General features: G+C 52.0%; 53 protein-coding genes, 6 tRNA genes and 1 pseudogene (1 of these 60 running past the window's edge). 18 read left to right on the top strand and 42 right to left on the bottom strand.

From position 1 onward, the window contains the following. Nucleotides 1–110: 110 nt before the first annotated feature. Nucleotides 111–185 (bottom strand) — tRNA-Cys (locus E3E33_RS03390). Nucleotides 186–205: 20 nt separating this feature from the next. Continuing rightward, nucleotides 206–291 (bottom strand) — tRNA-Ser (locus E3E33_RS03395). Between the two features lie 111 nt (nt 292–402). Here E3E33_RS03395 and E3E33_RS03400 point away from each other — a divergent pair. The 4 genes from E3E33_RS03400 (at nt 403) to E3E33_RS03415 (ending at nt 3397) form a co-directional block, all read left to right on the top strand. Next, nucleotides 403–1668 (top strand): Nre family DNA repair protein, encoded by a 1266-nt coding sequence (locus tag E3E33_RS03400; RefSeq protein ID WP_167712211.1) that lies wholly within the window; start codon nt 403–405, stop codon nt 1666–1668. A 66-nt stretch (nt 1669–1734) separates the two neighbouring features. Continuing rightward, nucleotides 1735–1935 (top strand): hypothetical protein, encoded by a 201-nt coding sequence (locus E3E33_RS03405; protein WP_167712210.1) that lies wholly within the window; start codon nt 1735–1737, stop codon nt 1933–1935. Then, nucleotides 1932–2267: a type II toxin-antitoxin system PemK/MazF family toxin gene (locus E3E33_RS03410; protein WP_167712209.1), complete on the top strand. Its 336-nt coding sequence runs from the start codon at nt 1932–1934 to the stop codon at nt 2265–2267. The genes E3E33_RS03405 and E3E33_RS03410 overlap by 4 nt, the downstream gene beginning before the upstream one ends. 5 nt (nt 2268–2272) lie before the next feature. Beyond that, entirely contained in the window at nt 2273–3397 is a 1125-nt protein-coding gene (locus E3E33_RS03415; protein WP_167731671.1) for an alkaline phosphatase family protein, read from the top strand. A gap of 234 nt (nt 3398–3631) precedes the next feature. On the opposite strand, the gene E3E33_RS03420 is transcribed toward E3E33_RS03415, so the two are convergent. From E3E33_RS03420 to E3E33_RS03465, 10 genes are all read right to left on the bottom strand, one after another. Next, a complete protein-coding gene (locus E3E33_RS03420; RefSeq protein ID WP_012571181.1) occupies nt 3632–4279 on the bottom strand; it encodes a 30S ribosomal protein S7 in 648 nt (215 codons plus the stop codon). A 5-nt stretch (nt 4280–4284) separates the two neighbouring features. Then, on the bottom strand, nt 4285–4728 hold the full coding sequence (locus E3E33_RS03425; protein WP_012571180.1) for a 30S ribosomal protein S12: 444 nt from the start codon (nt 4726–4728) through the stop codon (nt 4285–4287). Between the two features lie 10 nt (nt 4729–4738). Further along, complete coding sequence (locus E3E33_RS03430) at nt 4739–5176, bottom strand: NusA-like transcription termination signal-binding factor (RefSeq protein WP_012571179.1); 438 nt, start codon at nt 5174–5176, stop codon at nt 4739–4741. Continuing rightward, a complete protein-coding gene (locus E3E33_RS03435; protein WP_012571178.1) occupies nt 5176–5478 on the bottom strand; it encodes a 50S ribosomal protein L30e in 303 nt (100 codons plus the stop codon). The genes E3E33_RS03430 and E3E33_RS03435 overlap by 1 nt, the downstream gene beginning before the upstream one ends. Before the next feature lie 13 nt (nt 5479–5491). Further along, nucleotides 5492–6667, bottom strand: coding sequence for a DNA-directed RNA polymerase subunit A'' (gene rpoA2 / locus E3E33_RS03440; RefSeq protein ID WP_012571177.1), 1176 nt, complete (start codon nt 6665–6667; stop codon nt 5492–5494). Between the two features lie 5 nt (nt 6668–6672). Continuing rightward, nucleotides 6673–9390, bottom strand: a complete 2718-nt coding sequence (locus E3E33_RS03445; RefSeq protein ID WP_167711807.1) for a DNA-directed RNA polymerase subunit A' — start codon at nt 9388–9390, stop codon at nt 6673–6675. 5 nt (nt 9391–9395) lie between these two features. Beyond that, the gene (locus tag E3E33_RS03450; RefSeq protein ID WP_012571175.1) at nt 9396–12758 is read right to left on the bottom strand and encodes a DNA-directed RNA polymerase subunit B; all 3363 of its coding nucleotides are present in this window, start codon (nt 12756–12758) and stop codon (nt 9396–9398) included. 16 nt (nt 12759–12774) lie between these two features. Then, on the bottom strand, nt 12775–13023 hold the full coding sequence (locus tag E3E33_RS03455) for a DNA-directed RNA polymerase subunit H (protein WP_012571174.1): 249 nt from the start codon (nt 13021–13023) through the stop codon (nt 12775–12777). A gap of 1342 nt (nt 13024–14365) precedes the next feature. Then, nucleotides 14366–14443: transfer RNA gene (locus tag E3E33_RS03460), tRNA-Ile, on the bottom strand. A 5-nt stretch (nt 14444–14448) separates the two neighbouring features. Next, nucleotides 14449–14524, bottom strand: a tRNA-Asn gene (locus E3E33_RS03465). Between the two features lie 174 nt (nt 14525–14698). Here E3E33_RS03465 and E3E33_RS03470 point away from each other — a divergent pair. Beyond that, nucleotides 14699–14775 (top strand) — tRNA-Thr (locus tag E3E33_RS03470). A 5-nt stretch (nt 14776–14780) separates the two neighbouring features. Here the strand turns inward: E3E33_RS03470 and E3E33_RS03475 are convergent. From E3E33_RS03475 to E3E33_RS03495, 5 genes are all read right to left on the bottom strand, one after another. Next, entirely contained in the window at nt 14781–15089 is a 309-nt protein-coding gene (locus tag E3E33_RS03475; RefSeq protein ID WP_012571173.1) for a hypothetical protein, read from the bottom strand. 113 nt (nt 15090–15202) lie between these two features. Then, on the bottom strand, nt 15203–16711 hold the full coding sequence (gene gcvPB, locus E3E33_RS03480) for an aminomethyl-transferring glycine dehydrogenase subunit GcvPB (protein ID WP_167711806.1): 1509 nt from the start codon (nt 16709–16711) through the stop codon (nt 15203–15205). Then, nucleotides 16712–18052, bottom strand: a complete 1341-nt coding sequence (gene gcvPA / locus E3E33_RS03485; RefSeq protein WP_167711805.1) for an aminomethyl-transferring glycine dehydrogenase subunit GcvPA — start codon at nt 18050–18052, stop codon at nt 16712–16714. A gap of 102 nt (nt 18053–18154) precedes the next feature. Continuing rightward, entirely contained in the window at nt 18155–19468 is a 1314-nt protein-coding gene (locus tag E3E33_RS03490; RefSeq protein WP_167711804.1) for an RNA-guided endonuclease TnpB family protein, read from the bottom strand. A gap of 131 nt (nt 19469–19599) precedes the next feature. Continuing rightward, the gene (locus E3E33_RS03495; RefSeq protein WP_167711803.1) at nt 19600–20886 is read right to left on the bottom strand and encodes a phospholipase; all 1287 of its coding nucleotides are present in this window, start codon (nt 20884–20886) and stop codon (nt 19600–19602) included. Nucleotides 20887–21073: 187 nt separating this feature from the next. On the opposite strand from E3E33_RS03495, the gene E3E33_RS03500 reads away from it, so the two are divergent. Then, entirely contained in the window at nt 21074–21763 is a 690-nt protein-coding gene (locus tag E3E33_RS03500) for an HAD family hydrolase (RefSeq protein ID WP_167711802.1), read from the top strand. Here E3E33_RS03500 and E3E33_RS03505 read toward each other — a convergent pair. Next, nucleotides 21750–22028 carry a hypothetical protein gene (locus E3E33_RS03505; RefSeq protein ID WP_012571168.1) on the bottom strand — a complete coding sequence of 93 codons (279 nt, stop codon included), beginning with the start codon at nt 22026–22028 and terminating at the stop codon, nt 21750–21752. The genes E3E33_RS03500 and E3E33_RS03505 overlap by 14 nt on opposite strands. Nucleotides 22029–22119: 91 nt before the next feature. Here E3E33_RS03505 and E3E33_RS03510 point away from each other — a divergent pair, with 91 nt between their 5' ends. From E3E33_RS03510 to E3E33_RS03525, 4 genes are all read left to right on the top strand, one after another. Beyond that, a complete protein-coding gene (locus E3E33_RS03510) occupies nt 22120–22800 on the top strand; it encodes a metallophosphoesterase (protein ID WP_012571167.1) in 681 nt (226 codons plus the stop codon). A 118-nt stretch (nt 22801–22918) separates the two neighbouring features. Then, complete coding sequence (locus E3E33_RS03515) at nt 22919–23626, top strand: PrsW family intramembrane metalloprotease (RefSeq protein WP_167711815.1); 708 nt, start codon at nt 22919–22921, stop codon at nt 23624–23626. Continuing rightward, nucleotides 23619–23825 (top strand): hypothetical protein, encoded by a 207-nt coding sequence (locus E3E33_RS03520; RefSeq protein ID WP_012571165.1) that lies wholly within the window; start codon nt 23619–23621, stop codon nt 23823–23825. Before E3E33_RS03515 ends, E3E33_RS03520 begins: the two co-directional genes overlap by 8 nt. Before the next feature lie 19 nt (nt 23826–23844). Continuing rightward, nucleotides 23845–24288 carry a hypothetical protein gene (locus tag E3E33_RS03525; protein ID WP_167711801.1) on the top strand — a complete coding sequence of 148 codons (444 nt, stop codon included), beginning with the start codon at nt 23845–23847 and terminating at the stop codon, nt 24286–24288. 44 nt (nt 24289–24332) lie between these two features. Here the strand turns inward: E3E33_RS03525 and E3E33_RS03530 are convergent, their stop codons facing one another. From E3E33_RS03530 to E3E33_RS03555, 6 genes are all read right to left on the bottom strand, one after another. Then, entirely contained in the window at nt 24333–24683 is a 351-nt protein-coding gene (locus tag E3E33_RS03530; protein ID WP_012571163.1) for a DUF1667 domain-containing protein, read from the bottom strand. Then, complete coding sequence (locus E3E33_RS03535) at nt 24680–25936, bottom strand: NAD(P)/FAD-dependent oxidoreductase (RefSeq protein ID WP_240912015.1); 1257 nt, start codon at nt 25934–25936, stop codon at nt 24680–24682. Before E3E33_RS03535 ends, E3E33_RS03530 begins: the two co-directional genes overlap by 4 nt. Continuing rightward, nucleotides 25933–27423, bottom strand: a complete 1491-nt coding sequence (locus E3E33_RS03540) for an NAD(P)/FAD-dependent oxidoreductase (protein ID WP_167711800.1) — start codon at nt 27421–27423, stop codon at nt 25933–25935. The genes E3E33_RS03535 and E3E33_RS03540 overlap by 4 nt, the downstream gene beginning before the upstream one ends. Before the next feature lie 202 nt (nt 27424–27625). After that, the gene (gene glpK, locus E3E33_RS03545; RefSeq protein WP_167711799.1) at nt 27626–29107 is read right to left on the bottom strand and encodes a glycerol kinase GlpK; all 1482 of its coding nucleotides are present in this window, start codon (nt 29105–29107) and stop codon (nt 27626–27628) included. Between the two features lie 59 nt (nt 29108–29166). Further along, the gene (locus tag E3E33_RS03550) at nt 29167–29916 is read right to left on the bottom strand and encodes a glycerophosphodiester phosphodiesterase family protein (RefSeq protein ID WP_167711812.1); all 750 of its coding nucleotides are present in this window, start codon (nt 29914–29916) and stop codon (nt 29167–29169) included. Beyond that, nucleotides 29900–30637: a glycerophosphodiester phosphodiesterase family protein gene (locus tag E3E33_RS03555; protein WP_167711813.1), complete on the bottom strand. Its 738-nt coding sequence runs from the start codon at nt 30635–30637 to the stop codon at nt 29900–29902. The genes E3E33_RS03550 and E3E33_RS03555 overlap by 17 nt, the downstream gene beginning before the upstream one ends. 86 nt (nt 30638–30723) lie before the next feature. On the opposite strand from E3E33_RS03555, the gene E3E33_RS03560 reads away from it, so the two are divergent. The 3 genes from E3E33_RS03560 to E3E33_RS03570 all read left to right on the top strand — a co-directional run bounded on the left by E3E33_RS03560 (nt 30724) and on the right by E3E33_RS03570 (nt 34333). Next, a complete protein-coding gene (locus E3E33_RS03560) occupies nt 30724–32049 on the top strand; it encodes an SLC45 family MFS transporter (protein ID WP_167711811.1) in 1326 nt (441 codons plus the stop codon). A gap of 94 nt (nt 32050–32143) precedes the next feature. Beyond that, nucleotides 32144–33454 (top strand): MFS transporter, encoded by a 1311-nt coding sequence (locus E3E33_RS03565; protein ID WP_167711798.1) that lies wholly within the window; start codon nt 32144–32146, stop codon nt 33452–33454. A 9-nt stretch (nt 33455–33463) separates the two neighbouring features. Then, nucleotides 33464–34333: an alpha/beta hydrolase gene (locus E3E33_RS03570; RefSeq protein WP_167711797.1), complete on the top strand. Its 870-nt coding sequence runs from the start codon at nt 33464–33466 to the stop codon at nt 34331–34333. Nucleotides 34334–34553: 220 nt separating this feature from the next. Here E3E33_RS03570 and tmk read toward each other — a convergent pair whose 3' ends face one another. From tmk to E3E33_RS03585, 3 genes and pseudogenes are all read right to left on the bottom strand, one after another. Then, the gene (gene tmk, locus E3E33_RS03575) at nt 34554–35171 is read right to left on the bottom strand and encodes a dTMP kinase (RefSeq protein ID WP_012571154.1); all 618 of its coding nucleotides are present in this window, start codon (nt 35169–35171) and stop codon (nt 34554–34556) included. A gap of 108 nt (nt 35172–35279) precedes the next feature. Further along, nucleotides 35280–35987 carry a phospho-sugar mutase gene (locus tag E3E33_RS03580; RefSeq protein WP_012571153.1) on the bottom strand — a complete coding sequence of 236 codons (708 nt, stop codon included), beginning with the start codon at nt 35985–35987 and terminating at the stop codon, nt 35280–35282. A 10-nt stretch (nt 35988–35997) separates the two neighbouring features. Continuing rightward, nucleotides 35998–36746 (bottom strand): annotated as a pseudogene (locus E3E33_RS03585) (sugar phosphate nucleotidyltransferase). Nucleotides 36747–36884: 138 nt separating this feature from the next. On the opposite strand from E3E33_RS03585, the gene E3E33_RS03590 reads away from it, so the two are divergent. The 3 genes from E3E33_RS03590 to E3E33_RS03600 all read left to right on the top strand — a co-directional run bounded on the left by E3E33_RS03590 (nt 36885) and on the right by E3E33_RS03600 (nt 42797). After that, on the top strand, nt 36885–38762 hold the full coding sequence (locus E3E33_RS03590) for a phosphoenolpyruvate carboxykinase (GTP) (RefSeq protein ID WP_167711796.1): 1878 nt from the start codon (nt 36885–36887) through the stop codon (nt 38760–38762). 110 nt (nt 38763–38872) lie between these two features. Beyond that, nucleotides 38873–41374, top strand: a complete 2502-nt coding sequence (malP, locus tag E3E33_RS03595; RefSeq protein WP_167711795.1) for a maltodextrin phosphorylase — start codon at nt 38873–38875, stop codon at nt 41372–41374. A 136-nt stretch (nt 41375–41510) separates the two neighbouring features. Continuing rightward, entirely contained in the window at nt 41511–42797 is a 1287-nt protein-coding gene (locus tag E3E33_RS03600; RefSeq protein ID WP_012571148.1) for a sodium-dependent transporter, read from the top strand. A gap of 50 nt (nt 42798–42847) precedes the next feature. Here the strand turns inward: E3E33_RS03600 and E3E33_RS03605 are convergent, their stop codons facing one another. From E3E33_RS03605 to E3E33_RS03635, 7 genes are all read right to left on the bottom strand, one after another. After that, nucleotides 42848–44569: a glutamate--tRNA ligase gene (locus E3E33_RS03605; protein ID WP_012571147.1), complete on the bottom strand. Its 1722-nt coding sequence runs from the start codon at nt 44567–44569 to the stop codon at nt 42848–42850. A 284-nt stretch (nt 44570–44853) separates the two neighbouring features. Continuing rightward, nucleotides 44854–46248 (bottom strand): DNA primase DnaG, encoded by a 1395-nt coding sequence (gene dnaG / locus E3E33_RS03610; protein WP_012571146.1) that lies wholly within the window; start codon nt 46246–46248, stop codon nt 44854–44856. After that, on the bottom strand, nt 46245–46646 hold the full coding sequence (locus E3E33_RS03615) for a toprim domain-containing protein (protein WP_167711794.1): 402 nt from the start codon (nt 46644–46646) through the stop codon (nt 46245–46247). Before E3E33_RS03615 ends, dnaG begins: the two co-directional genes overlap by 4 nt. A 74-nt stretch (nt 46647–46720) precedes the next feature. Beyond that, complete coding sequence (locus tag E3E33_RS03620) at nt 46721–47995, bottom strand: TIGR04013 family B12-binding domain/radical SAM domain-containing protein (RefSeq protein WP_167711793.1); 1275 nt, start codon at nt 47993–47995, stop codon at nt 46721–46723. Nucleotides 47996–48061: 66 nt separating this feature from the next. Beyond that, nucleotides 48062–48265, bottom strand: a complete 204-nt coding sequence (hpkA, locus tag E3E33_RS03625; protein ID WP_167711792.1) for an archaeal histone HpkA — start codon at nt 48263–48265, stop codon at nt 48062–48064. A 350-nt stretch (nt 48266–48615) separates the two neighbouring features. Continuing rightward, nucleotides 48616–49086, bottom strand: coding sequence for a dCTP deaminase (dcd, locus tag E3E33_RS03630; protein WP_167711810.1), 471 nt, complete (start codon nt 49084–49086; stop codon nt 48616–48618). A gap of 879 nt (nt 49087–49965) precedes the next feature. Then, nucleotides 49966–50041: transfer RNA gene (locus tag E3E33_RS03635), tRNA-Arg, on the bottom strand. A gap of 93 nt (nt 50042–50134) precedes the next feature. Between E3E33_RS03635 and E3E33_RS03640 the strand changes: the two genes are divergently transcribed. Next, nucleotides 50135–50575 carry a hypothetical protein gene (locus tag E3E33_RS03640; RefSeq protein ID WP_240912018.1) on the top strand — a complete coding sequence of 147 codons (441 nt, stop codon included), beginning with the start codon at nt 50135–50137 and terminating at the stop codon, nt 50573–50575. A 37-nt stretch (nt 50576–50612) separates the two neighbouring features. On the opposite strand, the gene rpl12p is transcribed toward E3E33_RS03640, so the two are convergent. The 8 genes from rpl12p to E3E33_RS03680 form a co-directional block, all read right to left on the bottom strand. After that, entirely contained in the window at nt 50613–50930 is a 318-nt protein-coding gene (rpl12p, locus tag E3E33_RS03645) for a 50S ribosomal protein P1 (RefSeq protein WP_012571140.1), read from the bottom strand. Between the two features lie 69 nt (nt 50931–50999). Continuing rightward, complete coding sequence (locus E3E33_RS03650; protein WP_167711157.1) at nt 51000–52019, bottom strand: 50S ribosomal protein L10; 1020 nt, start codon at nt 52017–52019, stop codon at nt 51000–51002. 5 nt (nt 52020–52024) lie between these two features. Continuing rightward, the gene (locus E3E33_RS03655) at nt 52025–52675 is read right to left on the bottom strand and encodes a 50S ribosomal protein L1 (protein WP_012571138.1); all 651 of its coding nucleotides are present in this window, start codon (nt 52673–52675) and stop codon (nt 52025–52027) included. Nucleotides 52676–52754: 79 nt separating this feature from the next. Next, nucleotides 52755–53246 (bottom strand): 50S ribosomal protein L11, encoded by a 492-nt coding sequence (locus E3E33_RS03660; RefSeq protein WP_167711123.1) that lies wholly within the window; start codon nt 53244–53246, stop codon nt 52755–52757. A 29-nt stretch (nt 53247–53275) separates the two neighbouring features. Next, nucleotides 53276–53734, bottom strand: coding sequence for a transcription elongation factor Spt5 (locus E3E33_RS03665; RefSeq protein WP_167711121.1), 459 nt, complete (start codon nt 53732–53734; stop codon nt 53276–53278). Between the two features lie 20 nt (nt 53735–53754). Continuing rightward, nucleotides 53755–53940: a protein translocase SEC61 complex subunit gamma gene (locus E3E33_RS10920; protein WP_012571135.1), complete on the bottom strand. Its 186-nt coding sequence runs from the start codon at nt 53938–53940 to the stop codon at nt 53755–53757. Between the two features lie 38 nt (nt 53941–53978). Further along, nucleotides 53979–55100, bottom strand: coding sequence for a cell division protein FtsZ (gene ftsZ, locus E3E33_RS03675; RefSeq protein WP_068666284.1), 1122 nt, complete (start codon nt 55098–55100; stop codon nt 53979–53981). Nucleotides 55101–55220: 120 nt separating this feature from the next. Next, the gene (locus tag E3E33_RS03680) at nt 55221–56039 is read right to left on the bottom strand and encodes a D-aminoacyl-tRNA deacylase (protein ID WP_012571133.1); all 819 of its coding nucleotides are present in this window, start codon (nt 56037–56039) and stop codon (nt 55221–55223) included. Nucleotides 56040–56263: 224 nt separating this feature from the next. On the opposite strand from E3E33_RS03680, the gene E3E33_RS03685 reads away from it, so the two are divergent. After that, on the top strand, nt 56264–56729 hold the 5' end (the start) of the coding sequence (locus E3E33_RS03685) for a TAXI family TRAP transporter solute-binding subunit (RefSeq protein WP_167711119.1). The gene runs 524 nt beyond the window's last position; the window shows 466 of its 990 coding nt (coding positions 1–466); it begins with the start codon at nt 56264–56266; its stop codon lies beyond the right edge, outside the window.

Raw genomic sequence — 56729 nt, forward strand, 5'->3', positions numbered from 1 at the left:
GTAGCCCCCCGGAGGTTTAGGAGAAAAACGGGGTTTGTGGGGCGAAGCCCCACTTCGGGGGTTTGAGAGTACAGAGAGATAAAGGGGCGGAGCCCCCTTGTCTTTCGTTATGGAGCCGGGAGGGGGATTCGAACCCCCGTAAAGCGGATCTGCAGTCCACCGCCTCACCTCTAGGCTATCCCGGCATTTGACCCAGAGAAAGATTTGGCGCCGCGGAGGGGATTTGAACCCCTGTGGGCAGCGCCCACCGGCTTAGCAGGCCGGCGCCCTACCAGGCTAGGCTACCGCGGCACTCCAATGCCCGAGTTATATGAGCTGGAGGGGGTTTTTAAGTTTTTTGGAAGGTACTCGAGATGCCAGCGTCGGCAAACCATAAATACCTTCCCAGAGTAACTATCCCCGATGACCCAGCTCTTCAACTCCAAGCTCTGTGCCGTCTGCAAGGGCAAGAAACTCCTCTGCGGCAGGCCCACCTGTCCAATTCTCGAAAGGTTTAGGGTAGCCCATAGGGTGGAGGAAAAGCTCAATAAGCGCCACCTTTTTGGCTCTTCCCCGCCGAGCATCTTCGTTGGGGAGTACGGCTATCCTAAGGTTCGCATAGGCCCTCTCGTACCGCCAATTGAGGGAGATACCAGTCACCTTGACAGTCCCATGAAGTGGGAGGACAAGACGATAAGGGACATCCTTTACTACCGCTCGCTATTGGTTATGGGCGAGACGAAAGCAGACGTCCACGTAAGGATGAGCGGGAGAATACTTGGCGAGGTTCAGGAGCTGGCAATGTCGATAAAGCCCGTTGACAGCGAGATTTTGCTGAAGAAAAAGCCCGTTCTCAAAGTCCTCCCAAGCGAGTTTGCCCCGCCGATAGGGCCGAAGGCGGAGCTTTTGGACTTTGAGCTCACGGAGAATCCAAGGATTCCGAGGAGGACGGACTACGTCGTTAGCGATGAGCTAAAGGCAGAGCAGGCAATAATGAGGCTTTACAACTGGGGCTTTGACGAGTACTATATTATAAGGCTCCTCTCCGCGGGACTTCTCGGCGTTGACAAGAGGCTTGTTCCCACAAGGTGGAGCATCACCGCCGTTCAGGACACGATAGGGAATAACCTAAGGCGCGAAATTCTGAGCTATCCAGAGATAAACGACTACGAGGTCTACTTCTACCGCTTCCTCGGAAACCGCTACGCTGTTCTTCTCATGCCTGAGAGCTATGCCTTCGAACTCCTTGAGGTGTGGCTCAAGGGCTCGCTCTTCGGAAGCGACGAACCGAGCGTCATCCACGACTACGAGGACTTCCGCGGAAGAAAGGAGTACGTCAAGGAAACGGCCGGCGCCTACCATGCAGCTCGTCTGAGCGTTCTTGAAGCTTTGAGAGTGAGGAGGAGACAGGCAAGGATAGTAGTTTTCCGCGAGGTTACTCCCGAGTACTACGCCCCCGTTGGTGTCTGGCAGATAAGGCTCGGCGTCAAGAAAGCTATGAACAACCTCATCGGTCGCTTCTCAACGCTGAACGAGGCGCTAGAGGCCATAAAGCGCCGTCTTGAGCATCCGTTCGAGAAGTACCTCACGAGGAGCTACATACTTGGCAGCTTAGCGAGGCAGAAAACTTTAGACGAGTGGCTCGGAAAGAATTTATACCGGATTAACAAAGGGAACTACGGTGGATGACGATCACTCCATCCCACTGAAGTATGATGACTGCACGTCAGGCCGACACCGATTGGGGGTGATAGCGTGAGTGAGGATGTTAGAGTGATTGACGAAATATTGAAGATAGAGCGCAAACTTGAGGAGATAGAACACAAACTGGAGGAGCTGATTGAGGCAAGCGAGCTTTATGGAGTCGTAAAGCTCTCAGAAGAATCCCTCAGGGAGTTTCTAGAATCCGAACCAGACCTGTACTCCTACGAAGACCTTAAGGTGAGATTCAAATGAGTCTCAAGGGCAAGATAGTTCTTGTGCACTTTCCTTTCACAGATCTACGGGCAACTAAACTTCGTCCGGCACTTGTCCTGTACGAAGGAAAAGATGATGTTGTAGTGGCGTTCATTTCGTCGAGACTTGAGAAGTTCGAGCCAAAAACTGACGTTCTCGTTGAACGCTCTCATCTGGAATTTAAAGTCACTGGGCTTAAAGTTTCTTCGATTATTAAGCTCAACAAGATAGCGACAGTTCATAAGGGTCTCCTTGCAGGCATTCTAGGTGAAGTTGGAGACCTACTCAAGGAAGAGATAAACGTAAAACTCTGTAATACGCTTAGGCTGTGATGAACATGAAGAAGCTCGCGCTGATAAGCCTCGACGGCTGTGGGATTTACAACATCAAACACATGCCATTCCTGAGCGAGCTTGCTGAAAGCGGTGAGTTTGCGGTGGTTGACTCCATCTTTCCAACGCTCACGGACTTAGTTCACACCAGCGTGATGACGGGGATGTGGCCGAAAGATCACGGGGTCGTCGAGAACGGCTACTACGACCGCATCTCTGATCGGAAGGTCAACTTCTACAACTATGAGGTGGCCTTTAATCCCCACAAGGTCATTAAGTCCCCGACCATCATTGACCTGCTACGGCAGAAAGGTGTTAGAACCGCAGCCGTCAGCGGCTATACGATGCCCCCGTTCAGCGGGACGGACGTTAGAATCTTCCCACCCTTCTTTGCTGGCGATAGGATGTACCGTCAGCATGGTCGCGATTGGAGGAAGGACATCTGGGTCATGAACTCAGCCATCTACCTATACGAGGAATGCAGACCGGATTTGCTCCTCGTCCACTTTGCTTCGATAGACGGCATGAGCCACGACCATGGGCCGCTGAGCGAAGAGGCCCTGAAGGCCGTTGAGACCGTCGATACCGCAGTGAGAACCCTATGGGAGCGCCTGAAGGACGAGTACGCCTTCATAATCTTCGCCGACCACGGACAGGAGGAGGTTCACACCTGGGTGAACCTGAGAACATACCTCAGGAAACACGGCATCGAGACGCTACGCGTCTCCTCTGGCGGTGGAGTTCATGTTTATCTCAGAGACCCGAACCAGGCCGAGGAAGCTTTTGAAGTTCTGAGGAAGGCTCCGGGGGTCAAAGAAGTCTTTTTCCGCGATGAGCTTCCACACCTCGACACGCCGCTGAGCGGCGAGCTGATAGTCTCGGCCAAGCCCGGCTACTGGTTCTGCTCCCACAGAATGTGCAGGGGGATTAAGGGAGTAAGCCACTGGGTTAAGGGAATGCACGGCTCGATGAACGAGCCAGTTGTGAAGGTTCCACTGATACTGTGGGGTTTCGAGAAAGTTGAGCTTGAAAACCCGGGCCTCATGGACATAGCACCGACGGTTCTGGAGTTTTTTGGCGTTGAGAAGCCAGGGAATATGGTGGGAGAGAGTCTGCTAGATAGAAGTTGAATGGATGAAGGAGAAAGAGGACAAGAATCAGTCCCTTCGGCCTTCTTCATGCTAATTTCGGCGCTTTAACTTTTTCCAGTAAATCATAGAATTCATACTAATTACTTCATGATTGTTCTGCGCTTTCATATGTCACAACCAGTTCTCAAAATTATATTCCCTAAAAACATTGCAAGTGGGGGCAAAGTAGAAGCGTAGAAACAGAAGAGAACAAGAAGGGAAACCTGCCAGCCCTCAGCGTGAGGACTGGGCAATCCTCTCGATCTCTTCCTTCTTGCTGTAGGCGAAGCTCTTCGGATCCTTGTTAGCTGCTGCGATTATCTCCTCGGCAAGGGCCTGGGCGTAGCTGGTCTTGTTGCGGTAGCACTTGGCGCTCGCACCGAGGGCGATGTTCTTGAGGGCTATGTCGAGTCTCCTGAGCGGTGAAACGTCAACGGCCATGTGATAGCGGATTCCACCAAAAGCTATGGTGGTCGTGTCTTCCCTCGGGGCAGAGTTCTCGATAGCCCTTATGAAAACCTGAATCGGGTTCTGCTTGGTCCTTCTCTCGATGATCATGAAGGCCTCCTTGACGACCTCGTAGGCCTTCATCTTCTTGCCCATGAGGGAGCGGTGCTCTCTCCTCATGAAGTGGCCGCCGACCTTGTGGCTGCTGGCACCACTGCGCATGACCTTGTTGATGAGCCTCTCGACGATGTGAACCTGAGCCTTTCCAAAGGGCTTCTTGGCGTGCCTTCCGTGGCTGTGCGGAAGAATCCTTGGCTCGAGGTTGATGTAGGGCCTGAGCGAGGGATCGTTCACAACGACGTCCTCAACGCTCCACCTTCCCATGACCTTGAGCTCCTTAGGCTGGTAGAACCTCTCGGTGAGCGGCTTGGCCATTTCCTTCACCTCCTCGGCTTCTCCTTTCTGCCCTTAACGAGCTCCTTGAGGGAAACCCTGTTCACCTTGACGACCTTGTACCTGATTCCTGGGATATCACCCATAGAACCGCCCTTTGGACCGCCGATTCCCTCGATGATGACCTCGTCGTGCTCGTCGATGTGGTTGATAGCACCGTCACCCGGGGTGAACGCGGTAACGACCTTACCGTTCTTGATGAGCTGAACACGAACTGCCTTACGCATTCCAGAGTTGGGCTGCTTAGCCTCGACGGCTATCTTCTCGAGGACGATTCCCTTGGCCTGCGGGGCTCCCTCGAGCGGGTCGCTCTTCTCCTTAAGGCGAAGGACTCTTCTCTTATACCTTATGTCGCTCCAGCGGAACTTCTTCCTCTTGAGCTTGAGCTTTCTACCAGCGAACTCTCCATATGGAGCCTTCTTTCCCGGCATGAGCATCACCTCAAATTATGATCACGTCGTGAATACCGTGGTGTCTCTCCATCAATTCTTTCACGAGGTTGATGTTCTGGCCGCCCCTTCCAATGGCGCGCGGTTTCTCGCGCGGGCCTATGTCCAGGAGGGCGACCTTTTTACCATCCCTCTTTTCAGTGATGTGGACTTTTTTAACCTTTACCCCGAGACTCTTATAAATGTTCCTCAGAAACTCTTCGGGATTCTCCGAGTGCTCGATGAGCTCTATCTCCTTTCCAAGCATGTTCTGAACGCGCTTGACGTTGGCTCCCTTCTTTCCGAGGGCAAGTCCCATCTCGCCCCTCTTGATAACGTAGATAAGCCTGTTCCTGTTGCTGTCGATGAGGCAGTCAAGCACTGTAGCTCCCGTCATGCTCTCGAAGAGGGCTATGTACTTTATCTGATCAGTGTTGAGCTTGAGCGGCATTACTCCTTACCCCCGAGGGCCAGGATTTTGCTCTCACCCGGGTCTACCACTGCCAGAGCCGAGACAGTGTGCGGCCTTCCGAGGATGGTGCCGAGCTCAACGCTTGTTCCCTCAAACTCGTAAACCGGAATGCCGCTGAGCTTGGCGTAGTAGTAGATGTCCTCCTTGATGTCCGGCCTGGCGTTTCTGGCCACTATAATCAGCTTCGCCCCACCCATCTTGGCGAGCTGGATGGTCTTCTTAGCTCCCTTGATTATCTTTCCGGTCTCGTCAGCCTTCCTAAGTTCGAAAGCTAGATCCATCAATCACACCTCCCTACTCCCTTTTCGGTCTCAGGGGGAGATTCATTGCCAGTTTGACGATTCCGGTTCCGACTGGAACCGGCTGTCCTATGAGGACGTTCTCAACGACACCGTTGAGCGGGTCGGTTTCACCCCTCTCAGCGGCCTCGAAGAGGTGCTGAGTGGTGATCTCGAACGCGGCCCTGGCAAGCACGCTGGCCTTCTCCCCAACTATGCCGTGCCTGCCTATGGGCAGTATGACGCCGTCGAGCGTCATCATATCGGCAACAAGCATGATGTGCCTGACATCCACCTCAAGACCCTGATCGCGCATCGTGTTGACGATTTCCTCGATGATGGCGTTTCTTGCAGCCTCGATTCCGAGCACCTCGGCGATCTCGTGGATGTTGTTCGTCCTCGTCCTCGTCGGGTCAACACCGGGAACCTTGAGGATCTGCTTGAAGTTGGAACCCTCTGTGTAGATGACGTACTCGTCGCCTTCCTTCCTGATAATCGTCTTTCCGACGCCCGAGAGACCCTTAAGGCGATGCTTTTTAACCTTTTCGGAGAGTCTCCTAAGGTCGGAGAGCTTGGTTACCTTCTTGGGCCTCATAATGAGCGTGTAGCCATCTACTTCGAACTCTGCGCTCTTGAAGGAGCTCTCCAACTTTTTCTGAATCTTCTCCATGTCGAGGCCACTCTTCTCAAGTCTCTCCGGGTCAATCTCAACGATGAATTCAAAGTTGAGGATGTCAATGCTCATCTCCCTCGCGAGGTTCTCAAGGGTCGTTCCCTCAATGCGCCTCGCAACTTCTAGGGCCTTCTCCCTATCGTATCTGTGCTTCTCGTCGAGGTAGACGGTCATGATTGGCGTGGACGGGTTCTTTCTGGCATCAACAATCTCGATGATTCTCGGCAGACCAAGGGTAACATTTATCTCTGCGACACCAGCGTAGTGGAAGGTGTTAAGGGTCATCTGCGTTGAGGGCTCACCGATAGACTGAGCAGCAACGGTTCCTATAGCCTCTCCAGGCTCGACGAGTGAGTTTTGGTACTCCTTAACGGTCTCCTCTATGATGGCCTCGACTTCGGCCTTCTTGAACTTGTACTTCTTGTTGTACTCGATGAGCTTGTTGTAAAGCTCCTCCTTGATGTTATCGGGGAGGTCGGCCTTATCGACGAGGCTCTTGATAGTCTTGGCAGCAACCATTTCTCTCACCCCTTACTCCTGACCTTAAGCAGGGTTCTCACAATCACCCTATCCACATCCACGGTCTTACCCTGCCAGCTCTTCATAGGATCAACGCCATCCTCACCGTACTTGAACTGGACGATGATGCCTGTTGGATCCCTGACGGTTCCGTCGTAGTCCACCTTGAGATCCTGGAGGGCGTTGATAAGCCTGCGCTGCATGTAACCGCTCTGGGCAGTCCTGACTGCCGTATCGACGAGACCTTCCCTTCCACCCATGGCGTGGAAGAAGTACTCCTGCGGCGTTAGTCCGCTCTTGTAGGAGTTGACGACGAATCCCCTTGCTCTGGCTCCCAGGTCACCAGGCCTGAAGTGGGTCAGAACCCTTTCGCGGTAGCCGCGGTAGAGACGCTTTCCACGGATAGACTGCTGACCGAGCATTGCCGCCATCTGGGTGATGTTGAGCATCTTACCCCTCGCTCCGGTCTTGGCCATGATGACCGCGTGGTTTGTCATACCGAGGTATTTCTCAGCGACTTTACCTGCGTTGTCACGAGCCTCGGCAAGGACGGCCATGATGTTGCTCTCAAGGGTCTCTTCAAGGGTCTTACCTGGGAGAGGTTCGAGCTCACCGTTCTTGTAGGCCTCTATGAGCCTGTTAACCCTCTCCTCAGCCTCGCGTATAATCTCCTTGATTCTGTCAAGAGCCTCGGTCGGAAGGTCTTCATCGTCTATCGCAGTCGTGAAGCCCTTGTGGGTTATCACCCATATGGCGAGCTTGGTGACCTGATCAAGGAACTGTCTGGCCCTCTCAACGCCGTACTCTCTCACGATGATGTCGAGTATCTTACCATCCTCTCTTCCGTAGGCCTTCTTATCAACGACACCGCTAAGGAGCTTGCCGTTGAGGATGTACGTGAAGCCATCATAGGCAAGCTTTCTCACTTCCTCTTCGTCCGGGATGAGCTTCTCCTCGATGAGCTTTTCAAGGGCCTCGCAGCGCTCCGGATCGTCACAGAGCTTGTTTCTGTACCAGATGGTCAAGTCTTCGGGCAGGAGAAGGGAGAATATGGTCTTTCCGCTCCAGAGTTCAACGCCGTTCTCGACCTTGTCTGGCTTGGGGAGCTTGTCAACGTCAACGCCGGCAAACATAAGCATCTGCTCGACCTCTGAGCGAGTGAAGTAGGCTCCCTCGCGCGTTAGGAGGTAGCCGCCGGAAATGTGATCCTGTATTCCCGCTATGAGTGGGCCACCGTAACGCGGCGAGATGATGTGGTTCTGGACTTCCATGAGTATCTTGGCCTCTGCCTGGGCTTCCTCCGTCTGCGGCACGTGGAGGTTCATTTCGTCACCGTCGAAGTCAGCGTTATAAGGCGGACAGACGGCGAGGTTGAGTCTGAAGGTCTTGTAAGGCATGACTCTGACGCGGTGGGCCATGATGGACATCCTGTGAAGCGACGGTTGTCTGTTGAAGAGGACTATGTCACCGTCGAGGAGGTGTCTCTCAACCGTCCAGCCTATGTCGAGTTTCTCAGCGATGATCTCGAGGTTGTTTTCCATGAGCCTGATTCTTCTTCCCTCGGGATCGATAACATAGTTAGCTCCAGGATACTTCTCGGGCCCATTGAGGACCATTTTCTTGAGCTTCTCGTAGTTGAACTCAGTGACCTTTTCGGGAACGGTGAGCTCCATGGCTACCGCTATCGGAACACCGACCTCGTTGATGCTTATCATCGGATCGGGACTGATAACTGTACGAGCGGAGAAGTTAACACGCTTACCGCTGAGGTTGCCCCTGAAGCGTCCCTCCTTACCCTTAAGTCTCTGGGCGAGGGTCTTGAGGGGCCTTCCGCTCTTGTGCTTGGCCGGCGGAATTCCGGAGGTTTCGTTGTTGATGTAGGTAGTAACGTGGTACTGGAGAAGGTCCCAGAGATCCTCGATGATGAGCTGAGGAGCTCCAGCCTCTATGTTGGACTTGAGCCTGTTGTTGATACGGATTATGTCGACGAGCTTGTGGGTGAGGTCGTCCTCCGCCCTAATACCGCTCTCGAGGGTGATGGACGGTCTCATTGTAACCGGCGGAACCGGAAGGACGGTGAGAACCATCCACTCCGGCCTGGCCTTCTCTGGGTGCAGGCCGAGAAGCGGGAGGTCTTTGTCAGGTATCTTCTCAAGCCTGTCCCTGACCTCGCTCGGCATCATCCTGTGCCTGTACTCGTTGCCTTCCTCGTCCCTCCTAAGCTCCCAGTAGATGGTCGGTCTCTCAAACTTGATCGGGAACTGCGGGGCACCACAGTGTGGGCAGACCATTCTCTCCTTCGCTTTCTTGTGTATTTCCTTGATGAGCCTGTCCTTGGCTTTCTTCCTGTCGCCCATGACTTCGAACTTCCTCATGTACTCATCTATTTCCTCGTCGGTGAGCTTTATCCTTCCGCACTCCCTACAGGTGCTCTCGAGGACGCGGTGGATGGTCTTGGCGAAACCGACGTGGATTATCGGCCTGGCAAGCTCAACGTGGCCGAAGTGACCGGGGCAATCTCCAGCCCTCGCTCCACAGGTCTCACACCTGAGTCCAGGGTCAATGACACCCAGCCTTTTGTCCATGAGGCCGCCTTCGATTGGGTAACCATCATCGTCGTAAGTGTCTGGAACGGTTATCTCGGCCGCGCTCATCTTCCTGATTTCTTGGGGTGAGAGGATTCCGAACTCAATACTCCCGATGACCTTTTTCATCGACTGCATGGCAATCACACCCTGTCAACGATATTGAGAGACGGCCTTATTCCCATAGCCTTCAGCTCATCGAGCAGCAGCTTGAAAGCGTAGCTCATCTCTACCTTGCTTATCTTTTCTTCCTCTCCACATACCGGACAGTAGACCTTTCCTCTGCGTTTATCCTCTAGGGCCAGATGTCCACAGCTTTCGCAGGCCCATACCTCAGTCTTGTCGCTCTCCTCGAGGAGACGCTCTATGAGCAGCATTGCAGCGCCGTGACCGATGAGGACGTCACGCTCCATCTCACCGAACCTGAGACCACCTTCCCTGGCCCTACCCTCGGTCGGCTGCTTGGTGAGAACCTGCACAGGACCCCTGCTCCTCGCGTGCATCTTGTCAGCGACCATGTGGTGGAGTCTCTGGTAATAGATGACACCGACGAATATGTCAGCCTCTAATCTTCTTCCAGTTATGCCATCGTACATGACTTCCCTGCCGCTGTGCTTGAAGCCGAGCTCTTCAAGCTCCTTCCTGAGCCTCTCTTCAGGCTCTCCGATGAAGGCGGTACCATCAACCCTTCTTCCCTTGAGTGAAGCCACCTTTCCGCCTATGGCCTCTATGAGCTGTCCGACGGTCATACGGGAGGGGATACCGTGCGGGTTGACTATGAGGTCTGGCACTATTCCGCTCTCGGTCCAGGGCATGTCCTCCTGTGGAACAATGAGGCCTATAACACCCTTCTGACCGTGCCTTGAGGCGAACTTGTCTCCGAACTCTGGAATTCTGAGATCCCTGACGGTGACCTTGACGAGCTTGGTTCCGTCACCGGTCTCGGTGATGATAACCTTGTCAACTATGCCCTTCTCGCTCGGTCTGACAGCTACGCTGGTCTCTCTTCTTTCCTGGAGGATTATTCCCCCAAGGCCGCTCTGTTCCTCAAGGAACCTCGGTGGGGAGGTCCTTCCGACGAGGACGTCCTTACCCTCGACTTTTGACTCTGGGAAGATTATACCATCCTCATCGAGGTGTCTGTAGTACTTCTCACCGAGATAGCCCTGTATGGTCGGGTCCGGAACCTCAAAGCGATCGGTCTGACCACCGAGGTAGCGCTTCTCCTCAGCTTCGTAGGTTCTGAAGAAGGTACTCCTCGCGAGTCCCCTCTCAATGGAGGCCTTGTTCATTATGATTGCATCCTCCATGTTGTATCCCTGGTAGCTAAGAACCGCGACGACAAAGTTCTGACCTGCTGGCCTCTCCTCGAAACCGACGGCCTTCATTATCCTTGAGTTGACGAGCGGAACTTGCGGGTAGTGCATGAAGTGACCACGGGTGTCAACACGAATCCTGAAGTTGGCCCAGCCGAGACCGAGGCTCTGCTTGGCCATACCTGCACCGTAGGTGTTACGCGGGGCAGCGTTGTGCTCAGGATACGGAACGAGCGAAGCTGGAATACCAAGTATGGCAGCGGGCATCAGCTCAAGGTGTGTGTGCTCTGCAGTTACTTCCCACGGCCATGTTGCAACGTAGGCGTTCTCCTCTTCCTCGGCGTCGAGATACTCAATGACACCCATCTTGATGAGATCACTCCAGGTGAGCGTTCCGTTCTTTATGCCCTCGACGTGTTCGCGGGTGAGCTTTGGCTGGCCGTTCTCGACTATGATAAGAGGCCTTCTCACCCTACCGTCGTCGCTGTTGACATAGATTTCCTTCACTTCCTCGTCCTGGTAGATAGCCACGTTGATGACGTCGCTTATCCTTCCGCTCCTTCTGTCTGCCCTTATCCTCTTGACAAGTCTCTCTCCGTCCTCAACTGTTCCAATGAGAACACCGTTTAGATAGACACGCCAGAGCTCTAGACTCGGCCTCTTCTCCTCGATCGGAACGACGCCAAGCCTGTTAAGGTAATCCCTGACTTCCTCCTCAGGAATTCCGGTGGTTATCTGGGCCATCAAAGCCAGGTTCTTGACGAGACCACAGTTTGGACCTTCTGGCGTTTCCGTCGGACAGATCCTGCCCCAGTGGGTTCCGTGTAGATCACGGGCCTCGAAGTGGGGCTGATCCCTGCTGAGCGGAGAAGTGACACGCCTGAGGTGAGAAAGGGTTGACATGTAGTTGGTTCTGTCAAGAAGCTGGCTTACACCGGTTCTTCCACCAGGCCAGGCACCGGTCGCAAGGGCGTGCTCAATTCTCTCGCTGAGAACGTCTGGTCTTATCGAGTTTCTCACGAACCTCTGAATGTTCTCAAAGGTGTAGCGTTCGCCCTTCCTCTGGTAGGTCTTGGTCATCTGGTACTGCATGTCCTTAACAAGCTGGCCGAAGGCGACGCGGAAGAGGTCCCTCAGGAGGTCACCGGCGAGCTTGAGCCTCTTGTTGGCGTAGTGGTCTTTATCATCCTCGCCACGCAGGCCAAGGGAAAGCTCAAGGACCTTAAGGGCCATCATGCCGAGGTAGTATGCCTTGGCGCGCCTGTCTTTCTCCTCGACGCCCATGTGCGGCAGGAGGTTGTTGTCTATGATGTGCTCGGCTCTTCTAAGCCTGTACTCCTTCGGCTGGCCCGGCAAAGCAAGCTTACCAATGTAGTCCAGAGCCTCCTCCCTGCTCATTATGTCGCTGGCATCCTCGAGGTTGTCGAAGAGGACCTGCTGTATCCTCGGATCGTCGCTTACCGCTTCAACTATCTCCTTGTCGCTCTCAAGACCGAGGGCGCGCATGACGTAGACGAACTTAACAGGTCTCGGAACGTTCGGGATGTTGACGTAGAGAATACCATCCTTTCTTCTCTCAACGGTGATTAGAGCCCTGTATCCGTGTCTGTAGGAGAAGCACTTTGCTATAATTCTGTTCTGCCTTTCGTCTCTCTCGACGAGGGTCTTGTTCGGGGCAAGGTCTTCGATAGAGACAATAACCCTCTCAGAGCCGTTGATGATAAAGTATCCTCCTGGATCCTTCGGGTCCTCGCCGAGCTTGATGAGCTCCTCGTCGCTCAGGCCGTAAAGCCTACAGGCCTTTGACTTGAGCATTATTGGGAGCTCGCCTATGCGAACCTCAACCGGCTCCTGTGCAATGCCGTTGACGACGGGAATGAGTTCGAGGTAAAGTGGAGCTGAGTAAGTCAGGTTCCTTATACGAGCGTCCATTGGGTAGAGCGGCTTCCTTTGCCCCTGAGCCTCCTGGAACTCAGGCTCGCCGAGGCGAATCTTTCCGAACTTGACCTCGAAGTCAGGAATGTCCGGCTTTATGCCGCCGAACTCGTTTATAACCTGCTGCATTCCGTAGTCTATGAATGCGTTGTAAGAGTCAAGGTGCTGTCTAACCAGTCCCTTCTCCTTCCAGTAAGCTTCCATAACGAGCCAAAGATCGTCGGGAGTAACATCTACAACGGTTGGCCCTCTCATGGTCTCACCTCAAGAATCAGTCCTCCACCACGAGGCGATAGTAGTAATAATAGCCCGCCGTTGGGCTTTTCCTTTTGATCTCGAGAACGTCTCCAGGCTTAGCACCGAGAGCGACAACAGCCGGGTCCGAGGCCTTAATCTGCGGAAGCTGAGAAATTTTAATTCTGTACTTCCTGAGGAGCTCCTCCTTCTCCTCCTCGCTGAGTATTCTGTGCTCGGGAACCAGCTCATGGGTGAATATATCAAATTCTTTTTTCGCCGCCACCGAGAATTGCCCCCTTAACATTTTTTAAGAATGATTACCACTACCTCCCACCTGCGGGTTTCGGTATATAAGCTTTTCGAGTAGTAACTGGCTTGTAGGAGTTTATATCGGTTACGAAAAGTTTAAGAACCGTTTTTCGCGCCGAAAAGCGACTTTAGTGTACTAGTATGTTCACCAATACTGGAAAAGACTTATAAAGGCTCTGCATAGGTTCGAGGTTCGAACTTCTGGAAAAACGACCAAATGGCTAGAATTTGTTGGAGATTCGACATTATTGGTGATAGAATATTGGCGCCATACTCGCTTTTTATGGGGTCAATTGCCATATTCAACCAAAACAAGATCAAAATTGGTCAGTTTTTGGTAAGAAACGGAGAACGTTTGAGGCTTTAAATTGGGAGTTAGTTCTTAAAAGGGAGTATTTGGGAGTACTTCTATTTCGTGCTTTAACGTGGGTAAACAAGCTTTATTCTTTTAGATTTGATCAAACTTCGCGCAGACGAATAAACTTTGCATAGCAAAGTTTAATCAAAAGATGCCCGTTATCATAAGAATGCCGAACATCAAGCGTGAACTCTTTTTGTGGCCCATTAGCAAAGGGTTTAACTCCAAAAGTAGCCCTTTAAGAAGTTTGCTTTTTATTCTGGCGTCCGAGGACGCCTTGAGGAGAGCAAACACTATGAAATGGCAATCCGATGAGTAAACCCGCTAAAAATCCAGTACCCTTAGAATAGTACGCTTTCTTTCGCCAGCGCTTGCGGGGGAAGCTTTTGGGGAAAGCTTCACCAAAAGTTTGTAGCTCTCTGTATTGTCGCATTTGGAAAAGTTTTGGTTTTTCTTCCTCTTGAGAACCCTGTTTTTAATTGAGAACAATAAACAAAATGCCGAGCTTATCAAAAAAGTTTGCTTTCTTTTGATGCCCTATGGGAGTCTTTTTAGGGTTAAACCCCTTTACAAGGAGCACCTAGATGAGTTCTCGCCAAAACAATTGGTTTCAAGTAGAAAACCCTTCAAGAACCTGCACTTCAAGAAAGAGCTACAAACTTTGATCAAACTTTTGCTCGGCAAGCAAACTTTGCTTTGCAAAGTTTGATCAAAGAGTGCCCTTCTCATCAAAGATCAAAAAGCCAGTCGTGCACTGTTCAAGAAGCAAGTTTAAAGGGGTTTAACTTTTAAATCAAACCTTTCAAGCAGTTTCACATTTTTATCAGCGCCCCAAGGGCGCCTTCCCAGAGTGAAACACTCACCAAAGGAGCAAGTGAGTAAAAACCCATTTCAGAAATGCAACTTGTAGAAAAGGCACCTCCTTTTCCGCCAGCGCTTGCGCAAGCAAGGGCTGTTGTGGTGGGCCCGGGGGGCTTTGAACCCCCGACCACGCGGTTATGAGCCGCGCGCTCTGACCAGGCTGAGCTACGGGCCCACTGCTGGCGCCGCCGCCCGGATTCGAACCGGGGACCACTGGATTAACAGTCCAGCGCTCTACCGTCTAAGCTACGGCGGCACGACCCAATGTAGGGAATACAGGGTGGATTTATAAAGATTACGGTGGTCTCGTGATGACTACGATGGGCTTCTCCAGAGCCTATGGGGGATGAAGATTCATCTTCGAGACTTCGAGAAGAGTCTCGTGAAGGTTACGAAAACTTTATATTTCTCCCTTCGGTCTTTAGACCGTGCCCCGGTAGCCTAGCCTGGCGGGGCGGCGGACTTGTAATCCGCCGGTCGCGGGTTCAAATCCCGCCCGGGGCTCCATATTCTCAGCTCGTCTCATCAAGGCTCGCCTCGTAGACTGGCCACGTTATGTAGCCGTCCTGGATGTAGATCTCAATGATCTCGGCTCCCTTATATTTGATCTCCCTGACTAGGAGCTTCTTCCTGGCCTTTCCCCTAAGGATGTCCTCGTTGATGTCCTTGGGGAGCTCTTCCGTCACAGGGAGAAGGCCACCCCTAACGTATATCCCCTTAAGCGTTCCTCCTTTGAAGAGAAACCCCCTGATGGGAACCTCATACTCTTCTATAATCTCTCTGTATGAAACGAACCCGGACTTTCCCAACACTTCTGCCATTTGTTTCACCCATATGTAAGTGATTTATTACATATTTATTAAGCTTTCGGTGTAAATCTGAGTAAGAAGGATCTCAGATGGAATGCAAAAAATGGTGGGAAGGGGCAAAAAGATCAAATATCGACTTCTCCCTTCTCCTTCAGCTCTCTGTACATGCGCCATGTTATTATTGGCCTCTTCGCCGCTAGGACATCATCCACGCGCTTGACCGCTGTATTGTGTGGTGCGCTCTTCACAAGCTCGGGGTTGCTGTAGGCCTCTTCGCTTATCCTCTTGAGGGCTTCAACGTAGGCGTCGAGCTCCTCCCTGCTCACAGTCTCGGTTGGCTCTATCATGAGGGCCTCGTGGACTATCAGCGGGAAGTAGATGGTCGGCGCGTGCAGGCCGAAGTCGAGAAGCCTCTTGGCAACATCAAGGGCTTTAACGCCAGTCTCCTTCTTCATGGGCTCGGCGCTGAAGACCACCTCGTGCTTTCTGAGCTCCTTGTGCGGCAGCTCGTAGCCGCGGGTTCCTTTGAGCTTCTGTGTGAGGTAGTTGGCGTTGAGAACCGCTATCTCGCTGGCTTCCTTCAGTCCGTCCCTCCCCATTATCTTGAGGTAGGTGAGAGCCCTTACCATGACTGCAAAGTTGCCGTAGAGCTCCTTAACTTTCCCTATGCTCTTGGGCACGTTGTAGTCGAGGTAGTACCTTCCGCTCTCCTCATCATAGCCAACGAGCGGAACCGGGAGGTAGTCCTTCAGGAAGTCCTTGACGCCAACCGGGCCGCTTCCTGGACCGCCGCCGCCGTGGGGCGTCGAGAACGTCTTGTGGAGGTTGAGGTGGACGATGTCAAAGCCCATGTCGCCGGGCCTTATCTTTCCGAGGACGGCGTTGAGGTTTGCTCCATCGTAATAGAGCAGGCCTCCAGCTTTGTGAACTATCTTGGCGATCTCAAGTATCTCATCCTCGAAGATGCCGAGCGTGTTGGGATTGGTGAGCATCAAACCTGCAGTCCTCTCGCTGACGGCGTTCTCGAGGGCCTCCAGATCAACAGTTCCGTTCTCGTTCGATGGGATCTCGATGACTTTGAAACCTGCCATGGCAGCTGAGGCGGGATTGGTTCCGTGCGCTGAGTCTGGAACTAGCATCTCAGTCCTCTGTGTTTCTCCACGGTCAAGGTGGTAGGCGCGGATTATCATAACTCCGGTGAACTCACCGTTGGCTCCGGCGGCAGGCTGTAGCGTGAAGCGATCCATTCCGGTGATTTCCTTAAGCCACCCTTCAAGCTCCCACATTATCTTAAGAGCGCCCTGGATGGTTCTCTCGTCCTGGTATGGGTGGACGTAGGCAACACCCGGATGGCCGGCTATCTCCTCGTTTATCTTTGGGTTGTACTTCATAGTACATGAACCGAGTGGATATATGCCGCTGTCAACGCCGTAGTTCATCTCGCTGAGCCTGGTATAGTGCTTGACGACTTCCGGCTCGCTGAGCTCTGGCAGGTTGAGCGGGCTCTTGCGCTTGAGCTTTTCCGGGACTCTGATCTCAACGTCCTCAATCGGCTTTGGAAGGGTATAGCCAACCCTACCTGAACGGGAAAGCTCGAAGATGAGCGGTTCATCCCACTTAGCCTGACGGAACATTCAGGCCACCTCCCCAAGGGCCTCGATGAGGGCATCGACCCACTCCTTCCTTGTTGTTTCAGTTGCCGCAAAGAGGGCGCTCTCGCCAAGCTCCGGGAAGTGTGGCTTGAGGTAGAAGCCGCCGTGGATGTTTCTCTCAAGGAGGCCCTCGTGTATTTCTTCGTAAGATTTCTCGAAGCGGACGAGAACATCTTTGAAGTTCACGCCCTCAAAAGGAATCTCAGCGACCTCACTCAGGCGCTTCTTGAGATAGGCCGTGTTCTTGAGGATTACCTCACCAAGTTCCCTCAATCCCCTTGGACCAAGGCTCGCGAGGTGTATCGCGGCCGCAACGGCAACCAAAGCTTCGTTTGAACAGATATTAGAGGTTGCCTTTGCCCTTCTTATGTGCTGCTCCCTCGTCTGGAGGGTCATCACGAAGGCACGCTTTCCGTCGGCATCTTTCGTCATTCCGATTATCCTTCCAGGCATCTGGCGGATGAGCTTTTTGTCGTCCCTGACAGCGAATATACCTGCTCTTGGGCCCCCGAAATTCATTGAGTTTCCAAAGTAAGCGGCCTCGCCGACGACTATGTCCGCACCGAGCTCTCCAGGGGCCTCAACTATGCCGAGTATCGTTGGATCAATGCCCACAACGAAGAGCGCCCCGGCATCGTGGGCTATCTCACCTATAGCTCGAATCTCCTCTTCAAGAATACCGAAGAAGTTGGGCATCTCGACGTAAACCCCGGCGGCTCCTTCTACTTTCTCCTTGAGCTCCTCGAGGTCGAGCTGGCCGCGCTCGTTCCAGTTCACGTACTCGATTTCAAGTCCCGGCCCGGCGGTGTAGGTATGAAGGACTTTCTTCTTCTCCGGGCTCATGTGCTCTGGAACCACGAACTTGTTCTTTCTGGTTACACGGGCACTCATTAATGCCGCTTCTGCCATGGCTGTTCCCCAGTCATACATGGAAGAGTTGACTATCGGAAGGCCAACGAGCTCCGCGATAAGGCTCTGGTATTCGAAGAGCGCTTGGAGCATGCCTTGGCTTATCTCGGGCTGGTATGGGGTGTACGCGGTGAGAAACTCGCTCCTCTCGATTAGGTATTTTACGTGAGCCGGAATGTAGTGGAAGTACGTTCCCGCCCCAAGGAAGCTGGGCATTTCGAGGACGGTCTTGTTCTTTGAGAGGACTTCGTTGAGCTCGAGAAAGACCTCGTACTCGCTCCTACCCTCGGGAAGGTTGAACTCCTTGACCATGCCCTTAGGCACGTCGGAGAAGAGGTCTTCAATTGAGTTGAACCCGATTTCCTTCAGCATTTCATCCTTATGTGCTGAGTTAGGCAGGTAGTGCTTTCCCATGCCTATCACCCTCTGAGCTTTAAGATGGTCGTTGAAAATATGCCCAGCAGATTATATGCTTTGTGTTTCAGCTGACCTCCTCCCCGCTCTGAAAGGGAACCCCTATCCTAGAGCTAGGGAGGTTTGAGGGGTCTCTCCTACTAGTGTCACCACTTTCGGGTCATACAACCCCTCGGGGACGGTCTTACCCCCATTACCCCTCCCCTGAGCGAGTAAACCGCCCAGATTCGGGGTTATGGTTTTCACAGCCTTCCTCAAAATGTTAAACGCTCCAACGAGGTCTGCATTCAGAACCAGCCCCTCTTGTGGACATAAATATAATCCTCTAACAAAACGAGCCCCGTAATGGGACCGTCCACAGAAGGGGCAAGTGAGAGAAGTGTAAGCCTCATCAACAACCTCAACCACAATACCATACTCCTCCGAGACTTCCCTCAATCGTTGAATAATATAGCTGAACAGCCAGACTCTTGATAGGAGGAAGTTCTGCCTTCTTCCCTTACCAGAATTTCTGGCTATTCCCTTGGGATAACCAACGATGATTTTCGAAACTCCCAAGTCGTGGAGACTCCTGACAACTTGTCTTACTGATGAATTCACGTAATTTCTCGTTTGTAGTTTCCACTTCAGGTGATACTTTTTCAGCCGTTTACTACTCTTTTTACCGTTTTTGTTTAGTTCAGACTGGTAATCGGCTATTTTTCTCTGCCAGTAGAAGGCTATGCTCTTCAATGGTCTTCCATTCACGAGGAAGGAATGGCCATCAGAAACATAAACAGCCATCAAGTTGTTTATCCCCAAGTCAATTCCAGCAGTAAGGTTTCCCTTCGGAGTTTTCGGAACGCTAACCCATTTCCCGCCTTCAAGTTTTTCCTCGACCTTTGAAATTGAAACGTGAGCATACCACTTGCCCTTAACGTCGTCATAAATTATTTCAAGTCTCCCTTGTTTCCCTTTAAGGTGAATTCTTCCCTTGAATTGGACTCCAAGTTTTCCAAACTTTCCGAGGCCCTTGAGGATTAGCCTGTTTCCCTCGATTTTGTATTGGTCGTTTCTGAGGATTATGAAGGGTTTTCTCTTTTTATTTCCCTTTCGATAACCAGGTGGAGAGGGTTTGCCAAACCACTCGGGAAGTTTTCCGCTCTTGGATTTCTTCAAGAGGGCGAAGAAACTCCTCCAACTTTCTGTATTCTTCCGACAGATTTGCTGAACCGTTGCGGAGCCGATTTCTCTTTTGTATTTCTCATAAACTATCTTCTCCGTCGTTCCATAATCAACGCCTTTACCTTCGAAGAAGGCTCTCCTCCTGAGATAGTTCACCTCGTTCCAGACTTTGGCTCCGGTATCGGCTAATTCGAAGAGTATTCTCTCTTGCTCCTTGCTCAGTTGGAGTTTCACCGTTACAGTCCGCTTCATCTCGAAGTATGGTATGGTTTTTAGGTTTTAAAAGAGTGTTGCCTACCTCTCAATTGGCTGGATTTTTAATTACTGCATTCCCGTCCTAAAGGGCGAGGCTTGAAAGAGAGAAAAAGTAAAGAGAAAAGACTTCATGAGAGGCCCACATCTTCGAAGAACTTCTCCATAAGACCTGCAACGAGCCTAATGTTGTACTGCATGCTCTCATAGACTGCCCACTGGACGTTGCTGTATTCTCTGCCATCAATGGTCTTGAAGCCGCTTGGGGCATTGATGTCGAAGTTGGCGTGGAGTTCTATGTTTCTGATGGCCCAGCCGTCGACGTCGCTGTCGAACCAGTCGTTTTTGTCGACGTGGGTGTATATGTAAACAGTGTCTCCTGGAACGGTGACACTGGTGTCAACGAACAGGTTTGGATCTTGGGCGTACTTGGCAATGAGGTTCCAGTTCTTGTCATATATTTCGACGTAACCGAGAGTCCTACCATAAACATTCTGCATATCGATGTCCTTGAAGACGATAGTTATCGAGCTGGCGCCCTTGAATTCGAGTTTCAGAACGCTCCAGTCACCCTTCCTAAGCTCCTTCGTCCAGAAGTAGCTGCCAAGGTGTCCCCATTCGCTCCAGAGAATTATGTCCTGACCAGTTGAGTAGAGCATGTATCTCCAAGAGTTGTGGGCTGCCAAATCGGCATAGGCCCAAGCAACACCATTGGCAAGGCTCATGTGGCCGTTTTCGTTATCGGCTATGTAGATGTCCCCACCCCACATGAAGCGTGCCTTCTCGTCCGGGATCTGCCACCACTTTATGGGCGTAAGGTCGAGTGGGACGCGGTTGTTGAGAATATCATCGGCCACTGCTGGTGAAATCTCATTCTCAACGAAGTCGTGGGCGTTTTCAATGTATTTGAACTGTTCGAGATCCTCGAAGAGGTGCGGGGTCTGATGAGCGATGAGCATACCCTGGTCCTCGATTATGTGGACCGCCCTACCGAGATAGTACATGGCCTCCCCGTACTTGCCCTGCTTCCAGAGCTGGACAGCAGTATCGTAAAGTCTCTGGGCCATGTCTGCCGCAGAGGTATCTGGGTCTCCGAGTAGATTAACTGTGAAGAGTTCAGCGTGATCCATCGGGTCGAGAAAGTGGTACTGGGACTGGATGGTGTAAACCTTCCCGTCAATCTCTATGCTTCCACCGGTCCAGTCCTCATCGTAGGCTCCGTAGAGGAGCTGATCCTTGTACTGCATCAGTATCTGGCCGAGCTCCGGGTTGTCCTGATAGACGGCTTCAATAGCCTTATAGGTCAGCTTCTGGTGGACGTTCATGGGGTTGTCAAGGGTTGGACCGTCCGTTGGCCAAGCACTGACGAGTCCACTTAGAACCAGAAAACCGAGAAATATTGCCAGCAGTTTTTTCATTTAACTCCCTCCTTGTTGTATGCACTGCAAATCAAACAATAGAGAACCTGAATTAAAAATTTTTCGAGTTACAGGAGTTACAAGAACCACAAGTTTTGAGTCAAAACGTAGCGGGGATTGGGGGAATATTGTGAATTGAGAGGATAAAGCTTAAAGTTCAAAGGGCATCATCCCGCCGGGGGATAGCATGATAATCGCCTTCGACTTTGACGGAACACTCGCCGATACGTACTCATGCATCGAGGAGGCCTTCAGGCGAGCCCTAGAGAAGCGCTACCGCTGGCTCCCATTCAAGGGTTTCTGGGCCAAGGTTCTGACTAAAATCGAGATGTACTTTGAGAGACCAGCCTTCGGGCGTCACAAGAAGAAGTCAGAGCCACCGTTCTTCCTTAGGACTAAGTTCATGGAGACATGGTTTGAGGAGCGGGCGAAGCTCAGTAAGCCTCTCGACGATGCTCCCGAGCTCTTGAAAAGGCTCAAGGAGGAGGGCCACACAGTGATATCTTTCTCGGCCGAGGACTTCATAGATGGCATGAAAGTGAAAAGGCTCAAAGCTATGGGTATCTACGACCTCTTTGACGATGTCATCGTTTTCGGGCGTGATTTGACGATAGACGAGGCGTTTAAGCTTGTCCGCGAAAAGTACGGGAATGAAGTCTTTATCTGGGTCGATGACAAGCCCTGGCGCTTCATCGGACACGGCGACGAGAACACTGAGTACGTCTGGTACTACTTTCCGTCAACTGCGAGGTTCGTAGAAAAAAACCGCGAAAGGCTCGCCCTAATCCCACATCTGCACGTGATACGGGATCTGTGGAGCCTCCTTGACATGATAGAACGGGTAAAGCAGGAGCGAAAAGAACTCAGTCACCGCTGAGATACTCCATGGTGTCCTCCACGAACTCGTCAACGTCCCCTTTTTCAACTTCTTCGAGTTTGAGCCCGAAAGTCTTCCCGAGGTTCCATCTGATAGCGACTTCTCCCCTGTCTGTCTCAGCGATGATCAGCCCAAAGGGTGCATCCCCCATCCAGTGGTGCTTGGAAAATGTGACATCAAAGCCCCTCTTCTCAAGCTCTTTCAGAATTAGCTCGTACGTTTTAGCCGGCCCGTAAGGGCTTTTGACGAAGCCTATGTAGGGCATTTTTACTCACCATTGTTCCATCAATGGCCAGATTTAAAACCTTTTCGGTTCCCCTAACAAAGTTTAAAAGCCGGAGGTTGAACCTCCTACCATGAAGCCAGAACCCCTCCCCGACAAGGCCCTCCGATTGGGGAGCGCACTCATCATAGCGGATCTCCATCTAGGCTACGAAGTCAGTATGGCGAGGGAAGGCTTTTATCTTCCGAGGGTCTTCCATGAGGTTGTCGGTCAGCTTAAAACCCTCCTCAAGAGGGAGAAACCAAAAATCCTGATAATCGACGGCGATTTGAAGCACTCATTCATTCCTGAGTGGCGAGAGAGGGAAGAGCTCAAGACCCTCGTGGATGAAATCAGCCCGCTCGTTGATGAGATAGTTCTTGTAAGAGGAAACCACGACGTGGGAACGCTCTGGCTTAAAGAGTCCGGCGTTGAAATCGTTGACGAGCTTGAACTTCACGGCTGGAAGCTTGTTCATGGGCATAAGCTCGTGGAGGGGGAACGATTTATTATCGGCCATGAACACCCAGCAATAAGGCTACGCGACGAGGTAGGGGCGCTCATAAAGGTTCCTGCCTTCATTATGAGTGACAATCTGGTCGTTCTTCCTGCCTTCAGCCCCTGGGCATACGGCAACGATGTTCTGCGCGAGATAGTGTCCCCTTTCCTGAGAGCGTACGATGTAACAGGCTCGAGGGTTCTTGTGCCCTTAGAGGATGACCTCCTTGATTTTGGATCCCTCGGAAGATTGACTCAAGTATTAAAGAACCTTTGAGGTTGACATTTTAATATTCCCATACCCTACTCCAACTAGGAAGCTCTTGTAGGAGGTCCTTGCCAGATGCTAAACCTTTAAATTTCCAGCTTTCCATTCTTTTTTGGTGAGCAGCAATATGGACGTGTTGAGTGCACTTGTGTTCTTCGCCTACGCTCCTGCGCTTGTCATACTCTGGTACTTCTATCACGCGGACAAGTTCGAGCCAGAGCCCAAAAAATACGTCATAGGCACATTCATCCTCGGCGGAACGCTCTCCGTTGGAATAGCATACATTCTGGAGATGTTTCTTACTATTGGCGGCAGGGTGGATCCGGTACTCCCAATGACTGCCTTCTATGTGGCTCTCGTCGCAGGTATCGTGGAAGAGCCGGCCAAGTCCCTAGCGATTAGGTGGCCGTTCAAGGCAGGCCAGATGGACGGCATAATGGACGGTCTTGTTTACGGAGTCGCTGCTGGCCTTGGCTTTGCCGCCACGGAGAACTTCCTGTATGGCCTTGGTTACGGCATTCCGGTCACGATTGTGAGGGGATTCCTAACGCCCTTTGCCCACGCCACGTGGAGCGCAATAATTGGCGTTGGCTACGGCATGAAGGCCGAAGGAAAAGTGGACTCGGTGGGCCCGTTCTTCCTGCTGGCTATCATCCTGCACTTCGTCTGGGACTACTACGCCTTCCTAAGCTACAACGTGGCGGCATACCACATAATGTTGATTCTGTTCATTATGATCAACTTGGCGATACTGCGCTATTTCCTCCTGATGGGCCAAGCGGAGGATGCCAGTAGGGTATGGTACTACTGGTTCAGGAGGGGTGGGTATGAGTGACAAGCTTAACGAGGCCCTCTTTGAGGCGAGGCCTTACGTGGAGTACTATGAAAAGCTAGAAAACCTTGTAAAAAGGCTCTGGACGGAGGCAGCGACCGAGGAGAACTTCCTTCGGCTCCTGAATGAGGAGATTGAGCGTGCCGAAGAACCCTTCAGAACGGATCTTAGGATATTCCTCCAGAAGTTTGAGGCGCTTTGATTCTTTCTTCCCTTAGACGTTGAAGCTTATTGGAGTGTTTGTCAGGGTTTACGGGCCTTCAACTGATGATCTAAGACAGCTCAACGACCCCCATATTATAGCCATGGAACTCCAGAAAAATCCGAACTCAAAAACATTGGATTTCAACAACGGGACTTTAGTGGTAGAGTTGTCATGGGATGATGAGGGAGAGTTCTTAATAGTGCACCGCAAGATAAGGGCCATCTACGAAAAAGGAACCCTCGTAAGGGTCTCCAAAAGCATCGTTCATGAGCTCAACTATGATCCCAGCAAGTCTAACGTCCTTGTGGACTACGTTAACACCTACACTACGTATAAGATCGAAGAAACCTACTGTTGGCAGGTCTTCATAAGCTGGTGTAAGTTTGCGCTTAAAGAGTATCTGAAACACAAACTCAGGGAAATTCCGTATCCCAAGCCCTGGGATAGGGAACCTTGGTAGGCATGATTTCACTTTTTGTAATTGAGAAAATACCGAGTGAGGGGCTAGGCGCCCCTCGTTGCGACTATTTTTACCCCTTCCCATTCGGCTATAACTTGACTGATTTCCACCGGAGCCTCCACCTCCAGCTTTGAAAGGAACTCCATCAGCTCTGGAATCTTTTCCTTGGGGACTGGCTCTGCGGTCTTAACACTCACCGTCGGCAGGGCACCGTTCCTGACCTTGATGACGCTCATGACTACTCTCTTCGGATTGGTAACCTCCTCGATGGCCCACTCCTTACCCCTTGGACAGGTGTATCCCTTGATCTCGCCGATCTTGCCGTTCTCAACCTCGACCTCCAGTGCACAGCCGAGGGGGCAGACAATGCAGGTAAAGCGGTAGGTCTTCTTCATAGCGGCACCACCTCCATGGTGATGCCATCCCTGGCCTTCGCGATCTCCTCCTTTCTCAGCTTCATCCTGAGCATCTCCGCCGGCTTGACCACTGGAAGGTGGAGCTTTTTGCCTATCTCTGGGAAACGAACCTCGACGTTCTCCATTGGTTTTGAAACGCGCGCGTATATCCAGACGTCCCTCTCGCCGCTGAGATAATGTGGAACCAAAAGCCTGACGTTCTCGCCTTTTTCCAGCTTAATCCAGCGCCTCGTTGGTATCCCCTCGTTGTCTATGAAGAGCTTCGCCCCCTCCGCGGCAAGTTCACCCTGCTCGGCAACGTAGTCCACGAGGTCGTTTATAATGACCGAGTTTCCAGCGGCAAATATTCCCGGAACACTTGTCTCAAAGAGGTCGTTAACGATAGGTCCTCCTGTTGTCGGATCTATTTCAACCCCGATGGCAGTGAGGAGTTTGACGCTTGGCACAAGGCCGGCCGAGATTATCAGTGTGTCAGCCTCAATCCAGAACTCCGTTCCTGGGATTTCCCTTAGATTCTCATCAACTTTAACGATCTTAACCCTCTCGACCCTCTCCTTTCCTCGGACTTCAACGACCTTATGGCTCAGATATAGCGGAATATCGAAGTCCCTGAGTATCATTATGTTCCTGGCCAAGCCTCCGGGATAGGGCATCAGCTCGATTACGGCCTTGACCTTTGCTCCCTCAAGGGCAAAGCGGCGCGCCATTATCAGTCCAACGTCGCCTGAACCCACGATGACGATTTCTTTTCCCGGCATTACACCGTAGATGTCCATAAGCGTTTGGGCCTCTCCTGCTGTGTAGATTCCCGCTCCCCTGTCTCCGACGATTCCTATCTCAAATGCGTGCCTCTCACGCGCTCCGGCGGCGTAGATTATAGTCTTTGTCCAGACCTGATAGGCTCCGCTTGGAGAACTAAATACAACGACTTTCTCGAGGTCTGAGTAGTTTTTAATCTCCAAAACCCTTGCGGCCGTCCTGTAATCAACGCCGAGCTCCACAAGCCTCTTAGCGAAGCGTGCCGCAAACTCCGGCCCGGTGAGCTCCTCTTTGAAGTAGTGCAGTCCGAAGCCGGGATGTATGCACTGAGGCAGGATACCGCCAAGGTAGTCGTTGTCATCGAGGAGGAGAACTTTAAGTCCAAGTTCCTTTGCCCTTACGGCGGCCGCCATTCCTGCAGGCCCGCCGCCAATGACGACAACGTCGTAGTTAAGCATTGGAAGGTCGTTCATGCATCCTCACCTCTGAGGAGAACCTTAACGTCACCTATACCGACCTCGCTTCCCTTTCCTTTCAGTGTAACCTCCCAAGGCCCGACACCGTACTCCCTCGCGAGGAGCTGGATTATTCTCGGCCTGCAGAAGCTTCCCTGACAGGTTCCGGTCGTTGCCTTGGTTCTGAACTTGACGGAATCGACGCTCGGTGTCTTTACACCGATGAACTTCATTCTCTCTATTGCCTCTAGAACATCCCCCTCGCTAACGCGGTTGCATCTGCAGATAACCTTTCCGTAGGCGGGGTCTCTTTTGACGACCTCGTTTATTTGAGCCGGCGAGAGCATGAAGAAGTGGGTGATTTCCTTCCTGTAGGGATTCCACTTCCTCTTTTCAACGAGTTCTATTCCAAGGTCGTGCCGGATTATTTCGGCCACTTCGTAGGCTATCGCAGGGGCGCTCGTGAGACCTGGAGAGCGAATTCCGGCGACATTTATGAAGCCCCAGACTTCCTCTTCGGCCTTTATTATGAAGTCTCCACCCGTTGGTTCGGGCCTCAGACCGGCAAACGTTCTGATAACCTTGCTTCTCGGCGGCAGCTGGGGCCAGAGCTTTTTCGCACCTTCCCAGACCTGTTCAAGTCCTTCCCTTGTGGTCGCCAGGTTTTCCTTTTCCTCGGGTGGCAAGTCTTGGGCGTTCGGTCCTATCATAAGGTGCCCGCTGATCTCTGTTGTGACAACTATGCCCTTGCTTATTGGCGTCGGCGTCGGGAAGAGAACGCGCCTCGGTCCGGGAATGCCCTCATCAAAGAGGAAGTACTCACCCTTCCTCGGGTGAATCTCGAAGTAGTCTATTCCAGCCATTCTGGCTATCTCGTCGGCGTAAAGTCCGGCAGCGTTAATAACTATGTCCGCCTCTATGAAGCCGTTCTTCGTCTCAACACCCTTAACCTCACCGTTCTCGACCTTTATCCCGGTAACTTCGGTCTCAAGGTGGGTCTTGACGCCGTTGGCAACTGCGTTCTCGACTATCGCTATAACCGCTGGAATTGGACCTATCTGACCCACTATTGGAACCCACAGCGCTCCGATGGCTTCCTTCGTGAGGTTCGGCTCAAGGTGGAAAAGCTCTTCCTTATCGACTATCCTCATCTCGGGCACGCCGTTCTCCCTTCCACGCTCCAAAAGTTTCTCAAGCTCGTCGAAGTCCTCTTCCTTCGTTGCCACTATCAATGCTCCGTTCCAGACGTGGGGAATCTGAAGTTCTTTAACCCACTGGTGCCAGAGTCTGTTACCACGGATGCACAACTTGGCCCTCATCGGGTACTTTTTAGGGTCATCATCGTAACCGCCGTGAATTAAGGCTGTGTTGGCCTTGCTGACGCCCCAGCCAACGTCTGGAGCCTTCTCAATCAGATGCACTTCAAGGTTCTCGTACCTGCTCAGAACGCGTGCTATGCTTGCACCGCTTATTCCCGCGCCGATTATGGCGACCTTGGTTTTCATTTTTTCTCCCTCCGAGTTAACTTGAGAAAGGACTTTCACCGTTTTAAAGCTTTCTTTAACCTCAGGTTTGGCCCAAAAGGGAGGAAAGAACAGTTCCGGGCATAAAGGGGGGGAGCATTAGTGGACATCAATCGAATGAACATATATGGCGTTCGGGTTCACTTCTCCTTAAAGATGAAAGAAAAAACGGGCCATGCCTTCGTCAAGCATCCACAACCTTGGCCCAGCCCATAGCCCTCTTTACTGCCTCCTTCCAGCCGCGGTAGAGCTTCCTGCGGGTTTCTTCGTCCATCACTGGCCCGAAGACCTTCTCTGCCTTCCACAGACTCTTTATTTCTTCGAGGCCCTCCCAGTAATCGACGGCCAGTCCCGCCAAATACGCCGCCCCCAAGGCAGTAGTTTCCTTCACGACGGGCCTGACGACCCTCCTGTTGAGTATATCCGCCTGGAACTGCATCAGGAAGTCGTTCGCTGTTGCTCCCCCATCGACGCGGAGCTCCTTTATCCCCACGAGTCTCTCCATCTCCTCGACCACGTCGCGCGTCAGGTAGGCTATGGCTTCCAGCGTCGCCCTTGCAAGGTGCTCCCTACCAGTTCCGCGCGTTATGCCAATTATCAGCCCTCTCGCGAACTGATCCCAGTAAGGGGCTCCAAGGCCAACGAAGGCAGGAACGAAGTAAACCCCCTCGTTACTCTGCAGCTTCCGGGCGAGTTCCTCCGTCTCCGGCGCGCTCTTTATGATTTTGATTCCGTCGCGGAGCCATTGAACTGCCGCCCCTGTTATGAATACGCTCCCCTCAAGGGCATAGGAGACTTTTCCATTTAACCCCCACGCTACCGTGGTGAGCAGGTTATCTGAATAGCGGACGGTCTTGCCCGTGTTGGCCAGGATAAAGTTTCCGGTTCCGTATGTTGCCTTAACCATGCCAGTCTCGAAGGCGGCCTGGCCGAACAGAGCTGCCTGCTGGTCGCCCGCGTCGCCACTCACGGGAATTTCAGCGCCGAGAAGTTCTTTCTTTGTGTAACCGTAGATTTCACTCGACTCTTTGACTTCGGGCAGGACGCCCTCGGGAACCCCAAAAATTTCGAGAAGCTCGTCGTCCCATTCGAGCTTCTTGATGTTGAAGAGCATTGTCCTGGATGCGTTTGAGTAATCCGTAACATGCTCGCCCGTGAGGCGGTAGATGAGGAAGGTGTCAACCGTTCCGAAGAGAACCTCGCCTTTCTCGGCCTTCTCCCTTAGGCCAGGCACGTTGTCGAGGAGCCACTTAAGCTTGCTGGCCGAGAAATAAGCATCCGGAACTAACCCTGTCTTCTCCTTGATGACCTCGTTGTATTCCCGCTTTATTTCTTCGACCATCTCAGCGGTTCTTCTGCACTGCCAGACTATCGCGTTGTGGAGCGGCTTTCCGCTTTTATCCCAGACTATCGTCGTCTCGCGCTGGTTGGTAACGCCTATCGCCGCTATCTGAGTTGGCTCGATTTTGGCCCGTTCGATAGCGGTCTTTATCGCCCTGAACTGGGCCTCCCATATCTCGTTCGGGTCGTGCTCGACCCAGCCAGGTCTGGGATAGTGCTGGGGAAACTCGTACTGACCAACGCCGAGAACGTTGCTCTCCCTGTCGAAGATTATGGCCCTGGCTGAGGTAGTTCCCTCATCAAGCGAGAGAATGAACCTGTCCATCTCTGTTCACCAGTGATGAGAAAAGTAAAAGATGGTATATTAGGGCTTCGGTCGTTGCCTTACCTGAGTCCCAATCTCCTTAAGTACTCAATCATCCTCTCAACGTCATTCGCTATGACGATCTCGAAGAGGCCCTTCAGCTTGGCCAGGTTATCGTCTTTGTAGAAGAGAACGTCGTTCTCCGTCCAGAGGGCGACCTTGAGGCCCATCGAACGGGCCCAGTGGAGTGCCTGAACAGTCTTCTCGAGGCCAATTACTGGAATGGCCTCCATTGGGACGTTTATCGACCAGAGGTCGAGCTCTTCCTTGAGCTTCGGTATGAGGGGTACAACTTCCTCCCTGTCTATGAGCAGCCCCATGGCCGTTTCCGTGTCATGCTTCCGGTATTCCCTGAGTGCCTCAATCTCGAAGGAGGATATCATGACCCGCTCGGGATCGTTCTCGCTAACTATTCTGGCAACTTCCCTCGCTGTATCGACGTCCTTGAGCTCGACGTTAATCAGTGCATCTTTTGGAAGAACCTCAAAAACTTCCTCAAGCGTTGGAATCCTCTCACCCATGCCTATGTCCGCCTTCTTGAGCTCCTCCAGCGTCATTTCTTTCTGCTTTCCGCTTAGGTTGCTTGTCCTATCTATGCTCTCGTCGTGCATAACTATGACTTTTCCATCCTGGGTAAGCCAGACGTCGAGCTCGATTCCATCTGCCCCGGCTTCCACGGCCTTTCTAAAAGCCAAGAGACTGTTTTCAGGGTATTTGCTCATGTACCCGCGGTGTCCGAGGACGATAACCTTATCACGTTCCCATAGCATTGCCATCGCCTCCAGCGAATAGACCTCTGGGGTAAAAACTTTTTCTCAATCTGGCAGGATCGTCCGAGATGACCGCATCGACAAAGGGAAGGATCCTCGGAACCCAGTAAAGCTCGTCCATCTGGTAGTTCCAGAGGTAAATCCTCGTTCCCCGCTTCCTTAGGGTTCTGAGGAGAACCACCAACGCTTTGTAGCCGACGTAACCGATGGTATCAATCGGCACGTGGACGGAATAGAGACCTTTCAGCCCGGCAAGATGGGCAATAGATGAGTAGCTGACTATGGAAAAGCCCACCTTGCAGGATGGACATTCCTTTATGAGGTGTTCTGCGATTTCTCTGTTTTCTGTTGAAAAAACTACGTTTTCAAGAATCCCAAACCTTTCAGCGAGCCCCAGGGTTCCCTCCACAGCATCTATCTCTTTCAGGTCAGCGTTGAGTAAGGCCCCAGAGAATTCCCTAAAAACGTTCCTGACCGTTGGGATGAGCCTCCCGTTGGGATGTACCCTTCGCAGCTCCCTCAGGCTTAGCTCCCGGATATACTGATAAGAACCGTTAGCCTGAAAACCCTCGTCGTGATGAACCACAAGCTTTCCGTCGCCTGCGACTCTCACATCGAATTCTATTCCATCGGCGTATCTGAGCGCCCTTCTAAAGGCGGGAAGCGTGTTCTCAAGCCTTCCCTTGAAGCCCCTGTGTCCGAGGATCATTGGTGGTACCATCGCCACTCCCACACCCGCGGAGACCAAAAAACCTTAAAAACTCAGCGTTCCGGTTCATTGGAGGCTAAAATAGATGGGTGATGAACATGAAAGACTTCAGGTACAGCAGGATATTTATCCTTGGTTTTGGCTTCTTTGGAATAAGCATCATCTGGGCTCTCTACAACGCTTACGTACCGATTTTCCTGCAGGATACATTCCACCTCAGCAAGACTGTTACTGGCTTTATCATGACGATAGACAACCTATTCGCGGTTTTGCTCCTCCCTTTCCTTGGGGCTTTAAGCGATATGACGCGCACCAAACTCGGAAGGAGGAAGCCTTACATTCTCCTCGGTGCACCTTCGGCCGCTCTTATGTTCGCGCTCATTCCCGTGGCCAGGGAATACGAAAGCCTTGCCCTCTTTATGGGAACTATTATATTTATGAACTTCTTCATGGCCCTCTTCCGCTCGCCGGTCATAGCATTCATGCCGGACATAACGCCGAGTGAAAAGAGAAGTCAAGCGAATGGAATAATTAACTTCATGGGCGGCCTCGGCGCCCTGCTCGCTTACTTCGGCGGTAAAGCCCTTTACGATATGAACTACGCCTATCCCTTCTATCTTGGTGCGGCGATAATGCTCCTTGCCAACTTGCTCGTGGTCCTTTTTGTCCCCGAGCCCGAGGAGTACCGCGTCCCTGGGAAGAAGCTTGAGCTCAAGAAGCTTCTCAAGGAAACAACCAGAAAGAGCTCCGGCGAGTTAAAGGAGAACCTCAAGGACGTCTTCGCGAGTAAGGAAAGGAGCCTCTTTGCAATCCTTGTGGCGATATTCTTCTGGTTCATCGCCTTCAACTCTCTGGAGACCTTCTTCACGAGCTACGCCAAGTATCACCTCAGAATTGAGGAGAGCACTGGAGCCTTCATGCTGGGGGTCTTCTCGCTTAGCTTCATGATATTTGCCATTCCCGCCGGTTTCATGGGTGGTCGCTTTGGAAGAAAGAGGACGATAACCCTTGGCCTTCTCATAGTCGTTGCTGTAATGCTCTTAGCTTACCAGCTCGGTGAAAGCTCGAAGCCAGCCAGCAGCTCCCTCAACGACCCGGTAGTGATGAGCTTCATGGGACTGTTCTTCGTCGGCGGCATAGGCTGGGCAATGGTCAACGTCAACTCCCTGCCGATGGTTGTCGACATGACTACCGAAGAAAAGCTCGGTGGCTACACGGGTCTCTACTACTTCTTCAGCCAGGCTGCAAACCTTGTGGCACCGCCCCTCTCCGGAGCGTTCATAGACGTGGCTGGATATAAAACGCTATTGCCCTTCGCGACGCTGTTCTTCATACTAGCAATGATAGCCATGCAGTTCGTCAGAAGGGGAGACATTGTCAGGGGGAAGGGCAACATCTACGACTACGTACCCGATATGGACTGAGCCCTTTTCTATTCTTACTTTTCCTTAGTCCGCCAAACCGAAAAGGTAAAAACTCCATTTTAACATAAAGGTGTCAAAATAAGGAGGTGAAACCATGAACAGGAAAGGCTTCAGCTGGAGTGTTGTTCTCGGTCTGGCCCTGCTCGGATTCAGCAGGAGCGTCGGCTGGGCACTGAATAAGGGCCTCTCCTTCCCGCTGCTTTCGAGCTACACACAATCGGCCTTTGTGAAAGGAACGATTTTGGCTTTCGAGGGTTTCATCGGTCTGTTCATCCCCGTTCTTCTCGGCTATTACAGCGATACGCTCAAATCAAGGCACGGAAGGAGAAGGCCATTCATTATGGTGGGTGGTCTTCTGGCAGGAATAGCTGCGTTGATGATCTACACTGCCTACGCCATGGGAGTTCCACTCTGGGGCTTTGCACTGACGCTGGGCTTCTTCTACCTCTCGATGCACCTTTACACAGCACAGTATAGGGCTTTGATGCCCGACACCATCGAGAGCGGTCAGAGGGGTAAGGCCAGCGGGGTTATCACACTCCTCGAATGGGCCGGCAACCTCTTCCTCTTCGGCCTTGCCGGCTACCTCATAGCAAAGGCCGTGGCCGAAACTGGTGAGAGCGAAGGGATAAAGGCCCTTGCACAGACGCCCTACCTCAAGGTTCCATTCCTCGTTACGGCTTTCTTCCTCATAGGTGCGGCCCTCTTCGTTTACTTCATCGTTAAAGAGCCTGAAGCACCGGAGATTGAGGAGAACGAGAGCCTCAAGGATTACCTCAAGAGCATCGTTGAGAACCGCGACTTCCTCAAGTTCTACGCGGCCCAGACACTCTGGTGGATGAGCTTCGAATTCATAGCGATTTTCCTCTACGGCATCTTGGCGTACATCCTCCACGGCTCGGCCAGCGAGGAGAACGTTAAAGCTGTGACCTCTCTCGGCCTCTATCTCATGGCGCTCTTTAATGTCACCGTTCTGCTAGGTGCTCTCCCGGGAGGTCTCATCTACGACAAGCTCGGCAGGAGGCTCAGCATAATCCTTGGCGGCGTTATCTTTGCACTACCGCAGCTCTGGGGCTGGTTCATAACGAGCCAGACGGAGATAGTGATAGCCCTTGGAATAGCGGGAATCGGCTGGGGAATCCTGATGGCAGCCTCTTACCCTGTCATCGGCGATTTGCTTACCCACTATGAAAAAGAGGCCTTCACTGGCAGATACTATGGCTTCTTTGAGGCGACGCGCTCCCTTCCGGTGCTGCTGGCAGGAATAGTCGGCGGTGCCATAGTTGATCTGGCCGGCGAGAATTACAGAATACTCTTCCCGATAGGCGCAATCCTCGTGCTCTTGGCCATGCCGATGATATGGCACATGAGGAACCTCGAGGTCAGCAAAGCAGAATCGGAGTGAGGTGATAGCATGGGCTGGCTTATTGGCCTTGTGATTCTTATCTTCCTCTTTATTCTCTTCGTCGCATTCGTCGGGTACAAGATGGTAAAGCCTCCGCGGCTTGTGGAAGACTGGACACCCCAGGATCTTGGCTTCGAATACGAGGACGTTGAGTTCACCACTGAGGACGGCCTGAAGCTCAGCGGCTGGTGGATCGACAATGGGAGCGAGAAAACGGTTATCCCTCTTCACGGCTACACAAGGAGCAGATGGGACGACGTCTATATGAAACCGGTTATCGAGTTCCTCCTCGGGGAGGGCTACAACGTCCTTGCCTTCGACTTCCGGGCTCACGGAAGAAGCGAGGGAAAGTACACGACCGTTGGTGACAGAGAACTGCTCGACGTCAAAGCCGCCATTGGGTGGCTCAAGGAAAACCATCCGGAAAGGGCCGGGAAGATAGCCCTCGTCGGATTCTCCATGGGCGCCATAGTGACGATACGCTCGCTGGCCGAGATTGAAGAAGTCTGCTGCGGTGTTGCAGATTCACCTCCGATGGATCTCGACAAGACAGGGGCGAGAGGTCTCAGGTACTTCGCCAACCTTCCTGAGTGGCTCTACATCTTCGTCAAGCCTTTTACAAAGCTCTTTAGCGGCGGCAGGGAGTTTCACCCGCTGAAATACTCGGACAGGATCAGAAAGCCACTCCTACTGATAGCCGGCGAAAAGGATCCACTCGTCATGGTGGATGAGGTTAGGGAGTTCTACGAGAGGAACAGGAAAATCAACCCCGACGTTGAGCTGTGGGTTACAGATGCTCCACACGTCAGAACATTGAAGTTCCATCCAGAGGATTGGAAGGCAAAAGTGGAAGAGTTTTTGAGGAAGTGGATGGCTTGAGAAGCTTTTGACCCTCTTTTACCTTTTCCTCGTGAAAAGTGGCCTCGGCTAACCCTCTTTTCCTCACCGCTCAGCGTGGCTAACGCTCGTCATCGGCCGAGAAGAGTTCGCCTCAAGGTTTAAAAAGAATCCGCCGAAGAAAAGCGGGGGATGAGGAGCGTTTACCGGTCTGAGACCGCGCTCCGTGCGGCACATGATGACATCGGCACTGGCCGACCCCTTACCTCTTGAGGAGCTCGTGCTCGACCAGGGCCACGATGTCGTTGTGGATGTCTTCCACGCTTGCCAGTGCGTTCACTATCCTCATCTCGGGGAACCTCTCCGCGAGCTTGAGATAGTTCTCCCTGACCTTCTTCTGAAGCTCTGCTATCTTGTCGAACTCCGTCTTTATGCTCCTGCCGTTTATGCGCTTCATGCTCTCCTTGACCGGCAAATCAAGCAGAATAACGAGGTCAGGCCTTACGGCAAAGCGGTTTAAGTCAATCAGCCACTCGAGATCGAGACCGCGAGCCCATTGGTAGGCGAGTGAGGAGTAGAAGTAGCGATCTGAAATAACGATCTTCCCTGTCTTGAGGGAGGGTTTTATCAGCTTATGGACATGTTCAGCCCTGTCGGCCGCGAAGAGGAGCGCCTCTGCTTCGTGGCTTATTCGAGCGCCATCTATTATACCTTCCTTACCACCCGTTAGGACGAGCCTCCTAATGAGCTTTCCAAAGGCGGTATCGGTCGGCTCTTTCGTCAGAACAACGTCGTAGCCTTTCTTTTTGAACCACTCCGCCAGAAGCCTTGCCTGAGTTGATTTGCCTGCACCATCGATGCCTTCAATGACAATGAACATTCCCACAGGTGCCACCCCCAAAATGAACGGGAGAGGTATAAGGGACTCCCCTTTTAACGCTTTTCTCTTTGGATTTTTTAAAGGCTTTAAAAGAGAGAGTAAAAAATCTCAAAGGTTCTTCTTCATGTGATCGAGGAGCTTCCACATGCTGCTAAACTCAAGCTCTTCGCCATCTTTGTATAACTCGACGACACCTTCTGGCCTGAAGCGCAGTCCAAAGTCGTAGTCCCCCTTGTTCAGCTTATGAAGGAAGACCTCCTTCGGTTTCGGCGGTAAATAGCTCGTCATCATGTCGTTTATCAGCTCGACCTCGAAGCCGAAGTGGTCGCTTATCCGTGGGAAGAAGAGCACCGCGGGGGTGTTCATTGCATCCACAAGGGCTTTGCCCTTAACGCGGAAGTTGTAGTGCTTGAATATTTCGTGCAGGAAGTCGTCGAGAGCGTTGGGATAATAGACTGTCGCGCCAATGTCGTTGGGCTGCGCTTCTATGAAGCTCTTGCTCTCGAGGATGGCTTTTATTTCCTCGCTGTCTATGCCACTGACGTAAACCCTAACGCCGCCGTAGTAGTAGACGTAAGCCAGAGGAAGACCCTTCCTGTGTGCAAAATCTTTGAGCGCTATGAGGGGAATGAGCCTGACGTCCATTATGGTCGAGCCGGTGCTGACTATTCCGACCACCATTGCCCTCTTTCCGTAGCGGGAAATCGCTCTGCCGTCCCTTCCGACGATTATGGTCCCGTGGGATATCGTTCCTATGGCCCTTCCAAGAAGGGCAAGCTCCTCGGGGTTGAACCTCTGGGAGTAATACACTTCCACATTCACCACCTCAGTCAGGCAGTATAATACTTTCCCTACCAATCCTCGACTCCACCCAAACCTTAACGTTGGAGCAGATCTTGCCGAAGTCTTCGATGAGCGTGTTATCACCTATAAGGCTTCCGGACTGGATAATCACGCCCTTACCTATGTGAACATTCTCGCCTATTATGGCTTCCTCAATCTCGACACCTTTATCTATGAGTGACATTTGATAATATCACCAAACGCTCTATTTTAACGTTTCTGCCGATTTCCACATCATCCCCGAGTAGGGCGAAGCCCCTTATCTCAGACGAATCTAATGATTCAGCCGTTGTGGTCTATTATGGTTACGCCATACTGCGTTGGATCTTCAACTTTGGACAGTGCTATCGTCGCGAGGCCCTTTTCCTGATGTAGTAGTTGTAAAGCGCCTTGAGGTCAAGGTTCGTGAGCACATCACTGGAAACGACGAAAAATGTCTCGTCTATGTGAGTGACCACCTTTTTATCACACCTGCCGTCTCAAGCTTGACGTTCTTGCCGTTGGAGTAGTGTATCTCAACTCCCCACTGGCTGCCCTCGCCGAAGTACTCCATGATGCGCTTCTCGAGATAGCCAATAGAGAATGTATATCTCCTCAACCCCGGCTTTGATGAGGTTCTGGAAAGTGTACTCCATCAGCAGCCTGTTGAAGAACGGTATCATGGACTTTGGTCTGTAGACTGTGAGCGGAAGTAGTCTAGTTCAATTCCCCCGCCAGAATAACTGCCTTCATTCCATGCACCGCTGGACTATCCAGAGATCGATATACTCTGCGTACGGGGACATGACTGAACTTATAAATACACTGATGAACGAGGTTTACCAAATAAACTATTTAAGACATCGTTCAACTCTTTCTGGAGGCGATAACATGAATGCCCTCGAAAGGCTTGAAAAGCTTCTCGATAAAGAGCAATTTGAGAAGATTAAAGCCATCGACAATCCAGAGCTTCACAAGTTTTTGGTGGAGTGGATTGAGTGGCTTGAACCAAGCAAGGTTTTCGTCTGTACTGACAACGAAGAGGACGAGTTCTACGTCCGCTGGAAGGCGCTCTACTACGGTGAGGAAAAGATTCTCGAGACACCGAACCACACCGTCCATTACGACAACTACTACGACCAGGCCCGCGACAAGGCCAATACTAAACTCCTCGTTCCTGGTGGAAAGAAGATTCCCTTCCTCAACACTAAGGATAGGGACGAGGGGTTGAAGGAAATCCGCGAGCTGATGAAAGGAGTTATGAGGGGTAAGGAGCTCTTCGTGTGCTTCTTCGTCCTTGGGCCGAAGAACTCGGTCTTCACGATTCCTGCCGTCCAGCTCACGGATTCTGCTTATGTAGCCCACTCAGAGTTCATCCTTTACAGGAAGGGCTACGAAGAGTTTAAACGCCTCGGAAGAAGTGCGCGATTCTTCAAGTTTGTCCACTCAGCTGGGGAGCTCGACGAGAGGAAGACCAGCAAGAACCTCGATAAGAGGCGCATCTACATCGACCTCGTTGATGAGACCGTTTACTCCGTCAACACCCAGTACGGCGGTAACACGATAGGCCTTAAGAAGCTCGCATTCAGGCTCACCATCCAGCGCGCCGTTAGAGAGGGCTGGCTCAGCGAGCACATGTTCCTGATGGGAGTAAACGGTCCCAAAGGCAGGAAGACCTACTTCACCGGCGCTTATCCCAGCATGTGCGGAAAGACATCGACCGCCATGATATCCTGGGAGAACATCGTCGGCGATGATTTGACGTTCATCGTACCCATGAACGGAATAGCCCGTGGAGCAAACGTCGAGAAGGGTGTCTTTGGCATAATCCAGGGCGTCAATCCCGAAGACGATCCGATAATCTGGCAGGTTCTCCATTCGCCCGTCGAGATAATCTTCTCCAACATCCTCGTCAAGGACGGAAAGCCCTACTGGAACGAGATGGGCGTACCAATACCAGACGAGGGTGAAAACCACAGCGGGGAGTGGTGGCGCGGAAAGAAAGACGCCGAAGGAAACGAGATTCCGCCGAGCCACAAGAACGCTCGCTTCACAGTCAGCCTTGAGCACTTCCCGAATGTTGACCTTGAAGCGCTTGAGGCCCCCTGCGGCGTCGAGGTTGGTGGCATGATCTTCGGAGGCAGGGACAAGGACACATGGCCGCCAGTCAGGGAAGCCTTCGACTGGAAGCATGGCGTCATAACGATGGGTGCTGCTCTTGAGAGTGAGACAACCGCCGCAACCCTTGGAAAGGAAGGAGTTAGAGCCTTCAACCCGATGGCTATACTCGACTTCATGAGCGTTCCCCTCGGCGAATACATCGAGAACTACCTTGAGTTCGAGAAGAAGCTCAGAAAAGCCCCCAAGATATTCGCGGTGAACTACTTCCTCCGCGATGAGGACGGCAACTGGCTCAACCATAAGCTCGACAAGGCAGTCTGGCTCAAGTGGATGGAGCTCCGCGTTCACGGCGACGTCGATGCCATAGATACCCCCATAGGCTACATCCCGAAGTATGAGGACTTAGCAAGGCTCTTCAGGGAGGTTCTCAACAAGGACTACAGCAGGGAGGACTACGAGAAGCAGTTCACCATTAGGGTTCCGGAACTTCTGGCGAAGATAGAACGTATCGAGAAGATCTACCGCGAACAGGTTAAGGAAGCTCCGGAGGAGCTCTTCCAGGTTCTCGAGGAGGAGAGGAAGAGGCTGCTCGAGGCCAGGGAGAAGTACGGTGACTATATCAGCCCCTTCCAGCTTGAGAAGACCTGAACCCTTCTCTTCTTTTCCTTCTCCGGGTGCACTTTTCTGGGCACTCCCAAAATCCTTTTTAACCCCGCTCCCCACATAGTATCACCGAAAATGATACATAGGTGGTCGCCATGGCCGACGTTGAAACTCCCACCCACGATTTAATCAGGGAGAAGCTTCCCCATCCCATCAAGGATTTGGCTGATCTGGCTTACAACTACTGGTGGAGCTGGAACAGGAGGGCAACGAGGCTCTGGGAGTATATTGACCCGGCACACTGGAGGGAACACAAGAATCCGGTTAAGCTCCTTCTCGACGTTTCCGAGGAGCGCCTTGAGGAGCTTCTGAAGGACGACGACTTCATGAACCTCTACGAGCTCGTTATGGAACAGTTCCGGGATTATATGAATCCAGATTCGACCTGGTTCTCAACCAACTACCCCAAGTGGGACAAGCCCATAGTGTATCTCTGCATGGAGTACGGCATAAGCAGGACTCTGCCCATATACTCTGGTGGTCTGGGGATACTCGCTGGTGACCACGTGAAGACAGCCAGTGACCTTGGCCTGCCTTTCATAGCAATAGGTCTGCTCTATAAGCACGGCTACTTCAAGCAGGAGATAGACAGAGACGGAAGACAGATCGAGATCTTCCCAGAGTACAGGCCAGAGGAGATGCCGATAAAACCGGTTCTCGGGAAGGATGGAAAGCCACTCCTTATAGAGGTCCCCATAGAGGACAGAATCGTTTACGCGAGGGCCTCGGAGGTTGAGGTTGGAAGGGTGAAGATATATCTACTGGACACCGACGTTCCCGAGAACAGCGCGGACGACAGAACCATATGCGACTACCTCTACAATGCCGAGATAGACAAGCGCATAAAGCAGGAGATACTTCTAGGAATCGGTGGAATGCGCCTGCTTAAAGCTTTGGGCATTGAACCCGGCGTTGTCCACCTCAACGAGGGGCATCCAGCCTTTGCTAACCTCCAGAGGATAGCCTGGTACATGGATGAGGGGTTGACCTTTACCGAGGCGTTGAGTATTGTCAGAGGGACTACTGTTTTCACCACGCACACCCCAGTTCCAGCGGGCCACGATCGCTTCCCAATTGAGGAGGTCAGGAAGAGGCTCGCCAAGTTCCTTGAGGATAAGGACGAGAGACTCCTGGAGCTCGGCCGTGAGAGGGATGAAATCAACATGACCCTACTGGCCATAAGAACTTCCAGCTACGTCAACGGCGTCAGTAAGCTCCATGCCGAGGTAAGCAAGCGCATGTGGCAGAATCTTTGGCCCGGAGTTCCGCTGGATGAGATACCCATCGAGGGCATCACCAACGGCGTACACACCATGACCTGGGTTCACAGCGAGATGAGAAAGCTCTTTGACCGCTATCTCGGAAAGGCATGGCGCGAGCACACGAACATCGAGGGTCTGTGGTACGCCATTGAGAGGATTCCCGATGAAGAGCTCTGGGAGGCCCATCTTAAGGCCAAGAGGGAGTTCATAGAGCTACTGAAGAGGAAGATTAAGGCGAGGAACGAGAGGCTTGGAATAGATGATCCCCTGCCAGAGATAGACGAGAACGCGCTCATCATAGGCTTTGCCCGGCGCTTCGCGACCTACAAGCGCGCCACCCTACTCTTTACGGATATTGAAAGGCTCAAGAGACTTCTGAACAACCCAGAGAGGCCAGTCTACATAGTCTTTGGTGGAAAGGCCCATCCAATGGACGAGGCCGGCAAAGAGTTCCTAAAGAAAGTCTACGAGGCCTCTCAGATGCCCGAGTTCAGGGGCAAGATATTCGTCCTTGAGAACTACGATATGGGAAGTGCAAGGCTCATGGTGGCCGGAGTTGACCTCTGGCTCAACAATCCGCGCAGGCCGATGGAAGCTAGCGGAACGAGTGGAATGAAAGCCGGGCTGAACGGAGTGCTCAACGCGAGCATCTACGAGGGCTGGTGGGTGGAAGGCTACAACGGCAGGAACGGGTGGATCATTGGAGAGGAGAGTACGGAGCCCGAGACCGAAGCCGACGACATAAAGGACGCAGAGAGCCTCTACAATCTGCTGGAGAGGGAAATAATCCCAACCTACTACGGCAACCGCGGGAAATGGATTTACATGATGAAGGAGAGCATCAAGAGCATAGCCCCGCGCTTCAGCACTCACAGGATGGTCAAGGAATACATGGATCGTTTCTATTCCAAGGCTATGAGTAACTACATCTGGCTCACGAGGGGTAACTACGTCGGTGCCAAGGAGATGGCCGCATGGAAAGACCGCGTTATCGGTGCATGGAACAACGTGAGCATCGAAAGTGTAGCCATAAAAGATGGAAGCAGACTTGAGATCCTCGTCTACCTCGATGAACTTAAGCCCGAAGACGTCCGTCTTGAGCTCTACTACGGCGTCCATGCCGAGGAGCAACGCATAGAGAAACCGCATATCGTTGAGCTGAGGCATCCAAAGGAGCTCGGGGGTGGGAGGTGGCTCTACACCTATGAGGGAAGTGCTCTGAGGCACCTCGGTAATTCCTGCTGGAACTATGCGATAAGGATTTACCCCCACCACGAAAAGCTACCCCACCGGTTCTTGCTCGGATTGGTGAAGTGGAGAGGTTTCTTTGAGTGAGTCTTCCCCATTGTTTCATTTTTGGCAAAATTTACTCCATAAACTAGAAGTAAGAACTTTTAGACGTTCCTCGTGGGAAGTCATATTTTTAACCTCAAACGTCCATTGTGGGATATACAAACCAGGGGGTGAAACCATGGATGAAATTAAGAAGTGGACAATATACCTGATATTCCTTGTTGCCGGATTCGCCACTGGAGCAGGTAGCATCGGTCTATTCCCGCAGTTCTGGCTCCAGTACGGTTTGACTGGAATGGTTGTGCACTTAGTATTCCTTGCAATACTAACGTATGTCGCAATACTCGAGGCTGAGACCGTCATGAAATCCGGCTACTACTTCGTTGAACTCTACAACAAAGTCTCAAAACGGCCCGCTATGGTGCTCTCAATCTTCGCTGCCATTGCAATGTTCCTCTCGTACTACACCGCCAACACCATGCTGACCGTTCTCTCACCGGTTCTTGGAACAGGAACCGTCGCCAGGCTCATAGCCAAGATACTGATGTTTGCTATAGCCTTCGTTATCCTCACTAGGGCTAAAGAGAAGACCTTCGCAATCATGGCGATAGGTTCTGTGATATTTGTCGTCGCGGTTACAATAACTACGGTTGCGTTCAAGGTACAGATATCTGAGGGTGCCACCTACCTGGCAATGGCCAAGCACATGCTCGTTGCAAGGCACCCAATAACACTTGACCTCATAAAAGCTGCCGCTGAAAGGGCAATCTACGGTGTTGGACTTGGATTTGCATTCTACTTGATGCTCGGAAGCTTTATCAACGAGCGCTTCAACGCGAAGGTAATCATTGGGGTTGGAATCCTGGTTCAGCTTTTCATCGGGATTCTATCAACGATAACTGTTGTCTATGCAATTGCTCCCACCACCCCTGACAGGCTTCTCCAGTATGTCCATGGTGGTGAAGAAGGTGCTATTCAGCTCATGGGCGAACTGCCACACATCCTTGCGGACTATCCGACGCTGATACTCCTCATAGGAATCTCTGCGTTCTTTGCAGGTATCACCAGTCTGCTGCCAACTGCGGAGATCGGTCTCCAGATAGTTGAATCAACCCTTAGGGTGAGCAGGAATAAAGCTGCTGCCTATCTTGTAGCTGTGGCCCTTGCAATAGGCGTAATAGACTCCTCTCCATCAACAGCAGACATGGTGCTCAAAGCAGTGAGTGTGACAACGTTCTTCACGGCAATTTTTGAGCTCTATCCAGTGCTGGCTTCCAAGGAAAAACCATCAACTTCAGCCCTCGCAATGGCTGGAATAGCAGCGGTGCTGTTCCTCGTTGGTGGTCTCTACGCCCTATTTGCAGTCTTCAGGGCTGGCGGTGTCTACGTTGTCTCGGGAATCATTGCCGCGGTAGTGATTCTGTTCGGTCTCTTCGGCGACAAACTTGTGCCCGAAAAGGCCTGAATAGGCCCCATATCCTTATTTTTGTTTTGCATGGAAAATAAAAGAAGAGGTCACTTGTGGGCGAATATCGCCACCACTTTCTCGGGTGTCACATCATCTATCCTTACAAAGCCGAAACGCTCAAACTGGACAACGTCATCCACCTTGACGTTGGCGTCACTCTCGAGCAGGCCTTTTCTGACTATCAGCTCGTCGCCCTGCGGAATGAGAACCCCACAGGCCCTGCCTTCAGTGACCCAGTGCACCATCCTCCAGCGGTTTTCTCTGGCGATTTCGTACTCAATACTGTGGAACCTGGCTTTTATGCCTTCCTCTGAAACTTCAAGGATTTCCACATTGAAGAGATCCTTGAGACGGACGAAGCTACCCGGTTTGAACAGTTCCATATCATCCTTGGAAACGTAGACGGGCCTGCCTGGCTCGAACTTAAGCTTTCTGACTCCCCTGTCCGGATGATCCGGATGCAGCGGTATCTCTGCCACGAATTCTTCATCGTAGCCTTCAATATACATCGGTATCGGGTCGGCAACGAAGAAGTAACGGTTGGCTATTGGCTCGACTATGCGCCTGTTTATGGCAGCAAGATTGTCCCAGCTTATCGTCGTGTCGCTCCTCTTAAGGCCGACTTCTATAATAAGCTCTCTTATAGCCTCTGGCCTTATACCGCGCCTTTTGAGCGCCCTTATGGTCCCAAGCCTTGGATCGTCCCAGCCGAAGTATTTGCCTTCATCTATTCCCTTTCTAGTCTTAGACTTGCTGAGAATAACACCCTCAATTGAGAGCCTGCCGTGGTGAACGGTGACAGGATATTCCCAGCCAAAGTAGTCATAGATGTAGCGCTGTCTTGTCTCGTTCTCGGCGTGCTCCTGACCGCGGAAGATGTGCGTAACGCCTAGTTCATGGTCGTCTATGGCTGAGGCGAAGTTGTAAAGCGGCCAGACGCGGTACTTATCACCGGTTCTTGGATGGCTCGGGTTGTCGATTATCCTAAGAGCGGGCCAGTCGCGAACGGCTGGGTTCGGATGCTTAAGATCTGTCTTTATTCTAACCACAGCTTCGCCTTCTTTATATTCGCCGTTGAGCATCTTTCTCCAGCGCTCGAGTTGAACCTCTACCGGTTCTTCCCTGTGAGGGCAGGCGATTCCATTGTCCCTCAGCTCGCGGAACTTCTCCGGCGGGCAGGTGCAGACGTAAGCCTTACCCATCTTGATGAGTTCTTCTGCGTACTTGTAGTAGATTTCAAGCCTGTCGCTGGCTATGTGGATTTCGTCAATCTGGAAGCCAAGCCACTTGAGGTCTTCGATGATCCACTCGTAGAACTTAGGTTCGGGTCTTTTGACCTTTGGATCAGTGTCATCGAAGCGGAGGATGAACTTGCCGCCGTAGAGCCTTGCGTACTCGTGGCTTAGGATAGCAGCACGAGCGTTACCGAGGTGGAATGCTCCGTCAGGATTAGGGGCGAAACGGGTAACCACCTTACCCTTCTCTGCCTTCGGGAGGGGCGGAAGGCCTTTCTTTTCCTCTTTCTTTTCCTTCTTTGCCTCGAAGAACTCTGGATAAATCTCCTTCAGCTTTGCTTCCTGTTCTTCGATGTCCATTCCATTGACCTGCTCCACTATCTGGTTGACGAGTGGGATTATCTCCTTTGCTTTGGGCCTAAGTTCCGGGTTCTCGCCGAGAACCTTCCCTATCACAGCCTTTGGGTTGGCCTTACCCTTGTGGCTGATCGCATTGATGAGCGCGTACTTCATAATCAACTCTTCCACGTTCATTCTCCTCACCGGGAGAAGAAGGGAGGGAGGAGTTATAAAGTTACTCCCCTTCGCAACGTGGTTCTTCCTTCCGTTTCTCTTGCGGCAGGAGTATCTCCAGGAACACCATGGCTAAACCGAGGATTCCGAAGAACATGCCTCTGTTATTGCTCATTAGTATCCCAAAGAGAATGAAACGAAACTCCCAAAGAGCATCAGCTCAAGACCCTCATCCATGGAACCACCAGAAGATTCTACCCAAAAAAGTTGAAAGTTTTGTGATGGGAAATAAGAAGGTGCGGAGCTCACTCCGCAAAGGTCACTATCTTGAGATTGACAGGCCTTCTGACGACGTTGTACTTCCTCGCCCCGACAAGGTACTTTACCCCGCTCTCGCTGACTGTGTCGATGAGCCTCTGGGTTATGACGCCGTTGAAGACGACAGCGTAAACGTCCTTTCTTTCCTTGAGCTGGTTGGTGAGCTCTCTGACGGGTATTTCCGCTATGACGCTCTTGTCTTTGTCGAGTAGGAGCGCCATCGAGTCTTTGGAGCTTTTGACCTTTTCGATGAACTCGCCGAACTCGTCCAGCTCGCTCGGCCTGGGCTGCTGAATCGGCTTGACTATCTTCTCCTCCCTCTCCTTGGGCTCAGGCTTTTCTATTGGCTTTGGTGCAGGTGCTGGAGCCGGTGCAGGTGCTGGCGGTTTGACCTCCCTTACCTTCTCCTCCCTGCCGTTCTTGGCCCTTTCCTTCTCCTTTATGACCTCGTAGAAGTTTCTACCCTTGTAGAATATCTCGGTTATGACCTGCTCAGCAGGCACCTTGCTCCTAAGTGCTTTCACTATCTCCTTCTTGGTGAGCTCCTCGACTTCTTTGCCCTCTGGTGCTCTGGCGACGTAGTCAACATCTGCGACCTGAAGGAGCTCCTTAAGGATGAGCTCTCCACCGCGATCGCCGTCGGTGAAGGCGGTAACGATGCGCTCCTTGCTGAGCTTTATTATGGTCTCCGGAACTGAGGTGCCTTCGACGGCTATGGCGTTCTTTATGCCGTGCTTGAGCAGGTTTAGTACATCTGCCCTTCCCTCAACGACAATGATTGAATCAGAGAACGGTACATGCGGTCCGGCGGGAAGCTTCTCCGGCCCATACTCTATGAGCTCCTTAGCCCTTACGGCCTTCTTGACTTCCTCTGTGAGCTCCTGGGTCTCTGGGATTTCCTGCTCCATCAGGGTCTCGAGGATCTCCTTGGCCCTCTCGATAATATATTTCCTCTTGGTTGCCCTGACGTCCTCTATGCGGAGAACCTTTATCTTGGCCTCGGCTGGACCGACCCTGTCTATCGTCTCAAGAGCAGCCGCCAAAATGGCCGTCTCAACCCTATCAAGGCTCGAAGGAACGGTTATCGTTCCGTAGGTCTTTCCAGCCTTTGCGTGAACCTCAACCCTTATCCTTCCGATCCTTCCGGTCTTTTGAAGCTCCCTTAAGTCCAGATCGTCACCAAGAAGACCTTCAGTCTGACCAAAAATAGCACCAACAACGTCGGGCCTTTCAACAATTCCGTTTGCTTCAAACTCGGCATAGATTACATATTTGGTCGTTCCAAATTCATCTTTGGCTGACATACTACCACCCTCTTTCCGTTTTTCAAACTTCTGCTTTTCAGCTAAAATGTGGTGAAGCACTGTCTTTTTCCTCTTCATCGAATTCCCTCCAAGTGGGGGTCAGAAACGGAGATGACCTTAAGATAGAGGCCATAGAGGTCCTCAATCCCCTTAATGTCCTTCTTTGCTATCCTTTTGAGCTCCTTCCGCGTCTCTGAATCGACTCTGCAGGGATACCCCTCCAGATAGCGGAGGAGCTTCCTTGCAAGCTCTTCGCCCTTTCTGTCGAAGTCTGTAAGTATCATGACCTCTCCATATGATGACGCGATGAGCGCGATTTCTGATAGTGGGAGGCGTGAAAGTCTTATTATCTCCGTCCTGACCCCCAAATTTCTCAGAGCCACCTCGTCTCGCGGGCCCTCAACTATAATGGCCCCTTCAAACTCTCGCAGTTTGTCTATAAGCTCCTCGAATCTTTTATAGTTTTCGGCGTACATGTTGCCGTCGTGCTGATAACGAACGAATGGGGTTATAAGTTTATTGGATAATTTTTGACGCTTTTCTGTCTATTTCAGCAAACCTTCCGCACGGTTCCAATGTAGCTCATAGGTTCCTCGTAAAACTCATCCATAAGATTCTGGAGCTTTCTTGAGAGCTCAATCTGCTTGCCCCACGACCCCTCTATCTTGCCCTTTGCTGCCATCCTGCCCAGAAATTTCTTCATCTCCTCACTCAGAGGTGAAGGCTTGCACCGTGCCCACGGGGTTCCTGGAAGGGGCATGAAGTAGTGTGCTCTGACCTTGCCGCCCTTCTTCATGATCCACTCCATAAGCTCGATGCTCTTCCTCTGGCTTTCAGGCGTCTCGTTCGGCAGGCCAACGATGAAATCAACCACAGGCTCGAAGCCGTACTCCAGCATATACTCAACGGCCTTTTGGACGTGCTCCACTTTGTGGATCCTGTGCATGGCTCTCAGCATTGCGTCGTCACCGCTCTGAGCGCCGATAGCCAAGCGTCTATTATCAGCATAATCAATCAGGAGTTCCAAAGTCTCTGGGAGGACGAACTCCGGCCTGACCTCACTGGGAAACGTGCCGTAGAAAAGCCTCCGGCCTTCCTTCCTTAGGGGCTGAAGGGCCTTGAGAAGGGCCTCAAGCTTATTGATTTTGAGTATCGCCCCAGGACTTCCGTAGGCGAATGCGTTTGGCGTTATGTAGCGCATGTCCTTCATCCGGCGAGAGTACTTCACTATCTGGTCTATCGGCCTGTGCCTCATGCGGAGGCCTTTTATGTATGGGGTCTGACAGTAATAGCAGCCGAAGGGGCAGCCACGGGTTATTTCTATCGGCGAGATAAGACGAACGCTTTCTGGATACGGTGGAAATCGCCAGAAGTCCTCAACCTTGGAGAATCCGGTAAAGACGAACTCGCCATTGAGGTAGAAAGCAAGACCAGTAATGTTGAGGAGCTCCCTGGTGATTTTGTAGTTCGTTCTTTTGAGCGTCTTCAGAAGATGATACAGAACCTCCTCCCCCTCGCCAATGACTGCTATATCGAAACCAAGCTGATTTAGGGTATGTTTAGGCATGGCTATAGCATGGTATCCACCGGCTATTAACAGCACACCCCTTTCCTTGAGAAGCCGGACCTCCTGAGGAAGACTCCCCCATATTTCCTCCGTGAAGAACGAGTAGAGAACGACCTTTGGTCTGGCCTTCAAAATTTCGTTGAAGTCCTTCGTTATTAACATTTCTCCGAGATCAAAACCTTGACTCTCTAGGGCTCCGAGGAGGTGAACAAAGGCATTGTGGTTGCGCCTGGTCATTCTAACGGCTATCTCCTGCATGATGAACAATCAGAAGAGCGGTTTAAAAAGCTGATGAGTTACAAAAGCAAGAAGAGAGAAAGACCTTCAGGTCTTGATAGCGAGCTTGATGTCCTCGGCCTTGATGGTCTTCCTGCCAGCGTGCCTGGCGAAATCATTGGCCTTCCTAGCAACATCAATGGCATACTCCTCGAGGTACTCAGCGAGGACCTTGGCAGCCTCCTCGCTGACCCTCTCAGCACCGGCCTTTCTAATCAGCCTGTCAATCGGGGCAATCGGCAACTCAGCCATCCACAACACCTCCAGGAAAGGTTTTTCACTATTTTCTAGGCGATTGGAGATATATAAACCTTTCGGTAAACGGGGCCATCTACGTCGATTAGATGCCCACTGCGCCCTTAGACGCAACCAACTTGACGAGATTGATTTTCTCGTGAACCTTGAGAAAGATAGATAACCAGTTAAAAGCACAGTGCTCAATAGGAGGCATTACCCAGATGATGCCTTTGAGAAGCTATAGTTCCCCAGTACACTTTTTAATGGCCCTAAAGTTCTCGGGAAAAATTTATTTGTTCATTAATTGTGCTTGAATGGCACAAGAAATAGAATAGGGCAAAGTGTTGAGCCTGATTTCATAAGTCTCACTTTTTCCTCCTCTTCGACAGCACTAAATGCTGGCTTCCCTGATAGTTGCCCCTGTACGGGTTCTTTGCAGGCCCTTCAAGCCGGATGAACGCTATCTGAACAAAGCGCTCTCCGTAAGCCAGCTCAACCGGTTCGTCAGAGGCGTTAAAGATTCCGAGGGTGAGGTTGCCATCCCAGCCGGGGTCTACCCAGGCGAAGGAGCCCATCAGTCCTTCTCTTGCGAGACTGCTCCTGAGCTTCATGTCACCCATGACGTCATCGGGAAGCTTTATCCTCTCAAGCGTTAGAACGAGAGCGTAGTTCTTGGGGGGGATTACAACCTTCCCTTCCCTCTCAACGTCTATGAACTCTCCGTTCACCATTGCCTCCTTTCCAACCCTTAAGTCGTAGCCGGCCGGCTGAAGGGATTTCTCGTTGAAGGGCTCGATTAGAATCTCCTTTCTAATTTTCCAGTCCGGGAGCATCACATTAATCACCCCAAGGTTAAACGAGGAAGTGCTTAAAAAGCTGACCACAGAGACTTTGCGGGACAAAGTTTCATCAAAGTTCGTGGCTCTTTGCTAGCCTGTCCAATTCGCAGTGTTTTCCAATTGAATCTTGCGGTTTAGTGAGGGAGAATCACGGGAGTTTAGCTTTTGAGATAGGGTTTAACTTTGGAGTTAGATGCCCGAGTGCGTCGAGAAAGTGTAAACCCCCGGGAAACAGCCATATAATAGATTCTCCCCATTAAATAGGGGCCGGCACTAGGAAAATTTGACAAACTGGAGTTCACGCAAGAGCCACGACCTTGATCAAACTCCGCGGGACTGTTGTTCCCTGCGTCGAGCAGAGTTCGACGTCGGGCAAGCGAGCAGGCTCTTGGAAAAAGCGTGCACTCTAAAACTCGCCCTCAAATGAGGGTTTAACTGCAAAAACGTGAGTGGGTAAGGTTTTACTTTTTTCTTAACGCCCTTTGGGCGTTATTCTCGCAGTGAAACACTGTAAAATTGGCAATTGTGAAGTAAACCCCGCTTAAGAACTGCCAATTTAAGGGGGCACGCAAACTTTGATCAAACTTTTGCTTGGCGAACAAGTTTTTGGAAAAAGCTTGACCAAAAGAGTCCCTTTCCCTTCAAAAAAGGCTGAGATGAGAGCGTGCATTCTCAAGAATTGCCATTAGGAGGAGTGTTTAACCCCAAGAATGGTTCCTTTAAGTGGTTTCACTTTCCTCTGGCGTCCGAAGGACGCCTTGTGGAGAGTGAAACACTGTAAAACCAACAATTGAAGAGCAAACCCCCTCGAGAATCAAGCACGTCAGAATCGCACGCAATTTTTCCGTCAACGCTTTGCGAAGCAAAGGGTTGCTATGGCGGGCCCGGCGGGATTTGAACCCGCGACTACCGGCTCCGAAGGCCGGCGCCATATCCCCTAGGCCACGGGCCCACGATGGTGGTTCATAACGGCCAAAGATAAACCTTGCGGTCTTTTTCGAAAATCTTTTAGGTTACCATGCCCGATGTTAATCTGGTGGAGGACATGAGGAAGAGCGTAGCACCGCTCGCGGTAAGCGCCCTGGCGATAGTGGGGTTCTTTGCCCTCGCTCCGGCGTTTTCGCTTTATCCAGTTCTCGCGGGCAGGTATGGGGCAGAGACAATTGACGCGGTGACGGTGATACTCGGCATTGTAGGACTCTTTTCCCTGATGGCTGGCATCGCCCTCTGGAAGATGGAGACCCTACCCAGAAAAGTTGCCATTTATGAGATTATCGAGTTCCTGACGATGTGGTTCGGTGGCGTGGTGTGGATAAACGTCGTTACAAGCCTTAATGGTTTCACCGAAAAGGCCCTCGTCACGATCGTGTTTTTCCTGGCCTTGGTGGCGTTCCTTGAGATGCTCAGGAGAAAGCTCGACCCAGGTAGATACAAACGGATATGGGCTGCGTTCTGGATCATTAAGAATCGCGAAGAAAAGTTTTGAGATGTCCGCCCGAGGGCGGACAAAAGAGGAGGGGAGTTCAGCCGAAGAGGGCACCGAGCCCAGCGAGGGCCTCCTCCTCGCTGGCCTCCTCCTCTTCTTCCTCCTCTTCCTCCTCAGCCGGAGCGGCCTCGGCGCCAGCAGCTGGAGCAGCGGCAACGGCGACCGGGGCGGCAACCGGCATGGCGGCCTTCTCGATGACCTCGTCGATGTTGACGCCCTCAAGGGCGGCAACGAGAGCCTTTATCCTGGCCTCATCCGGGCTGACTCCAGCAGCCTCAAGGACGGCCTTGAGGTTCTCCTCAGTTATCTCCTTACCAGCGGCGTGGAGCAGCAGAGCGGCATACACGTACTCCATTTTTCGCACCTCCAATCATCTTCATTTTTTCACACGGTTTTATTCAGGGATACGAGGGAAATGGAAAGTTCAGCCGAAGAGCGCGCCCAGTCCAGCGAGCGCGTCCTCCTCGGAGGCTTCCTCTTCTTCCTCCTCTTCCTCAGCCTCCTCAACCTTCTTCTCCTGCTGAGGCTGAGTTGCAACGGCTATTTGTGCCTGTTGGTTTAAAAGCTCTTTGGTCTTCTCGTCGAGTAGCTCCTCAGGCAGGTTCTGGGCTATGAGCAGGACAGCGCGCAGAGCTCTGCCAAAGATGTCCTCGACGGTCTCTGGGGTAATATAGCCAGCCTCGACTGCAACGTTCTTGGCTCCAAGGTAGGCCTTCTGGATGATGGCCTCGATGGTCTGGCTGGTCGGGTAGGCAGTGTTGACGGACAGGTTGAATGCGTGCATGTAAGCCTGCTGGAGCAGGTTGATGTACTCTTCCTCGTCGATAGCGAGGACTTCCGGAGTGTAGACAATTCCGTCCTCGTAGGCAGCGAGCAGGTTGAGACCAACCTCAAGGGGCTCGATGCCAAGAGCGTTAAGGATCCTCGCGAGCTGCTCGGTTATGACCTCACCAGCCTTGAGCACGGTGTAGTCCTTCTGGATGCTGACCTTACCCTTCTCGATTCTCGCGGGTATACCAAGAGCCTGCATCTCACCGACGAGCGGACCCGGTGAGATCGAGGTCGGACCGGCTGGTATAACGACGTCCCTTGGAACCGGCACACCTGGCTTGGCCGGAGCAGGAGTCTTGCTCTCCTCAAGGAGCTTGTAGAGCTTGAACGGGTTCATCTCGGTGGCGAGGATTCCAGCTCCACCCTGGATGTGGTCAATGAGCTTCTCAAGCTCTGGCTTTCCAAGCTCCTGGGCGGCCCTCTTTATGGCGAGTTCAATGAGTGTGTTCCTTGAGACTCTGAGGAGTGCCTTGCCCCTGAGCTTCTCACGCATCTTTGAGAGCGGGTAAGCTGGGACATTGGCAACGTCAACGAGTGCTATCACTGGATAGCTCTTGATGATGTTGGTGAGCTCTTCAACTTCCTTCTTCTTCCACTCAGCGACGTGGGCCATCTCCCTCACCTCTCCACCTTAACGGCCGGTCCCATGGTGGTCTTAACGTACACTGACTTCACTTGGTTCTCTCCGCGCTCGAGCTTGTTGATGATGGCATTGAGCACTGCTTCAGCGTTCTCAGCGAGCTTCTCATCGTCCATGTCCTCGGTTCCTATCGGAGCGTGCACAACCGGATTGTTCTTGAGCTGTATCCTGACGGTCTTCTTGAGCCTTGCAACTATGGGCTCCAAGTTGGTCATGGTCGGTGGAACGACCTGCGGCATCTTGTTCCTTGGACCGAGGTACCTACCGAGGTACCTACCGATCTTCGGCATCAGCGGAGCCGCCGCAATGAAGAAGTCATAGCTCTTCGCCAGTTTCCTTGCCTGCCTCGGGCTCTTGGCAAGTTCCTCAAGCTGCTCTCCACTAATTACATCCAGCCCGAGCTTTTTAGCCGCCTCGGCAACGGCACCATCAGCGATGACCGCGATCTTGGGCTCCTTCCCACGACCGTGGGGCAGCACAACCTCAAGCTTAAACCTGTTCTCCGGCTTGCGGAGGTCTATATCCCTGAGGTTGACTGCCACTTCGACGGTCTGTGTGAAGTTACGCGGCTTAGCCCGGGCCTTCGCCTCCTTCACCGCTTCCACGAATTTCTGCCTGTCAAAGGCCATTTACAGCCCTCCCTTCATTTTTGATTTAAGCACCGAAAAGTCAAAAATGCGTAAAAAGAGGGATTTTTAAACTTTTCCCTCACTCTTCGGCGTTCGCAAAAATCTCGTCGTAAACGCCTTCGTCAATCTCCTTCTGGACTTCCCTAGGGTCCTTGCCCTCGACGGTAACACCCATACTGAGCGCTGTACCGATGACCTCCTTGGCTGCAGCCTTGAGGTCAGCGGCAAGCATCTGGTCTATCTTGGCCTTAGCTATCCTGATGACCTGCTCCATGGTCAGGTTTCCGACTGGACTGTGACCGGCCTCGCTGGAGCCCTTTGGTATGCCAAGCTCCTTCTTGATTAGCTGGCTGACCGGAGGAACACCAACCTCAATGCGGAAGGTCTTCTTCTTGGGATCCTCCACGATGATCTTGACTGGAACCTGCATCCCCTCGAAGTCCTTGGTGGCCTTGTTTATCTCGTCAACAACCTGCTTAACGTTAAGTCCGAGCGGACCAATAGCGGGACCGAGTGGCGGACCTGGTGAAGCCTTTCCTCCCTCAACGAGCACCTCAACAACCTGCGGCATCTTTCTCACCTCTAGTTATCTGAGTCCGTTCACTCCTTCTGGCGTTTGCTTATAAGTCTAACGTATTCGCCCCTCACCGTAACCGGAATCGGGACGATTGAACCAATAAGCTCGACGACTATTTCGTCCTTGGCTTCGTCAACCCTGACAACCTTAGCCTTTTCACCCTTGAACGGGCCAGCGATGAGCTCAACTATGTCGCCAGGCTCGAAGCCGCTAACGGCTGGCTTCTCCTCGAGGAAGTGCTCAATCTCCTCGAACTTGACCTCGCCCGGAAGGGTACCCTTGGCATGCCTTATACCCTTGATGGCTTCATCGACTGCGCTCTTGCTGGGGGCCTCGACGAATATGTATCCCTTCACCTTTGACGGAGCCAATATGGCATAGACCGGGAGATTGTATGTTTTAATCTTGCTGTATATCAGCTTGGCAGTAGTTTCTTCTTGACCAACTGTGACACGCACTGTGAATATCCTGCCGTCGCTCATCTCTATCACCCGTTGCTGGCTCAGGCGCCAGTAATAAGGTAGCCGATCATACGGATTACGAGGCCTATGAGGCCAATTAAAATCATTCCGATGCCGGTAATCTTTGCAGCCATCTTAAACTCTTTCCAGCCCGGTTTTTTTGTGACCAGTAAAACCCTCCGCAACTCCGCGAAGAAGTTTTTAAGCTTTTCCGTAGTTGTTGCCACACTCGTCACCCCTCTAAATTTTGAAAATGAAATGGTTATCAAAGCTCCTCAAGGTCGAGTTTAATAACTTTTCTCTCGGGCTCCTCACCGTAGTAAGTGGGCTCCTCCTCGGCGACAGCGTATGGGGAGCTGACTCCAGTAACCACGATGAGGATCCTTATCATCTTTCCGAGCTCTTCGTCAAGCTGTATTCCCCAGATGACCTGAGCCTCTGGGTCGAGTTTACTCGTGACCAGCTCTATTATCTGCTGGGCCTCCTCGAGCTTGACGTCGCTTCCGCTTATGCTTATGAGCGCTCCCTTGGCACCGCTTATGTCAACGTCGAGAAGTGGGCTGTTGAGTGCCTGCTGGGCAGCTTCGAGGGCCCTCTTCTCGCTGTCGCTCTCGCCAATACCTATCATCGCAACGCCGCCGTCCTTCATGACAGCCCTAACGTCGTTGAAGTCGAGGTTAACAAGTCCTGGCTTGGTGATGAGCTCAGTAATGCCCTTGACGGCCTGGACGAGTATCTCGTCGGCGACCTTGAAGGCCATGTGTATCGGCAGGTTAGGAGCGACCTCCATGAGCTTGTCGTTCGGGATGACAATAACGGTGTCGCTGTTCTTCCTGAGCCTCTCGAGACCGTACTCGGCGTTCTTTATCCTCCTGATGCCCTCGACGGTGAATGGAAGGGTAACGACTGAGACGGTGAGAGCGCCCATCTTCTTGGCTATTTCGGCAACAACTGGAGCGGCCCCAGTACCGGTTCCGCCACCGAGACCGCAGGTGATGAAGACCATGTCGGCACCTTCAAGGGCGTCGCGAATTTCTCTCTCGCTCTCCTTGGCAGCTTCCTCTCCCATCTTGGGGTTGTTTCCTGCACCGAGACCACGGGTAAGTTCTTTACCTATGAGTATCTTCTTGTGAGCTCTAACCTTGAGGAGATCCTGAGCATCAGTGTTGATAGCGATAACCTTCGCACCCTGGATGCCGACCTGCATCATTCTGTTTATAGTGTTACAGCCGGCACCCCCAACACCAACAACATAAATCTTAGCTTGTATCTGCTCCAGAATCCTCCTAAGCTCCTCATCGATGTCGGTCTGCGGAGCCTGGGCCTCCGGAACCTTGTTAAGGTCGGAGGAGGTTCTTTCGATAGCGTCCTCAATCAGCTTCAGCATCTTTTCACCCTCCGGGCAATTTAACATCTGTTTCACTTTGTAGGCAGGTAGTATATAAATTTAGCTAAAGTCGAGTGCTGATTTTAAAATCCCGCTTAACATCTTTAAAGATTTCGATTATCAGTCCCGTATGAACTCCAAGCCGAGCTCCTCAGCCAAAGCTTTCGCCATCTGCCTCGTTTCACCTTTGCTGCCCTTCCAATCAACGTATATGGCATCCACTTTTTCGGCGGTTCTCTCGATGGCCTTGAGAATGAGTTCTTTCTTGAGCGGATGGACATACTTTGGTGCTATGTGGCTGAATGCTAGGTCTGTCTCTAGCGCCCTTTTTGTCTGCTTTGGGGCGTAGTGACCGCCACCTATCCCTATGGCAACTGGGAACTTGGTCTCTCTGTATTTATCCAGCACATATGTTATTGTCTCTGCTAGTATATCTCCTGCCCTGTCGTTCACCCACTCCTCCTCGCTCGAGCCTATTTCGATGAACAGACTCGGGACGTTCAGCTCACTCGGGCCGTGGTGTGTGGCCTCATAGCAGATGATCCAGTTCAGATCATTGAGCTCATTCATCTTGAGGAGCGCAAGCTTCATTGCGCTCGGTTGGGCTATGGCCAGGCTCTCGTCCTTTCCACCATACATTGCGTTGCCCCAGTTACCAGTTATATGAGTGGTAAGTGCAGGCAGCTTCTGTTTGCTGGAGTGCCTCGAGGCGAAGACTATGATTTCAGGGACGAGACCGAGCTGGTGCTCGATGGCCTTGTCGAGGTTGTCGTAGTAAATCATCTCGTCGTTGGTGGTCAGAATGAGCGTATCGCCCTTTGAATAGACGGGATTTCCATCGAAGAGCCTGTCAGTTTCTTTAAAGCCGAAGTTCTCCACCAGTTTTTCCATTATGTTCATTGAAGCTAGGTCTGTCTTCGTCGTCATTATTACCTTCATCTTGCAACCCCCTTGATGCTCGGCTCGGGAATTAAAAGGCTTTACCCGGTCCGAACCTTTACTTTTGTCTAGTGGATACCGAGGGTACGACGTTTCGTGCCCAAAATTTCATAAGGAAGATTTACGAAAAAGTAACGCAAACTATATAACCCGAAATATACTCCAATATCCTAATGTGGTCGTTTGACCATGTATGCACATTAAGGTTTGGGGGTGCACAAAAGATGAAAAAAGTGATGTCAATCGGGCTCGTTGCCGTTTTGGTTCTTGCAGTGGTTATAGCTGGTTGTATTGGCAGTGAAGGAGGTCAGACGACGCAGACCCAGGAGATAACTATCTACACCGGTGGAACCAGCGGAGTTTACTTCCCACTGGGCTCAAAATACGCAGAGATACTCAGCAAGAACGGTGTCAATGCTAAGGCTGTTACCAGCGGTGCGAGTGTTGCCAATGCTAAAGCCATTGGTGATGGAACTGCCCAAGCTGCTATAATGCAGAATGATGTTGCATATTATGCATATCACGGTCTATACATGTTTGAGGGCAACAAGATCGAGAAGCTCCGTGGTGTTGCAGCGCTGTATCCTGAAACCGTCCAATTTGTCGTGAGGGCAGACAGTGACATAAAGAGCCTCCAGGACCTTGCAGGCAAAAAGGTCGCAATCGGCGCCCCCGGAAGCGGTACTGCTG

The organism is Thermococcus sp. GR5 (assembly GCF_012027535.1).
Lineage (GTDB): Archaea > Methanobacteriota_B > Thermococci > Thermococcales > Thermococcaceae > Thermococcus > Thermococcus onnurineus.

Bases quoted from the DNA above. Each gene is read 5' to 3' on its own strand.
- E3E33_RS03400 (WP_167712211.1), top strand. From the start codon at position 403: ATGACCCAGCTCTTCAACTCCAAGCTCTGTGCCGTCTGCAAGGGCAAG.
- E3E33_RS03410 (WP_167712209.1), top strand. From the start codon at position 1,932: ATGAGTCTCAAGGGCAAGATAGTTCTTGTGCACTTTCCTTTCACAGAT.
- E3E33_RS03415 (WP_167731671.1), top strand. From the start codon at position 2,273: ATGAAGAAGCTCGCGCTGATAAGCCTCGACGGCTGTGGGATTTACAAC.
- E3E33_RS03420 (WP_012571181.1), bottom strand. From the start codon at position 4,279: ATGGCCAAGCCGCTCACCGAGAGGTTCTACCAGCCTAAGGAGCTCAAG.
- E3E33_RS03425 (WP_012571180.1), bottom strand. From the start codon at position 4,728: ATGCCGGGAAAGAAGGCTCCATATGGAGAGTTCGCTGGTAGAAAGCTC.
- E3E33_RS03430 (WP_012571179.1), bottom strand. From the start codon at position 5,176: ATGCCGCTCAAGCTCAACACTGATCAGATAAAGTACATAGCCCTCTTC.
- E3E33_RS03435 (WP_012571178.1), bottom strand. From the start codon at position 5,478: ATGGATCTAGCTTTCGAACTTAGGAAGGCTGACGAGACCGGAAAGATA.
- rpoA2 (WP_012571177.1), bottom strand. From the start codon at position 6,667: ATGGTTGCTGCCAAGACTATCAAGAGCCTCGTCGATAAGGCCGACCTC.
- E3E33_RS03445 (WP_167711807.1), bottom strand. From the start codon at position 9,390: ATGCAGTCGATGAAAAAGGTCATCGGGAGTATTGAGTTCGGAATCCTC.
- E3E33_RS03450 (WP_012571175.1), bottom strand. From the start codon at position 12,758: ATGAGAGGGCCAACCGTTGTAGATGTTACTCCCGACGATCTTTGGCTC.
- E3E33_RS03475 (WP_012571173.1), bottom strand. From the start codon at position 15,089: ATGGCAGAAGTGTTGGGAAAGTCCGGGTTCGTTTCATACAGAGAGATT.
- gcvPB (WP_167711806.1), bottom strand. From the start codon at position 16,711: ATGTTCCGTCAGGCTAAGTGGGATGAACCGCTCATCTTCGAGCTTTCC.
- gcvPA (WP_167711805.1), bottom strand. From the start codon at position 18,052: ATGGGAAAGCACTACCTGCCTAACTCAGCACATAAGGATGAAATGCTG.
- E3E33_RS03490 (WP_167711804.1), bottom strand. From the start codon at position 19,468: ATGAAGCGGACTGTAACGGTGAAACTCCAACTGAGCAAGGAGCAAGAG.
- E3E33_RS03495 (WP_167711803.1), bottom strand. From the start codon at position 20,886: ATGAAAAAACTGCTGGCAATATTTCTCGGTTTTCTGGTTCTAAGTGGA.
- E3E33_RS03500 (WP_167711802.1), top strand. From the start codon at position 21,074: ATGATAATCGCCTTCGACTTTGACGGAACACTCGCCGATACGTACTCA.
- E3E33_RS03505 (WP_012571168.1), bottom strand. From the start codon at position 22,028: ATGCCCTACATAGGCTTCGTCAAAAGCCCTTACGGGCCGGCTAAAACG.
- E3E33_RS03510 (WP_012571167.1), top strand. From the start codon at position 22,120: ATGAAGCCAGAACCCCTCCCCGACAAGGCCCTCCGATTGGGGAGCGCA.
- E3E33_RS03515 (WP_167711815.1), top strand. From the start codon at position 22,919: ATGGACGTGTTGAGTGCACTTGTGTTCTTCGCCTACGCTCCTGCGCTT.
- E3E33_RS03520 (WP_012571165.1), top strand. From the start codon at position 23,619: ATGAGTGACAAGCTTAACGAGGCCCTCTTTGAGGCGAGGCCTTACGTG.
- E3E33_RS03530 (WP_012571163.1), bottom strand. From the start codon at position 24,683: ATGAAGAAGACCTACCGCTTTACCTGCATTGTCTGCCCCCTCGGCTGT.
- E3E33_RS03535 (WP_240912015.1), bottom strand. From the start codon at position 25,936: ATGAACGACCTTCCAATGCTTAACTACGACGTTGTCGTCATTGGCGGC.
- E3E33_RS03540 (WP_167711800.1), bottom strand. From the start codon at position 27,423: ATGAAAACCAAGGTCGCCATAATCGGCGCGGGAATAAGCGGTGCAAGC.
- glpK (WP_167711799.1), bottom strand. From the start codon at position 29,107: ATGGACAGGTTCATTCTCTCGCTTGATGAGGGAACTACCTCAGCCAGG.
- E3E33_RS03550 (WP_167711812.1), bottom strand. From the start codon at position 29,916: ATGCTATGGGAACGTGATAAGGTTATCGTCCTCGGACACCGCGGGTAC.
- E3E33_RS03555 (WP_167711813.1), bottom strand. From the start codon at position 30,637: ATGGTACCACCAATGATCCTCGGACACAGGGGCTTCAAGGGAAGGCTT.
- E3E33_RS03560 (WP_167711811.1), top strand. From the start codon at position 30,724: ATGAAAGACTTCAGGTACAGCAGGATATTTATCCTTGGTTTTGGCTTC.
- E3E33_RS03565 (WP_167711798.1), top strand. From the start codon at position 32,144: ATGAACAGGAAAGGCTTCAGCTGGAGTGTTGTTCTCGGTCTGGCCCTG.
- E3E33_RS03570 (WP_167711797.1), top strand. From the start codon at position 33,464: ATGGGCTGGCTTATTGGCCTTGTGATTCTTATCTTCCTCTTTATTCTC.
- tmk (WP_012571154.1), bottom strand. From the start codon at position 35,171: ATGTTCATTGTCATTGAAGGCATCGATGGTGCAGGCAAATCAACTCAG.
- E3E33_RS03590 (WP_167711796.1), top strand. From the start codon at position 36,885: ATGAATGCCCTCGAAAGGCTTGAAAAGCTTCTCGATAAAGAGCAATTT.
- malP (WP_167711795.1), top strand. From the start codon at position 38,873: ATGGCCGACGTTGAAACTCCCACCCACGATTTAATCAGGGAGAAGCTT.
- E3E33_RS03600 (WP_012571148.1), top strand. From the start codon at position 41,511: ATGGATGAAATTAAGAAGTGGACAATATACCTGATATTCCTTGTTGCC.
- E3E33_RS03605 (WP_012571147.1), bottom strand. From the start codon at position 44,569: ATGAACGTGGAAGAGTTGATTATGAAGTACGCGCTCATCAATGCGATC.
- dnaG (WP_012571146.1), bottom strand. From the start codon at position 46,248: ATGAAGAGGAAAAAGACAGTGCTTCACCACATTTTAGCTGAAAAGCAG.
- E3E33_RS03615 (WP_167711794.1), bottom strand. From the start codon at position 46,646: ATGTACGCCGAAAACTATAAAAGATTCGAGGAGCTTATAGACAAACTG.
- E3E33_RS03620 (WP_167711793.1), bottom strand. From the start codon at position 47,995: ATGCAGGAGATAGCCGTTAGAATGACCAGGCGCAACCACAATGCCTTT.
- hpkA (WP_167711792.1), bottom strand. From the start codon at position 48,265: ATGGCTGAGTTGCCGATTGCCCCGATTGACAGGCTGATTAGAAAGGCC.
- E3E33_RS03640 (WP_240912018.1), top strand. From the start codon at position 50,135: ATGAGGAAGAGCGTAGCACCGCTCGCGGTAAGCGCCCTGGCGATAGTG.
- rpl12p (WP_012571140.1), bottom strand. From the start codon at position 50,930: ATGGAGTACGTGTATGCCGCTCTGCTGCTCCACGCCGCTGGTAAGGAG.
- E3E33_RS03650 (WP_167711157.1), bottom strand. From the start codon at position 52,019: ATGGCCCACGTCGCTGAGTGGAAGAAGAAGGAAGTTGAAGAGCTCACC.
- E3E33_RS03655 (WP_012571138.1), bottom strand. From the start codon at position 52,675: ATGGCCTTTGACAGGCAGAAATTCGTGGAAGCGGTGAAGGAGGCGAAG.
- E3E33_RS03660 (WP_167711123.1), bottom strand. From the start codon at position 53,246: ATGCCGCAGGTTGTTGAGGTGCTCGTTGAGGGAGGAAAGGCTTCACCA.
- E3E33_RS03665 (WP_167711121.1), bottom strand. From the start codon at position 53,734: ATGAGCGACGGCAGGATATTCACAGTGCGTGTCACAGTTGGTCAAGAA.
- ftsZ (WP_068666284.1), bottom strand. From the start codon at position 55,100: ATGCTGAAGCTGATTGAGGACGCTATCGAAAGAACCTCCTCCGACCTT.
- E3E33_RS03680 (WP_012571133.1), bottom strand. From the start codon at position 56,039: ATGAAGGTAATAATGACGACGAAGACAGACCTAGCTTCAATGAACATA.